Source organism: Palleronia sp. THAF1 (genome assembly GCF_009363795.1).
GTDB lineage: Bacteria > Pseudomonadota > Alphaproteobacteria > Rhodobacterales > Rhodobacteraceae > Palleronia.
The window spans coordinates 1054748-1110691 of sequence record NZ_CP045420.1; the positions used below are offsets into that span (position 1 = coordinate 1054748).

Below are 55944 nucleotides of genomic sequence, written 5' to 3' on the forward strand. Positions count from 1 at the left end.
TGGGGTCATTGCGGTGATTGTCCTGTCAGGCGGCGCGGGGGCTTGGGACGGCCGCGCTGTCGCCTTGGGACTGGGCTCCGGCGCGCTCTTCGCGGTGTCGGCGGTTTGCTACCGCGGGGCCGCCTTGTCGCTTGGCGATGCGCCGGTGTTGGCGCGGTCTATGGCGACACTGGCCGTGGCGACGACATGGCAGTCATTGATATTGGGCGCTTGGATCGCCTGGGCGGAGCCCGGCCAGTTGCGCGCGGTCGTGCAGGCTTGGCGGATCGCGGTATTGGCGGGCGTGTTTTCGATGATCGGAAGCTTGGGCTGGTTCACGGCCTTCGCTTTGCAGAACGCGGCCTACGTCAAGGCTTTGGGGCAGGTCGAGGTCGTCTTTTCGATTCTTGCGAGCACGTTGTTTCTAGGAGAGCGCATCAGTCGACGCGAGGGTGTCGGCATCGCGTTGCTAGGTGTCTCGATCGCTGCTCTTATCCTGTCGGTATAGCGTCGTCGATCACGCGCCACGCCTGATCGTTGCGGAAGAATGGCACGCGGTCGGGTGCGTCTGTGCGCGGCAGATGCGCCTCTACTTCTCCCAAAACGACGGAGGTGATGAAGGGGAGGTCCAGCGCGCGCGCTTGTGTAAGCGTGACCCATTGCAGATGGCTCAGTTCGTCACAGGCGTTGGTGAAGTCGTCGGGGTCCGTGACCAGCCGCGCTGCGTCCATGATGAAGAAGCGCGCGTCGAACCGGCGCGGGCGGCCCGGCGGCGTAACGGCACGAAACACGTAGGACAGGACGCTTGCATCGGGACGGTGGCCGGTGGCGGCAAAGCCCTTCCAGTCAGGAGGTGCGTCGGCCCAGTCGCCGGGCGTGCCCGCGATCTGGCCGGTTTCCTCCCACAACTCACGAATGGCGGCGGCGGCGAGTGCTTCGGGAGAGGCCTCCAGCGCGCGGTCCAGTCGCGTGCGGCATGGCTGGGGCAAGGGGCGGCCGAGCGGTATGTCGGCGTCCGCAATGTCCACGGCACCGCCGGGAAACACGAACTTGGATGGCATGAAGGCGGCTGTCTTGCCACGTTGGCCCATCAGCAACCGAGGGGCCGTGTCCGGGTCGCGGACCACGATGATGGTAGCGGCATCCCGAATCGGCGGGTCGTCTAGAACCCGTGCATGCGTTTCGCCCATTGGAACCCTACGATCATGCCCTTGATGCGGGGCAACAGATAAAGCGACAGGCCCACACAGGCCGTACAGAAAACCGTGGCCAACACCATTGGGTCGGGTCGGAAGGTGGTGAAGAACACGTGCATGAACGGCGCCATAAGATGACCCACGATCAGGATCGTCAGATACGCGGGACCATCATCGGCGCGCGCGGGCGACAGATCGGTGCCGCAGACGGCGCATTGCTGGCGCAGCTTGAGATATCCGCGCAGCAGCGGACCAGACCCGCAATGCGGACACTTGCGCCGGTACCCGCGCATGAGGGACTGGCCCACCGCACGATCGGAGGTCTCAATATCGTTGGTGTTGGGGCGATCGTCGAACATGCGGGGGATCCGAACAGTGATCGCCGACAGGTAGCGCGCTCCGGGACCTGTCCGCAAGGTTGCGCCTGACAGGCGCGCGGCATTGTCGCAAGAGATACACAAATCCAATGGGGGATTTGGGCGTCGCTGAATTCGAGATAGGGCATAAGTCCGACCGGGGTCGGGCCCATTTCGAGAAAATACAGTTCAGTGTGAATCTGAAAATTGCCAGATATAGAGGGCTAAACGGCCTGCACAAATATTCAATGAGCCGTTGGAAATTCCGGGTTTTGCGATTTGACCCTGTCTACCCTGCAACGCGTGCCGAAGGTCGCAGCGGGCCGGCGGCCCGCGGCGCCGGGCTTGTGGGCAGAGTGAGCGCGTCCCCTTGTGAGGCCAGTCTAGACAGGTTTCGGCCATCTCGCTTGGCGCGGTAGAGCGCGGCATCAGCCAGCGCTATGGTCGCTTTTATATCCAGTGTGTCGCCGCTGGCAACGCCGATGCTCACGGTCACGTGCTGGACCGTATCGCGAAGTTCATCCACCGCTTCACGCAGTCGTTCTGCGGCCAAAAGCGCCTCCCCCGGGGCCGCATTGGATAGGATGACAAGGAATTCCTCGCCGCCGAACCGGGCGACCAGATCGTGCTCGCGCAGATTTTCCTTCAATCGAGTGGCGACGCCTTTCAAAACCGTGTCTCCGGTGGCGTGGCCCAACCGGTCGTTGACCGATTTGAAGTGATCGACATCCACGAGAAGTACACCGTAGCTGCGATCGGCGTCGACTGCGCGCCGCGCTGTGTCCGCGAGGTATTGCAGGGCGTAACGTCGATTGAACAAACCGGTCAGATCGTCACGCGCTGCCAGACGCAGGCTTTGGTCCAACTGATGCCGAAGCGAGTCTGATTGCCGCTTTGCCATCAATTCACGGATGATCAGGGCCGCGCGTTCGCGCAGTCCCGCGTCGGTGCGCAGCAATGCGTTCGCTCCAAGATCGAGGGCAAGGGCGCCGCGCTGCAGGTCTTGACCATCGCATTCGACAATGACCGACGCGCGCCGTGTGGCAGGATGCGCCCGGAGTTCGGAAAGCAACTCAAGTGTATCCTCAAGATCACCCTCGGTCAGCAGGATAAGGTCAAATGCTGAGCCAGAAGCAGCTTCGGCAAGGATCTCGCCGGGCGTATTGGCCGTCACCGGATAGCCGATCTGGGCGGGGAGACCGCGGATCAGCCGACCGGAAGCGGCCCGATCATGTCCGACGACGACAACGCGCGGTGCAACCGCGAACTGCGTCGTATCTTCGGCAAAGCCCAGCCGCCGCGCTGTCGACACCTGGCGCGCGAGCTCTGTGCGGGTTTCGTGCCGTCTCAGGATTCCGCGCAGACTGGTCAAGAGCCAGGACCGATCGACAGGGCGCGCCATGACAGCGGTGGCCCCTGCTTCGATCCAGGCCGCCCGCGTCTCGGTTTTTTCTTCGGATGTCATAACGATGCAGGGAGGGACCGATGGATCGTCTGACTGCAATTGGCTTAGAACACCGGATGACGAAAGGTCCGGTAGCGCTGCGTCGATCAGAAGAAGGTCTGCACCATGCTCTTCCAGAGAGATCACGGCTTCCTTCGCACTGGCGACCGAAGTCACGTCGTAGCGCGCTGCCGATAAGGCCGCTTTGAACGCGATTCGGTTGTTGACCGTGTCGTCAGCGATCAGAATGCGTCGTGCCATGGGCGTGCCCGTCTGTCTTGCTAGCTTGGTTGACCTCAAGCTGACCCTAAATCATTAAGAAAAGCTTTCCAATTTCCTGAAAGGACCGGGATGAAGCAAGAAACGGCCGAAGGGGTCGCGCAGGAGGTGCTGATCTGGCTTGCGCAGGATGAGGACCTTCTTCCAGTTTTCCTTGGCGCGACAGGTGCCGATGCCTCTGATCTGAGGAACGCGGCTCAAGACTCTGTTTTTCTTGGGTCTGTTCTCGACTTTCTTCTCATGGACGATGCTTGGATCACCCGGTTTTGCACGACCTCGAACTACGCGTACGACATCCCGCAACGCGCAAGGCAGGCGCTGCCTGGTGGGGAAGAGGTGCATTGGACGTAATTCGGCACACGAAACCTTAACGTTTTGCGCCTAGGACGGTCCGCAAGGAGGCCGCCCATGACCGGAGCACTTGCGCCAGCGCTACAGACATTCGTTACCGACAGCTATGGACCTGATGTCTGGAACTCCATCCTGCACGACTCCCATGCGTCGGTCGACACTTTCGAAGTGATGCTAAGCTACGATGGGTCGGTCGCGTCCAGCGTTCTCACTGCGACCGCGAAAAAGCTGAAGCGCGCGCCGTCCGAGATTTTGGAAGACCTTGGCATCTATCTGGTCGCGCACGACAATACCAAACCCATCCGCCGACTGCTGCGCTTCGGTGGCGTGGACTTCGAAGGCTTCCTCGAGACGCTTGGCGACCTTCCGGATCGAGCGAGACTGGCATTGCCACACGTCGTTCTGCCTGCGCTTACCGTAGAGGAGGTCGCGACGGGAGAATGGATCGTTTGGTGTGACCGCAAACCAGATGGATTGGTCCACCTCATGCTGGGAGCGATCCGGGCAATGGCCGACGAATATGGCGCTTTGGTGCTGGCCAATCTGGTGGATGATCCGAGCCAAACCCGATGCCGGATCGACGTTCTTATCTCTGCGCACAGTCATTCTGAAGGACGCGCTTTCGAAATTGGACAGGGTAAGGCGGTCTGATGGACGCAATTCTGACCCGCCGTACGCTCGATGCCTTGATGCCGATGCACCTGCTGCTGAATTCGGAAGGGCGCATCGAAGGGGTTGGCCGCGCACTTCAGCGCCTTGCGCCGGATCGGAAACTGATTGGGTCGAATCTGCGCGATGTTGCCGTTCTCGACCGCCCGGCTGGCATGGCCAGCATCGCTGATCTGAACGGGCGAAGGGTTGCTTTGCATTTGCGTAATCAGGGAAAAACGTATCTGCGTGGCCATGGCGTCGCCATCGACGGCGGCCGATTGCTTCTGAACTTGGCGCTGGCCCTGGGAGAACTGCAGAAAGTCGGTGACTCGGGCCTGACGGCGATGGATTTTGCGCCGACCGACCCGACCCTGGACATGCTGTATCTGATAGAGGCCAATCACCTTGCAACCACTCAGACGCATCGGCTGATCGGCAGGCTGCAGTCGGCGAAAACGACGGCAGAAACGCAGGCGACAACCGATCCGTTGACGGGACTGGTCAACCGGCGCGGGTTCGACAGCGTCCTTACCCGTGCGATCGCAGACAAAAAGCCTTTCGCGCTTGCGCATGTGGATCTTGACCACTTCAAAGCGGTCAATGATCGCTTGGGACATCCTGCAGGTGACGCGGTTCTGGTGGCCGTCGCGCGGCGGCTGCGCGATATCGTTCGTACCTCTGACACTGTTGCGCGTGTCGGGGGGGACGAATTCACCATCATCCTGCATCGCCTGACCGACCGCGACACGCTCTCGGATATTGCCCGCCGCATCGTTGCCGAGTTGGAACAGCCAGTTGAGTTCGAAGGGAACACATGCCGCGTGTCGGCCAGCATCGGTATCGCGATTTCTCGCGGCGGCGATGTAAAGGACCCTGATACCTTGATTGCCGATGCGGACACTGCGCTTTACGCCTCGAAGGCGGGGGGGCGGGCGCGGCATACGTTCACCGCGCCACGATCAATTAGCTAGGTGACGGGTGTTTCGTGCGTCGTAATCGGGCTGAATGTCACCGGACTGGACGCATTATGGGGCGCTCCAAGGAACAGACGCGAGGCTGCGTGTTTCGGCTGCGCGCCCGTACCGATGCAGACCGGGTTGCATCAAGCGAAAGGGCCACCCGATGGAAAGGGCAGCCCCAACTATCTTCAACCGTCGATCTGCGACGCCATCAGAGCGATGGCCTGCTGGTAGACCGTGGCCGCGTTCCATTCTTGAATGACGCGGAAATTCGGCTGTCCCTGCTGATAGCCTGCTCCCGGACGCCAGCCTTTTTGACGCAGGAAGTTCGCGGTGGAGGCCATGGCATCGGTCTGGTTTGTCAGGTCAAGCCGCCCATTGCCGTCACCATCCACGCCGTAGCGCAGAACGTTGCCGGGCAGGAACTGGGTGTGGCCCCATTCGCCATGTTTGGCCCCCGTTGAATTTTCGCTCAGAATCCCGCGGTCCACCAGTTGCAGGGCAGCGATGGCGTGCGGTGTAAAGAAGGCAGAGCGTCGACAATCATACGCCAGCGTCAGGATCGACGAGACCACCCGGCTGTTGCCCATGAAACCGCCGAAGCCGGTTTCCATTCCATGGATCGCGATCAGAACGCCGGCGGGAACGCCGTAGCGGCTTTCCAAGGATTGATAAAAGCCTGCGTTGCGCGCCTTTCGGTTGCGGCCCTGGCTGACGATAGTTGGGGCTCCGCGGACCTGCAGGAAGCGGTCCAGCGAATAGCGAAAGCTCTTCTGGTTTCGGTCGGCCGCGATGGTCGAGTTCGAATAGCTGGAGTTCATCAACGCCTGAATGCCGCGCTGGCCGACGCCCGCGCGCTGCGCCTCTGCGGCGAAGGCGGGTTTCCATTGTTCATACTGCCCGCCGGAGTTCGAGCAGGGGGCGGCAAGCGCGACGGAAGCGACACTGGCGAAGCCGAGTGCAAGGGCGAGGGTAGCGAAACGGGACATAACAGACTCCTGAAAGAACGATTTCTTCGACGGTAGTGCAGTGGTGACGCTGCGCCAAGCGCTTGGATCACCTGCGTGAAGGTTATAGGGCCTCCCCATGGAAACAATCGCGATCATCGGGGCCGGGATGGCCGGTCTTACGGCGGCTCACGTTTTGGCCCGAGCGGGGCGAACCGTCACGGTCTTCGAAAAGAGCCGTGGCACGGGTGGGCGTTTGGCCACCCGGCGCGAAGATGCGGGCGCCTTTGATCATGGGGCACCTATGGCTCAGGGCGATGCCGCTTTCGATGCCGCGATGGAGAGTATCGGAGCCGAACGGTATGGCAGGGGCTGGCGCGGCAATCCGGGAATGAGCGGTCTGGTCAAACCATTGGTGGCGGGGCTTCAGATCAAGGGCGGCTGCCGGATCGAGGCGGTGTCCGGCGCGAAAGGCGATTGGCGTCTGACAGATGCCGATGGCATCCTGCATGGTCCCTATAAGGAATTGATCGTCGCTATCCCCGCGCCGCAGGCGGCGGCACTGCTGCGGGATGCAGACTTCTCGAACGTCGAGATGGCTGCACAATGGACCCTGATGGCTACTTGGCCGGGGATCGAAGTGTCAGTTCAATCAAAGCCCTTCACCGCGATCTGCCATCAGGACCGGATCACATCGAAGCCGGGCGCCCTTGTCGCCCATGCTGATCTGGATTGGAGTGCCACGCATCTGGAAGACGACCCGGAAACGGTGAAGGCCGCGTTGATTTCTGCCCTGCAAACCGCCAGCGGGGTGGCGACCCAGCCGAGCTTTGCGACAGTGCATCGCTGGCGATATGCGCGTACGGCGCGCCCGTTGGGCGCCCCGTTTCTGCGCAGTGGCAGCGGCGCTTTTCTGGGCGGCGACTGGGCGTTTGGTCCTAACGCGGGTGACGCATGGCGCAGCGGGAGTGCGATGGCACAGGCGGTATTGGCGTGACGTTTGCTCCACACGATTTGGCCGAACTGACCGGGGCGCCGTTCGACACCGTGATCGACGTGCGCGCACCGTCGGAATTCGCCGAAGACCACGTGCCGGGTGCCATCAACTTGCCGGTCCTGAGCGATGAAGAGCGCGCCCGCGTCGGCACGATCTACGTGCAGGAAAGCGCATTTCTGGCGCGCAAGATCGGCGCGGCGCTGGTAGCGCGCAATGCCGCGCAGCACATTGAGGGGCCGCTTTCGGATCACGACGGTGGATGGCAACCGCTGGTCTATTGCTGGCGCGGCGGACAGCGATCCAACTCTTTCGCGTCGATCCTGTCCCAGATCGGCTGGCGCGTGCAGGTGCTGGATGGTGGGTACCAGAGCTACCGACGGTTAGTGAAAGACAAGCTGTACGATACTCCGTTCCCGACGAATGTCGTCCTTCTGGATGGTTATACGGGCACCGCGAAGACGGCGATCCTGTGGGCCGCAGCGCGGGCGGGGGCGCAGGTCCTCGACTTGGAGGGGCTGGCGAACCACCGAGGCTCGCTGTTCGGGTCGATGGGCGATCAGCCTGCACAGAAGGGGTTCGAAAGCGCCTTGGCCGAACGGATCGGCGCGCTCGATCCCGCGCGGCCGGTGCTGGTCGAGGCCGAAAGCAGCAAGGTGGGAGAGCGCGTAGTGCCGCCCTCGCTTTGGGCTGCGATGCGCGCGGCACGACGCATCACGGTCGAGGCGGAGCCGGATGTGCGCGCAGCCTACCTGACGCGGGCTTACGCGGATATCGTGGCCGATCCGGACCGGCTCGATGCGGTCTTGGTGTCTTTGACGCGGCTGCAAGGGCATGACCGCATTCAGGCTTGGCGTGGACTTGCGCGCGAAGGTCGCGTGCAGGATCTGGCCGCCGATCTGATGCGGCAGCACTACGATCCCCGCTACGCCAAGCAACGCGACCGGGACGAGACCGGGCGGGTGGGCACCATTCGGGCAGAGCGGCTGGACGATGCAGAGATCGAAGCGCTGGGTGCGCGCGTGGCGGGGATGCTTAGCGCGCCGTGATCCGCGGCGGCCCGTCGGAAAGGTGTCCGATCACGGGATGCGTGGTTTCCGCGTCGGCGGGTAAGGCGGCGAGCAAGCCGCCTGCGGTTTGCGGGTCGAAGAGTATCTGGGCGAGCGGCGTGTCGGGAGCAGCCACGTCCGCAATTGCCGCATTTGCGTCGTGCAGGGTCGATCGGACGCCTGCGGTCAGCAGCCGTTCGGCGCCCGGAAGAAGTGGCAGCGCGTCCAGCAAGATTTCCGCGCCTACATTGGACGCAGTGCAGATGCCCATCAGATGCCCCGCAAGCCCGAATCCGGTCACATCTGTCATGGCGTGCGCGATGCGCAAGTCCCGTGCAACGTTGAATTGCGGTGTGGCCATTGAAGACAGGCAGGCGGCGACCTCTGGCCCGGTCGCTTGCAGCGCCATCTCTGCCGCTAGAACGACGCCGGTTCCAAGTGGTTTCGTCAGCACCAGTTTGTCGCCCGGTTGCGCGCCCGCGAGCGTGATCGCGCGGTCCACGAGGCCGGTGACGGTCACGCCGACCTGCAGCTCGGCCCCGGTTGCGGTGTGGCCGCCGACGATGGCGGCCCCGGCGTCTTCGGCTACGCGCGACAGTCCGGCCATGATCTCTGCCAGGGTGCGTTCTTCAAGGTCTGCTGACAGGCGTGACAGGGTCAGGGACGGAAGCATTGCCTGCGGATCGGCCCCCATTGCAAGGCAGTCGCCCAGCGCATGCAAGCCAGCAATCCGGGCCATCAGGGCAGGGTCTTTGGTGAACGCGCGCAACTGGTCGACCGTGATGATCTGACGTGTGCCGCCGATGGTCAGGATCGCGGCGTCGTCGCCCGCGCCTGTGTCGACATCGGCGCGGGTCGTCGCCGGTAAGTTGGACAAGGCGCCCTGCAACACACCGCGCCCGACCTTTGCGCCGCAGCCCCCGCAGGGGGCTTGGCCGGTGAGCGCGCCCATGCCGCGTGCGTGCTCGGTGGGGAGGGGGGGCGTCTTCATGGCAGGCAGGTCGGACAGTTTGCCCATGAACTTGCTGTCGATGCGGTCCTTCCAGCGCCATAACCACGCGCCATGAAAGGCGAACCCGGCCTTGTCGGCGACGGCGGACTTGCGGCCCGTCGAGATCAACTTGAGATAGTCTTTCTGCGGATTGTACCGGCGCATCGCTCCGCCCGAGACGGCGGCGCGCAGGTTGTCATGCAAGATCGGGGCCTGCCGCACGGCGAAGACACCCGCCTTGGGGCGGGGCGCGTGAGTCAGGTGCGCGCAGTCGCCAGCCGCGAAGATCGCCGGATCGCCGGTTTGCAACGTTGGCCCAACGTCGATGAAGCCATCGGTCAGCGGCAAGCCTGTGTGCGTCAGCCAATCGTGCGGCCGCGCGCCTGCCGCTCCGGTCACGAACCGCGCGGGGATATGGCGGCCGTCGTCCAGCGTTACACCGCTTTCACTGATGCGATCGACTTTGGCATTCTCCATCAAACTGACGCGGTTGCGCTCCAACTCTTTCAACATTCTCTCGCGAGCACGGCTCCCCAAGCCGGACAGGATGGCGCTGGAATCGATCACGGTCACGTCCGCACCGCCCATGCCATGGCTCATGGCCATCGCCAACTCACAGCCACCCACGCCGCCGCCGATGACGGCGATGCCGGCGTCGCGGTCGCCCGCTTTTTGGTAGTCAGCCCAGCTTTGCGCAAAGCGGCCAAGGGGTTTGGCGGCGGTGGCGTGTTCGGCGAAGCCCGGTATCCCCGGCATTTCGGAATGGATGCCGATGTCGATCGAGGCGGCGTCGAATTGGATCGTGCGTGGGCCGAGTATCGTGTCCTCGATATCGATGGATCGTGCGCCCCGATCCAGCGCGGTCGCGTGCCCCAGGATCAACCGCGCGCCCGCGAACCGGGCGAGGCGGACGAGGTCGATCTCCAGCGTGTCGCGGTCGTAATGACCGGCCACGAAGCCCGGCAGCATGCCGGTATAGGGCGCCGTCGGGCCCGGGTTCACGACCGTCAGTCGAGCGCCCGCCAGCGGGCTCATGCCCCAGCGGCGCAGGACGAGCGCGTGGGCGTGGCCGCCGCCGATCAGGACGATATCGCGGGTCTGGGGCAGGATGTTCATGGCGCGCGGTGTAGCGATGTGCGGATCAGGGGGCCAGCCACGTTCCCGCGAAGCCGTCATCGCGCGAGAACAGCGCGCGGCGGTGCAGGTCGCCCAGATGCAGGATGTCGGCGCTTTCCACGTGGCCGCGCAAGACGGCGAAACGTTCACGCTCGGCGGTCTCACGGTAAGCGGTCGGGTCTGCCATCGGCGTGGCGGGCGGGGGCTGGCCGCCATAGTTGGTGGCGGCGCCTTCGGACAAAGCTTGCCAGTCGTCTTCCACCGCGTCGCCGGTCAGGATCGTGACGGTGCAGCGCGCGCGGACCTGTAGGGACGATTTGCGGTCCCAGAACAGGAAGGTCGCGGCGGGGTTGGCCTGCAACTCGTCGATCTTGGCGGATGCTCGATCTGTTTGCACCGTCAGTGTGCCCGCAGAGGCGGACGCTCCGCGCAGCACCACCATCCGCGCTTGCGGTGTGCCGTCGGGCGCGACGGTCGCCAGCGGAAAGGTGTGGAAGGCGTGCTTGTTGTCCGCCGACCCGCGCCCCAGCAATTGCCACGCGTGAGCCCACAGATCGGGCAAACTCTTGTACCAGTCACTCATATCCCGTCATCTCCAGATAACCAATGCCGTCATGGCTGCCGTTCACCGTCACTGGTCCTTCCCAGTAGGGGAACAGCAGGTCCATCCAGCATTGGTCGTTGATCGCTGCAACCGTCACGTCGACGCCCTTGTCGGGCAGCCGCACGCGCCAGCGCACGGGCACATCACGATCTGCCACGCGCGCGGTCTCCAGCGGCTCGGCGCTGAACGCGCCATCGGGGTAGGGGGTCGGCGCGCCGTCGGGGGCGATCCATGTGGCAGAGGTATAGGCCGGCCCGGCGCTGTCGCGCAGGCGGAACCCCATCAGCTTGTCCGCTCCAAGGTGAAGCGAAAACCAGTCCCATCCGCTTTGCGTCTCAGCCAGCGGAGAGGACGACCACTCGCGATCCAGCCATGCGCGGCCTGTCACCTGCACATCGCCATCGGGCAGCATCAGCGTTCCGGTCACGTCATAGAAGGGTTGCGAGTAGTAGTAGCTGGCCTGGCCCTCCGCCGATTTGACCGAATAGCCGCCGTCGCCCTGCGGCACGAAGGGGCGATTGGTGGATAGTTGTAGATCGTAGGCAACCGCGTCACTCGCGGCGGTCAGGCGCACGTCAGACAGGGATGGGCCGTTCATCGACCAATCGTCGATCCAAGCGTCGAACGGGTTGGCCTCCACGCCCGCTTGGCCGATCCCACCGCGGGCGAGGCGTTCAAACGCGACGTGACTGTCGGGCGTCGTGATCGCGGCATGGCCCAGCCACGCCTGTGGAGTCGACCAGTTCGTGCCCGGCGCCAGCGACAGGGCAGAGCGGAAGAGTGTCCACTGAATGCCGTAGGGCGTGCCGTCGGGGCCGGTAAGGTTGGCGGTCACGTACCACCACTCAATCCGGTAGTCGGAGTGGGGGCCGTGGTCCTGCGGAAAGCGGAAGGTCGGGTTCGGGCGCGGCTCGGCGAAGTCGCCGCTGGAGTCGCCAAGGCCTGCGAAGCCTTGGGCTTGCGCCAGTGCGGGGGCGGCGCTCAGCAACAGGGCGCGGCGGGTGATCCTAGCGTTCATGGGCGAAGACCTTCAGCAGTTCGGCGGGCGGCGTGCGCGATAGTCGCCAAGCGGGCCACGCGGCGGCGATCAGCGCGGCGAGGAGAGATAGGCCTGCCAGGCGGAGCCAGTCGAGCGGGAAGATGTGCATGGGCAGGCGCCAGCCGAACGCTTCGACGTTCACGATCGTCAGAAGGATCCATGCCAGCAGCAGGCCAACGGGCACGGCCGCCACGAAGGTCAGCGCCGCCAATAGGGCGGCGCGCGCCAGATCGAGCCACGCCAGGCGGCGGCGCGTCAGGCCCAGCGCCCAGACCGGGGCCAGTTGCGGCAGCCGCATGGTCGCCAGCGTCAGCAGCGAGGTCAGGATTGCCAGCGCGGCGACCCCCAGCGTCAGTACGTTCAGCGCAGCGGTGACGGTGAAAGTGCGCTCGAAAATATCCAGCGACAGGCGTTTGATTGCCGTCTGATCGGTGACCTGATCGGGGGGAAGGTCGAAGCGGTCCCGCAGGTCGGCTTGCAGGGCATCCACGTTTGCCGGATCAAGGCGCAGGCCGAAGTTGGTGGCGGGCGCGTTCGGAAAAAGTTGGTCGAACAGGTCCAGACCGACCATCGCTTGCCCGCGTGGGTTTCCGTAATCGCTGTAGACGCCCGCAATGGGGCCCTGCCAATCTGCGATGGCGATGGTGTCACCGGGCCAGAGGTTTTCGCGCCGGGCAAGCTGTTCGTTAACCAGCGCGGCCTCTCCGGCGGCGATGCGCGGCCATACGGTGTCGGCCTCGTCGATCAGCGGCCAGTTCTCGGAATATGTGGGGTGGTCGGCGACGCCGAAGACCTCTGCCGACGTGCCGGCAAGCTGCGTCTCGGCGGATCGGATCGGCAGGATCGCGTCGGTGCGGGGGGCAAGGTAGGCGGTGATCTCGGCCGCCTGCGCGTCGTCGCGGGCGCTGATGTAGAGTTCCGCGGCAAGCCGCTGATCCAGCCAGCCGGTGAAGGTCAGGCGGAACGAGGACACCATGGTGCCGACGCCGATGTTGGCCGCAAGCGCCAGTAAAAGCGCGGCCAGCGCAAGGCCAAGGTTCGGCAGTTGCTGGCGCGCGTCGGCCCAGAACCACTGCGCGCGGGGTCCGCTGGCGGGGCGGGCGATCAGCGCGAGTACGCCTGACAGGACAGGCGGCAGGGCAAGCGCTGCGGCCAACAGAAGCGCGCCGAGGCACAGGAAACCGGCGATCAGGCCTCCCCCAACAAGGCCCGCGATCAAGGATACCGCCGCGCAGATCGCGGCCCCGATCAAAGGCAGACGCAAGGCCTTTTCGGGCGCGCCGCCGCCAGACATCGCCGGGGCCAGAAGAGGCTGGCGTGCAGTCTGCCATAGCGACAGTGATGCGGCGAGCGCCGTGCCCAAGACGGCGACGGCGAGCCCCGATAGCCACCAGATCGGTCTCAAGGACAGCGCGCCTTGAACTTCTGCCCCGTAAAGACCGCGCAACGTTGCGGCCACGTCGGGCAACAGGGTCGCGGCGATCAGCCAGCCAAGCGCGATGCCGATGGTTCCGGCGATCAGCGCCAGGATCAGCAGTTCGGCGGAGAGCACTCCGATCAGCGTGACGCGCGGCAAGCCGAGTGCGCGCAGGGTGCGGAAGACGCCGCGCCGTTGCGCGAAAGCAAGACCGATGGCGCCCCGCACGATGAACAGGCCGACTACGAAGGATAGCAGCCCGAATGCGGTCAGATTGAGGTGAAAGCTGTCGGTCAGCCGCCCCACGTCTCCGCTTTGCGGGGCGACGCGCCGCAGATCTGGTGCGATCTGATCCAGTGGGGGCGCGGTGCGGGATGGCGTGCCGGTGACAATCAGGCGCGTCAATTCTTCGGGGCGGTCCAGCAGCCGCTGGACGGTGCCAATATCGGCATAGGCGGTGCCGTCCGGGATGCCATCGACCCGCCGAACTGGGGGCAGGCCGTCGGGGATAGTGGTGCTGTCAGCAGCTAAGAGCAAGCCGGGCGCACCGATGAAATCAGACTGAACGTCGGCGGCACTCAGGTCGGCAGGGGCGTCACCGGGGGGCAGGGTGAAGGCGTCGATCCCGATCAGGCGCAGGCCATTGCGGGTGCCTTCGATCACCGGGCTGACGGAGTAGCCCGCGCGGCGCAGGGCGATATAGGTGGCCTGCGGGATCGCGCCGTCGGACACCAGCGTAGGCCGCGATCCGGCAGTGACCTGACCGGCGGCCTGGTCGTAGCTGGCGCGTGCCTCTGCGTTGATCGCCTGCACGCCGGACCAGAGGGCGGTGGCTGTCGCGAGACCGACCATCAGGGTCAAAAGCTGCATGGGATGGCGCCACCAGTGCGACAGCAACGCGATCAGAGTCGGGCGTAGCATCGTCACGCGATGCGACCCTCTTGAAGGTGCACGCGCCGTTCCATCCGGTCGGCCAGCGATTGCGAGTGGGTTACGCATAGCAGCGCTGCATCGGTCTCGGCCACCAGTTCAAGCAGCAGGTCGAGCACATCTCGTCCCGTCGCTTCGTCCAGATTTCCGGTCGGCTCATCCGCCAACACAAGCGCTGGGCGTGCGGCGAGGGTGCGGCCAATGGCGACGCGCTGTTGCTGCCCGCCGGACAGTTGCTCGGGGTACTTCGACAGGTGCGGCGTCAGCCCGAGGCGCTGTGACAGACGGTCGGTCCAGTCGGGATCGTGGCTGCCGGACAGCCGCGCCTGAAAGGCGATGTTGGCGGCGACGGTCAGCGATGGGATCAGGTTGAACTGCTGGAAGACGACCGACACGCGATCCCGGCGCAGGGCGGCGCGGCCCTTGTCCGACAGGGATGTGACCTCGGTTTCGCCCAGCATGATCGTGCCCGCGTCCGCCACATCCAGCCCGCCGATCAGGTGCAGAAGCGTGGATTTGCCCGACCCGCTTTCCCCCGTCAGCGCCAAGGTTCGCCCGGCTTCAAGCGACAACGACACGCCGCGCAGGATGGGCACGGGGCCGTCGGGGCCGGGGTAGGCCTTCTCGATATGGGTCACTGTCAGAAGCGGAGTGGTCATGTCGATTGATCTAGGCCTTGCCGCGCGCGTCGGTAGGGGGTGCGACGGGGTGTGCGGGTCGGACTAGGTCGTCGCAACTTCAACCCGTAAGCGCGCCGCTGTGGATCGGACCGAAGATCGGCTCCGAAACCATCAATTCGCCTTCGACTTCGGACCGAAGGGCAGGGGGATCGCCGGGATGCCGTCGTCGTGCAGCGCCTTGGCATCGGAGATTTTCGCTTGCCCCCAGATCGGTCGGTCGGCGGCGTCTCCGTCGCGGATCGCGCGGGCTTCGGCCGCGAAGCGGTCGCCGACGTAATCGGCCTCTGCCTCTATCTTGCGGCGCAGTTTCGCGATGGGATGTTCGGTGGCTTCAGCTTTGCCGGATAGGCTGGGCGCCATGGGGGCCTTCTTCACTGCAGAGGTCCCGCAATCGGGGCACGTGACCCGCCCTGCGCCATTGAGATCGCCGAAATCGGCGTCAGAGCGGAACCAACTGTCGAAGATATGCCCGTGTTTGCATTTCAGGGAAAAGCGGATCACGCCGCGCGCCCCTATTTCAGCAACTTGGGCAGGTTCGGATCACGCAGGATTTCACGCAATTCCCGATCGGACACCAATCGCGCGGCCTTCTTCAGCGTCACCCATTTGCGCGAACGCTGATCGGCCTCTGGCCAATCGTTCAGAACCTTCGTCACTTCCAGCGGGAACACGGCGACGAGAACCGGCAAGTCAGGGCCATCGTCCAGATCCTTGAGATAGGTATAGACGCCGACACAACGGGTAGAGGCGATGCCACGCAGGCCTGCTTCCTCAAAGGTTTCAATCGCCGCGGCTTCCGACGGAGTCTTGCCGTCCATGGGCCAGCCCTTGGGAATGATCCAGCGCCCTGTATCGCGGCTGGTAATCAAGCACAGTTCAATACGACCGTCCACCCGCCGCCACGGCAGCGTCGCGAATTGAGCGCGCATATCGCGTTTCCCAAGATCGGCCAAATCGACCGAGCGGCCGATTTTTTCGGACTGACTCATCAAACCTCTCACAAGCGCGTGCCGAGCACGTCTGTTATATGACTACTAAGTATATCTGCGCAGGTCTCAATATCAAGTAAAGGTTGCCCATCTGTTCCGTGGCAATATCTATACGTGATGCTGCGATCATTCACTCTGCTGTGCTTCCTGTGCGGTCCCGCTGCCGCTGACGAGCGGTTTGTCTTTGCGTCGATCGACGGTGGAGATATCGATATCGCCGCTCACGACGGGCCGGTTCTGGTGGTCAACACGGCGTCGCTTTGCGCCTTCACGCCGCAGTACGATGCGCTGCAGGACGTGCATGAAACCTTTGGCACTCAGGGGGTTATGGTCCTTGCCGTACCGTCGGATGACTTCCGGCAAGAGCTGGGCTCGGAGGATGAGGTCAAGGATTTCTGTGAGGTGCAGTTCGGCCTTACGCTGCCGATGACCGAGATCACGCACGTGCGCGGGCCTCAGGCGCATCCGTTCTATACGTGGCTGGCGCGGGAAGAAGGCTGGGCGCCGCGCTGGAACTTCAACAAGGCGCTGCTGGACGAGGGACGCGTTGTCGCAACCTTCGGGTCCAACACCCATCCGAATGGCGCGCAGATCACCCGCGCGCTGGGCGACGCCCTGAGGTGACGCCGCGATTCATCGGCTCTGAGATCTATCGCGGCTCCAGCTACGGTCCGACACATCCCCTGCGCGTACCGCGAGTGTCCACCGTAATGGATCTGGCCCGCGCCATGGGGTGGCTGACGCCCATGCACTACCTGACCTCTCCGCGCGCCAAGCCTGCCGCGCTAACAAACTGGCACACCCCCGACTACATCGCGGCGCTGCAACAGGCCGAAGCCCGGGGCACCGTGTCCGACGCCGTGCGCGCGCGGCACGATTTGGGAACGGCGTCCAACCCTGTCTATCCAGAGGTGTTTCGCCGTCCCGCCACGGCGGCGGGCGGCTCTATTCTTGCGGGGCGCCTGCTGCGCGAACCGGGTATCGTCTACAATCCCGGTGGGGGGACGCACCACGGGTTGCCGGACCGCGCCAACGGGTTTTGCTACCTGAACGACCCGGTTCTGGCGATCCTAAGCCTGCGCCACGAGGGGATCGAGCGCGTTGCCTACGTGGATATCGACGCCCACCACTGCGACGGGGTTGCGCATGCGTTCAGCGATGATCCGCGCGTGTGCCTGATCTCTACCCACGAAGACCGGCGTTGGCCTTTCACCGGCGCTATTCATGATCGGGGCGCAGGCAACGAATGGAACCTGCCGCTGCCAAAGGAAGCCAGCGATGATGACATGGATGCCGCCCTTCACCGTCTGATCCTGCCGCGGATCGCCGACCACCGCCCGCAGGCGATTGTCTTGCAATGCGGGGCGGATGCTGTGTCGGAGGACCCGCTATCGCGTCTGGCCCTGTCGAACGGCGCGCATTGGCGCGTGGTCCGCGCCTTGATGAACGCCACGGATCGCCTGCTGGTTTTAGGAGGAGGCGGATACAACCCGTGGTCGGTCGGGCGTTTGTGGACGGGGGTATGGGCAACGCTGACCGGACAGGATATCCCGGATCGGCTGTCGGTTCAGGCGCAGAAGGTGCTGCGCGAACTGGAGTTCCCCGGTCATCGTCTGGGGCGCAATCCCCCGGACCACTGGTTTACGACCCTCGCCGATGCGCCCAGGCGGTCGGGGATCAGCAAGGTCGTGGACGCCCGACTGCGCGTGCTTGAGGATCGCGCGCGCGTCTGGGTCTAGAAAAGATCGGGGAAGTTGGCCTGCATTTCGGGCGTGGCGTGCGTGTTGCCCGACGGAAAGGCCTTGGCGTCGGCGACGGCGCCAAGCGTCATGCCGGATACGGCGACTATGGCGACGGTCAGGGCGATTGCGGTTGCTGTGCGGATAGAGCGGGTCATTGTAGTCTCCTGGTGGGCGCTTTCGCCCGTTTTGTTGTCTGATGCATATACGCAGCCCGACCGCCGATAGTTTCCCGCATTTGCGCACATGACGGGTCGCGACAGCGCGCAACTCTTCACAGATGCGGGAGGTGCTGTTGCGTTTTCGATCACGGGTGTCCGGGCGAGACTGACAAGGCACTGACGCAAAATACTTATTTTGCAGCGCGAACTGATAGAGCACAATTGCGCCGATGCCTGATCCGCAGGCATGCCGTGTTTGAAACGGCAAGAAAAAAGACGAACTTGAATCGAACGCGGCTTGAGTTGATTGCCTCACACCAGAATAGCAGCGTCGTCGCGCGATTTGGGAAACGACCTCGCCGGGTTGATACCGCTTCGGGCGGGCCGCATGCTGGGGTCGGTTTTGGGAGAGAGGGGACTTGATGGACACCGGCTGGATCGCGGTTGACTGGGGGACGTCTGCGCTGCGGGTCTGGGTGATCGGTGCGGATGGGTCCGTGCTGGCGCGCCTGCGTTCGGATCGCGGCATGGCGACGCTTGCGCCCCTCGCGTTCGAAGGCGCTCTGTTGGATCTGATCGACGCGCATCTCCCCCAGGCCTGCGTCACGCCGGTGATCTGCTGCGGTATGGTCGGCGCGCGGCAGGGCTGGGTGGAGGCACCTTATATCGCGGTCCCCGCGGCCCCTCCGGTCTTCGCGCAAGCGGTGCGGCCAGACGTGCGGGATCCCCGCATGGCGGTGCATGTCCTGCCGGGGATGCGCCAGGACAAGCCCGCCGATGTGATGCGCGGGGAAGAGACGCAGATCGCCGGGTTCCTGACCGCCCACGGCGACTTCGATGGCGTGTTGTGCCTGCCGGGCACCCACGCGAAATGGGCGCGGATCAGCGCCGGAGAGGTCGTCAGCTTCCGCACCGTGATGACCGGGGAGCTCTTCGCGTTGCTGTCGGGCCAATCGGTTTTGCGGCACGGGCTGGACGGCGACGGCTGGGACGATGCGGCCTTCGCCGAAGCGGTGGACGACGCGATGACCGCGCCCGCGCAACTGACCGCGCGCCTGTTTTCATTGCGCGCCGAGGGCCTGTTGCACGGGTTGGACGCGGCGATCGCACGCGCGCGCCTGTCGGGCTGGCTGATCGGTCTGGAACTGGCCGGAACGCGGCCCTACTGGCTGGGGCAGAACGTGGCTCTGATCGGAGACGGTGCGCTGACCGACCGTTACGCGCAGGCGCTGCGGGTGGTCGGCGCGCTGCCTGCGGTGACGGACGCCACGCGGGTGACGCTCGCCGGCCTGACGGCGGCCCGGATGCAGATGAAGGGAACGACATGAGCCGCGAGATCATCGCAATCCTGCGGGGCGTTCAGCCCTCTGACGTCGTGGCGATCGGGCAGGCGCTGATCGACGCCGGGATCGACCGGATCGAGGTGCCGCTGAACTCGCCCGATCCCTTGGCCTCCATTGCCGCCTTGGCCGACGCGTTCGGTGATACGGCCCTGATCGGCGCGGGCACGGTTCTGACAGCGCAGTCGGTGGCCGATGTTCATGCGGCGGGCGGGCGGCTGATCGTGTCTCCCGACTGCAATCCTTCGGTGATCGAAGCCACGCGCGCCCATGACATGCAGTCCTTTCCGGGCGTTGCCACGCCCAGCGAGTGCTTCACCGCCCTGCGCCACGGCGCGCATGGGCTGAAGTTCTTTCCCGCCTTCCTGATCGGCCCGAAAGGCCTGTCGGCGATCCGTGCCGTCCTGCCTGAAGGCACGCGAACCTATGCCGTCGGCGGTGTCGGCCCCGACACCTTCGCCCAATGGATCGCAGCAGGCGCCACCGGCTTCGGGATCGGCACAGGCATCTACACACCCGGTCTGACCGCGGCAGAGGTGGCGGACCGCGCGCGCACGCTGGTGGAAGCGTATGATGCCGCTGTAGGTGAGCGAACGTGACCGCTTTCAAACCGTGCCCCGATATCATCCAATTGAACGGCCAGACTCCGATCGCGTCTGGCCGGGTGCGCGACGTCTGGCCGCGGCCCGGTCATGACGATGAAATCCTCAAGACGATTGTGGAGCGCAAGCGCTCGGAATACGCCGCGCGACGCGGACTGTTGGGGTGGCTTTCACAGAAGTTGCTTGGCCCGTATCGAACCTTCTGGATCGAGTACAAGGAATACGCGCGCGTCGCTCATCGTGCCATCGAGAGTGGTCGCCTGAATCCCATCGTAGAGATCGGCGGACTGGTTCAGACGGACCGAGGGCTGGCTCAAGTCTGCAAACGCGCACGTGGCGTCGATGGTGGTCCGGGACGCACACTTCGCGAGATTCTGTCTTCGGGCGACATGACGGTCGATCTGACCGAACGCCTGAGCGCTTTCGCGCAGGACATCATCGCGCTGAACGTCAATGCGCCCGATCTATCAACGGCCAATGTGATGTTCGATGCCGTAGAGGATCGTTTCGTTCTGGTGGACGGATTCGGTGACAAGACAATCGTTCCCGTTCGCCGCATCTTGCCAAATGCCAACCAGCGCAGGTTGGAACATTGGCTTTCGAGATATGCCCAGAATATTCTGCGGTGGGACAGCGCCACACAAACCTTCACGCTGAGGACGTCCCTGAAATAGCGTAACATTAACGTCGCAGCGCGATGAATCCGCAAACTTGGAATATGGAGGAAGGACCAAAAGGGGAAGGTCACTGCGCGCAAGCGCCGTTTTACGGCCTTTTACGGTGTGCTATGATCCACGACCGCACAGCCGCCACCGGAAAGGGGCTCGGAAATACGCTCCAATCGCCGCGTCTGAAAAGCGCTTGGAACTGAGCGCCAGAGCCCGGAGTCACAAGCTTTGATAGCTTCGCTTCGATCCAACCGCCCCGCTGAGTTTGAAACGTAGCGATCAAACCGCAACTACGACGACCTTTCCGATGTGGCCGTCCGTTTCCATCACCCCGTGGACCATCGCGGCTTCGTTGAAGGCAAATGTGTGGGCAAAAAGGGGGCGTCGTGCTGTCCCCGCAAAAGATGGAATTGCGCTTCACGCCGCATGATATGTTGCCGCATGCCAGGTTGGCGCCGTCTAGGTCGCCCTGAACTCCGCGCGGATCGTCTCGCTGTGGGCGTTCAGGGCCGGTGCGTGCGCGTGTCTTACCCTGCGCACGCCGTTGAACAGGGGTGCGGGGGCGGGCAGGGAGACGTTAGCGCCGCCGGGTGTTGTGACGGTGGCAGTGGTCAGATGCGGGTGAGCGATCAGAGAGTTCATGTCATTGACGCGGGCGAAAGCGATGTCGGCGGCGGAGAGCAAAGCTATGATGGCGTCGGCGTCATGGCGGGCGATGGCTGCGCCGACGGCGGTATCGACGCGCGCGCGATGTGTTACGCGGGCCGTGTTCGTGGCGGTCTCGGGGTCGTCCGCCAGATCGGGTCGGTCGAGCACCCGTTTGACCAGCACACGCCATTCCCGGTCGTTCTGAATGGACAGCAGGATTGGCTGGTCGTCCTGGGTCGTGAACACTCCGTAGGGCGAGATCGAGGGATGCGCGAGGCCCATGCGTTTCGGCGTTTGTCCTGCGGCTGCGTGCAGGTAGGGCACCGTCAGCCAGTCGGCGATCACGTCGAACATCGACACCCGGATGTCGGTGCCCGCGCCGGTGATTCCGCGCCCGATCAGCGCCTCAAGGATCGCGGCGTGCGCCGCTGCGCCCGTGGCGATATCCACGACCGAGATGCCTACACGGGCAGGCTCTGACGGGCCGCCGTTGATCGAACACAAACCGGACTCGGCCTGGATCAGCAGATCGTATGCCTTGCGTTGGGCGAAGGGGCCGCTTTCCCCGTAGCCACTGATGGAACAGGTAATCAGGCGCGGATTGCGGGCGCGCAGGTCATCGGGACCAAGACCCTTGCCGTCGAGCGTTCCGGGCTTGAGGTTCTGGACGACCACGTCGGCGCGATCTGAAATGTGCAGCAGAAGCGCGCGGTCTGCTTCCGCGTTCAGGTCGAGGCACAGCGACTCCTTACCGCGATTGAGCCACACGAAGTAGCTGGAGTCGCCCGCTGCCGCTTGGTCGTAGCCACGTGCGAAATCGCCTTCGGGGCGTTCCACCTTGATCACCCGCGCGCCCGCATCGGCCAGCCGCGCCGTGCAATAGGGCGCGGCGACGGCCTGTTCGATGGACAGGACCAGAAGGCCATAGAGCGGTCCGGTGGTCATGGCGGTTCTCCATTTGATATGTGCTGGCTAGTCTACCGGGGCTGAAAAGGCTTATCCCAGAATTGTACGTACGTCAGGGTGCAGTGCAGGACCATGCCAGCCTGATATTCCGCCTGACTGACCCGGAAGAGAGAGGCCACGTGAAGACATCCGCCCCCGACACACACGACGATCTGCGTGACGCATTGCGCGCGCTCTGCGCCGAGTTTCCGGCCGAGTACCATCGCGCCCACGGAGCAAACGAGACCTATCCCGAAGAGTTCATCGACGCGCTGACCAAGGCCGGTTGGTTAGCCGCAATGATTCCCGAAGAGTTCGGCGGATCGGGGCTGGGGCTCACCGAAGCGTCCATCGTCATGGAAGAGATCAACCGCGCGGGCGGCAACGCGGGCCACTGCCACGGCCAGATGTACAACATGGGCACGCTGCTGCGCCACGGGTCGGACGCGCAGAAGGAACGCTACCTGCCGAAGATCGCCTCGGGTGACTTGCGCCTGCAATCCATGGCGGTGACGGAACCGTCCACCGGGACCGATACGACGAAGTTGAAGACGACGGCGGTAAAGAAGGGCAACGACACATATGTCATCAACGGCCAAAAGGTCTGGATCAGTCGGGTGCAGCACTCTGACCTGATGATCCTATTGGCGCGCACGACGCCGCTCGATCAGGTCAAGCGCAAGTCAGAGGGGCTGTCGGTCTTCCTGCTGGAACTGGATCAGGTGATTGGCAAGGGGATGGAGGTCAAACCGATTGCCAACATGGTCGGCCATGAAACGAACGAACTGTTCTTCGATGATCTGGAGATCCCCGCCGACACCATGATCGGCGAAGAGGGGATGGGATTTCGCTACATCCTGGATGGGCTGAACGCCGAACGCGCGTTGATCGCCGCCGAATGTATCGGCGACGGCTACTGGTTCTGCGAAAAGGCGCGTCAGTATGCGACCGAGAGGGAAGTGTTCGGGCGGCCCATCGGCCAAAACCAGGGCATCCAGTTCCCTATCGCGCGCGCCTTCGTGAATGTAGAGGCCGCCAACCTTATGCGTTTCGAAGCCTGCCGCCGCTTCGACGCGAACGAGCCGTCGGGCGCGCAGGCCAACATGGCCAAGCTTCTGGCCGCCGACGCCAGTTGGGAGGCCGCGAACGCCTGCCTGCAAACCCACGGAGGCTACGGTTTCGCTCAGGAATACGACATCGAGCGCAAGTTTCGCGAGACGCGGCTGTATCAGGTCGCGCCGATCTCGACGAACCTGATCCTGTCCTACGTGTCCGAGCATATCCTGGATATGCCGCGCAGCTTCTGATGGCCTCTCTGGACGACATCGACCTCGATCACCTGCGTGGCTGGGTGGGGCGCGAGGAAGAGGCGAGCGATACCGTCACCGACGGCCTGATCGCCCGGTTCCGCGCAACGCTGGGCGACTGGCTGTTCGATACAGGTGCGGACGCCCCGCTGGGCCTGCATTGGTGCCTTGCGCCGTCTGCCGTGCCGTTCGATGCGCTCGGCCCCGATGGCCATGCTGCGCGCGGTGGGTTCCTGCCGCCGATCCCGTTCGAAAGCCGTATGTGGGCGGGAGGCGCCTTGGCATTCCACGCGCCCCTGCGGGCGGGCGATCGGGTGAACCGGCGGTCGCGCATCGCGTCCGTGACGGGCAAGCAGGGACGCTCTGGCCCGCTGGTCTTCGTGGCCGTGGAGCATACGATTTCGGTGGGCGACCGCACCGCGATTGCCGAACGGCAAGATCTTGTCTACCGACCTGCGCAGCCTTTGGGCGATCCGCAACCCCATACGCCGCGCACCGGCCCGCCCGGCACCTTCACCGGCGATCCGGTGACGCTGTTCCGCTACTCTGCGCTGACCTTCAACGGGCACCGTATTCACTACGACCACCCGTATGTCACGCAGACCGAAGGCTACGCCGACCTCGTTGTTCATGGCCCGCTGCAGGCGACCTTGCTGATGAACGCCATCGCCAAGCGGGCCGGAACCGGCGCGGTCGCACTGGACTATCGCGGGCTGTCACCGCTGGTGGCCGGCGTGCCCGTAGCGCTGCGAGAAGCGGAAGATCGGGTGCATCTGGAAACCGACGAGGGACGTGAGACCTTCGAGGCGCGGCCCAAGTCATTGTGATGCTATGAACGGCGACGACTGCCGCCGGTTCGACCATAAAGATTTGGTGCAGCATCGGACCCGTCGCAGGCGTCCACCGCTGATGGTGCACCCTTGTTGAGTCATTGTGATTGCATCGCATTCACAGTCGGCTTGCTCGACGATGGAAGGCCCGCCCCAGACGACGTTGCGCGATCGACCCAGAAAGTCGGCCTGGCGATCAAAATGGCCCCACGTCCATCCCGTTCAACATCAGGCCTGCACCTTGCGGCGCGCCGCGTCGCGCAGTTTGGCGATGGTCGTGCGGGTCGAGATCTGTTCGGGGTCCGTCATCAGTTCGATCAGGGCCGGAAGACCGCTGTCCCGCGCGCGGACGAAGGCATCGGCGAATTGCGCCGTTTCCGTCACGCGTTCGGCGTAGGCCCCCATGCCTTCGGCCATTTTCACGAAATCCCGGTTCTGCAAGGTGGTGCCGGAAATCCGTTCAGGGTGCTCGCGCTCTTGGTGCATGCGGATCGTGCCGTAGATCCCGTTGTTGAATACCAGCACGATGGGGCGCGCGCCGTATTGCGCGGCGGTCGCAAGCTCCATCCCGCTCATCATGAAGCCGCCGTCGCCGACAAAGGACAGGACCAACCGCTTTGGATCCGCGATGGATGCGGCGACGGCGGCGGGCACGGAATAGCCCATCGCGCCGCAGGTCGAGCCGATGATGCGGCCAGGCCGACCGTATCGCAGGAACCGTTGCGCCCAGCCTGTGTGGTTCCCCGCGTCGAGCGTGACGATCACGTCGTCGGGCAGGCTGTCGCGCAACTGCGACAGGGCCACGCCCATATCCAGCGTCCAGTCGCCACCGTTCGGGGCGTCGCTGTCGGTCAGGTAGTCGCTGTGCAGGCGGGCACACCAGTCCTTCCACGCGTCGCCCCGGCCCAGATCGATGCCATCCAACATCGCGGCGACCGATCCGGGCGCGGCGGCGATGCCAAGGTCGGGGGAGTAGACGCGCCCGATCTCGTCCGGGTCTGGGTAGATATGAACCAGACGGGTCTGCGGGTTGGGGGCGTCGATGGTGGTGTAGGTCTTGGTCGACATCTCTCCCATGCGCGCGCCGATGACGACCAGCAAATCGGCATCGCGTTGGTGAGCGTAAAGCGTCGGGGCGGTCGAGGTTCCGAAGTCGCCAGCATAGACCGGCGACAGATTATCCACGATATCCTGCCTGCGGAAAGAGGTCGTGACGGGAATACAGTTGACCTCGGCGAAGCGCGTGATCGCGGCGGCACTTGCGTCCGACCAGCCAGAGCCGCCAAGGATCAGAAGCGGGCGTTCGGCAGAGGACAGCTCGGCCTTCAGCGCATCCAATCCGTCGGTGGACAATTCGGCGCGCGTGGGAGTGTAGGGTCGTGCGTCTGCGATGGTCACCATGTCGGTCAGCATGTCTTCGGGCAGGGCGACGACAACGGGCCCGGGGCGGCCAGACGTCGCGACGCGAAAGGCGCGGGCCATGTATTCGGGAACGCGGGATGCGTCGTCGATCTGGGTGGCCCATTTGGCGATCGGGCCGAACATCGCGCGGTAGTCGACTTCTTGAAACGCCTCCCTGTCCGTCGTGCCGCGTGCGATCTGACCCACCAGAAGGATCATCGGCGTGCTGTCTTGCTGGGCGATATGCACACCGATCGCCGCATGGCACGCACCGGGACCACGTGTGACCATCGCGATGCCGGGACGCCCCGTAAGCTTGCCGTAGGTCTCGGCCATGTTGGCGGCTCCGGCCTCGTGCCGCGCGTTGATCAGGGTGAAGCGGTCCTGCACATCGTGCAGCGCGTCCAGAACCTCCAGATAGCTTTCGCCGGGCACGCAATACGCGGTGTCGGCCCCGTGGATCAGAAGCTGGTCCACAAGAACCTGCCCGCCCGAGCGCGGCTTCGGGGAAACGGTCTTCAGCATGTCGAGCTGCCTTCGTCTGTTGGGAACGGCCTGGGGTTTGTCGTGGCGCTTTCCAGTTTGGCGGGAACGCGACGCTTTTGGAATAGCAGGATCCAATCGGCAAACAGCCGCTCCGTCGTGGTCAGGCGCCGATCTGGGTAGATCGACGAAGGCGAGCCGTGTACCGGCATCACCGACAGCCAGCCGAAGAAGTAGCTCTGCAAAGCCTCCGCAAGCATGACGACGCTGATGGTCGACTGCAACGGCACTAGGTTGGTCTGCATCGCCGATCCCTGCACAGGCACTGGCCGACGCGATGTGCAACATGTTGCGGGCGCCGCTTTCCAGCGACCCAAGGATATTGTCGATGGTCTCGCGGTGCCGTGTCGTCTTGCACACTAAGGCGACCGGCACGACCGACATGAACCCGCACAGCGCCAATAGCCCATCATCGGAACGGTCACGATTACGACCAGCAATCCGCACAGGATGAACAGCATGTCATACCGTTACCTGTCCACCAGCGATCCACGGTCGTGTGGAGCACGAAGCGCGAAGGCATTTTGAACGCCGCGCGTGAAGCAGGGGTTGGGTGGGCCAACGAAGGCGACGTACAGGCAAATCGCCATCCCGATCAGGATCAGTCGTGCGATCCTTGTGATAAGTGGTATCTTCGCTTGAAGGATCGACAACTGCATCTACTGCTTTCGCGCCGGAAACCAGGCAAACAGGGCGCGCTCAAGTGGGTGTCGTAGGAGATTGCGTGGCGATCTCGTCGAAGCTCGGCGGATCCGGCGGTACTTTCGTGGCGCTGGGACACGGCGTTCGGCAAACCGTGCCGAAGGTGAGCTTGCGGCGGGGCCGACGATGCACTGGGACCAGTCGCATTGAAGCGAGGCAGGTGCCGAAACCGGCTGCCAGTGCAAAAGCCTCGGCTGATCTGACGATCACCGGAACCAATATGGCCACGACTCCGGCGACCTCCCAATGGATTTGCCGTTCTGATCACGACTAGGCGGCCAGTGCGGTATCTATCGCGCGCGTCAGTCGGTCGGCCAACATGTCGATCTCGTCGTCAGAGATGATGAACGGCGGAGCCAGAAGGATGTGGTCACCGTGGACGCCGTCGACCGTGCCCCCTGCGGGATAGCAGATCAGCCCCTCGGCCATCGCGGCTTTCTTGACCTGCGCGTGCAACTTGCGGGCTGGATCGAAGGGGGTTTTCGTCTCTCTGTCAGCGACCAGCTCGATGCCGCGGAACAGCCCGCGTCCGCGAATATCTCCGACGTGGGGGTGCTGACCCAGCCGAGCGTTCAGCGCTTCCATAAGCCGCTCACCGCGCCGGTTCACGCAAGCGACAAGGCCATCGTCCACCAAACGCTCCAACACCGCCAGACCGGCGGCGGCGGCAAGGGGGTGGCCGTGGTAGGTGTGGCCGTGCTGGAAACTGCCGGAGCCGTCGGCGATGGCACGGTGGATGCGGTCCGACAACAGCATTGCCCCGATGGGGGCGTAGCCCGCGCCAAGGCCCTTGGCGATGGTCACGATATCGGGTGCCACCCCGTCCTGCTCACAGGCGAACAACGTGCCCGTTCGGCCCATGCCGCACATCACCTCGTCCAGAATCAGAAGAACGCCGTGGCGGTCGCAAATCTGGCGGATCGCCATAAAGTAGCCAGGCAACGGGGCGAGAGCGCCCGCTGTCGCACCCACGACCGGCTCTGCCACGAAGGCCATGACAGTGTCGGGGCCAAGCTCTTGGAACTTCGTCTCCAGCTCGTCGGCCAATCGCTGCACGTAGGCAGTGTCACTGTCGTCTCCCTGTTCGCGGTAGGGATAGCAGGGCGACACGTGGTGACATTCCACCAGCAGCGGCGCGTATTTCTCGCGCCGCCACGCGTTGCCGCCAGCGGCGAGCGCCCCCAGCGTATTGCCGTGATAGCTTTGCCGACGCGCGACGATCTTTGCGCGCTGCGGTTGGCTCACTTCCAAGAAATACTGCCGCGCCAGCTTCAGCGCGGCCTCCACCGCTTCGGAGCCACCCGTCAGCGGGTAGACGCGGGTTATACCCGGTGGTGCGGTCTCGATCAGCTTGGCGGCCAGCCGTTCAGCGGCGTCGGTCGTGAAAAAGCCGGTGTGCGCGAAGGCTACCTTGTCAAGCTGCGCGTGAACGGCGGCGCGCACGTGGGCATCGGAATGGCCAAGGCAGGACACCGCTGCCCCGCCGGAGCCGTCCAGATAGCGTCGCCCGTCCGCGTCGATCAACCAGCAGCCATCGCCGGATACAGCCGTGGGCAAGCGCGACGGACCACGGCCCAAGACTGCACTGTCAGCCACGGACGATGAACACCGATTGCGGTGCGTGACGCACCACGCGCGCGGCGTTGGGGCCCAGCAGGTATTCCGACACGCCGGGCTTCGGCGCGCCCATGACGATGATGTCCGCGCTTAGATCGGCTGCGGTGCGGATGATCTCGTCATAGATGCGACCGTGCAGAACATGGGGATGCACCTCCTGCGCGTCGGGGATGTTCTTGTTCACCCACTTCGTCAGGTCTTCCCCAACCTCATGCAGCGCACGTTCGATGAAGCCTTCGTCGAAATAGCCGCCGACCATGGACATGCCAAAGTTCGGGATGACCGTAATGACGTGCAGCGTGCCGCCCTGCGCCAGTTCCAATGCGCGGGGCAGGGCGATTTCCCAGGTAGCGGGGGCAGCAAGGTCGATAGGGAAGAGGATTGTGCTCATGGTCAGAACGCCGGTTTTGTCTGGCGGCGACGTTGCAGCACGATCACAAGACCGAGCAGCAGCAATGCCGGGATGTAGAAGATCTGGGCGGGCAGGCGATTGTCGTTCGGCGCCAGCACCTGCGAGATGCGGACGGGATCGTCCGAGTAGAAGTCGAAGCTGGACAGGTCTTCCTGAATCGGGGTGCCGAACATCGGTTCTTCCAGCGCGGCTTCGGCACCTTCGGCGTTGGGCCGAAGCATCAGGCCGGTTTCATCCATCCGCGCCTGACCCTCTGCTTCCGGCACGACCAGCGACAGGGTCGTCTGCGTCATGTCGCCGGTGTTGAAGTCCGGCCCTTCGATCCGCAGGCGGATGCGCCCACCGGGATCGGCCTCTGCCAGGGTCTGCTCGAAGGCCGCCGGATCGCTTTCGATAAAGCGCGGCTGCACCTGGTTCAGCCAGAAGTTCGGCACGAAGAAGGTAAAGGCCACCAGCAGCAGCATCGCGCTTTCGTGGATGCGCGAGCGGGCAAGGAAATAGCCTTGCGTGGCGGCGGCGAAAAGCAGCATCGCGAAGGTCGCAACGATGAAAACGAAGACCGCGTGTGCCACACCAGTGGCCGTGCCGAGATCGACGCCATACAGGATCAGCGTCGGGTTGTAGATGAACAAGAAGGGCAGGGCGACGGTGCGCAGCGAGTAGAAGAAGGCGATGAAGCCCGTCTTGATCGGATCGCCCCCCGACACGGCCGCGGCGGCGAAAGAGGCCAGGCCGACAGGTGGCGTCACATCCGCCATGATGCCGAAGTAGAACACGAAAAGGTGCGCCGCGATCAGCGGCACGATCAGCCCCTCCTGCGCGCCCAGGGACACGACGACACCGGCCATCAAGGACGATACGACGATATAGTTGGCCGTTGTCGGCAGGCCCATCCCCAGTACAAGACTGAACAGACCGATCAGCACCAGCATGATGATCAGGATGCCGCCCGATAATTGCTCGACCAGTGCGGCCAATTCGGTGCCGATGGGGGTCTTGGTGACAGTCGCCACGATGATACCGGCGGCGGCGGTCGCGACACCGATGCCGATCATGTTGCGCGCGCCCGCGATCAGCCCGTCGACCAGATCGAACAGCCCGGCCTTGCCAGCCTCGGCGATGCTATCGCCCTTGCGGAACAGCGCCTTCAGGGGGCGTTGAGTGACGATGATGAACAGCATCAGGGCGGTCGCGTAGAAAGCCGACTTCGCGGGCGACTGTTGCTCGACCATCAGGAACCACACCAGCACGAGGATCGGCAGCACGTAATGCAGGCCGGTCTTCCACACGTCCGCCGTCTTGGGCAGCGTGATCTGACCGTCCTCTGTCGGCTCCAGGTTCTCCGGATCCAGATCCTTTTGGCGTGCCGCGATCGCCACCAGCCAGACATAAACGGCGGCCAGCCCGATCATGACAATGGGTCCGGTCAGGCCCGGCAGAACCGCGTTCAAGCCACCGATCAGATAGATCATCGCGATAAAGCCGAAACCAAAGACCGCGAAGCCGATGGCGAAGTTCAGGGCCATGCGCAGCAGGGACGCGCCTTCGCCAAGGGCAGGCATGTCCTTCTTCAAAGCCTCCAGGTGCACAATGTAGACCAGCGCGATGTAGGAGATCACCGCAGGCACAAAGGCGTGCTTGATGACCTGCACATAGGAAATGCCGATGAACTCGACCATCAGGAAAGCTGCGGCCCCCATCACGGGTGGCATGATCTGACCGTTGACGGACGACGCGACCTCGACCGATCCGGCCTGTTCAGAGGTGAAGCCGACGCGCTTCATCAGCGGGATCGTAAAGGTGCCGGTGGTCACTACATTGGCGATGGACGAGCCAGAGATGAGGCCGGTCATCGCCGATCCGACGACAGCGGCCTTGGCCGGTCCGCCGCGCAGGTGGCCCAGGCCAGCAAAGGCCAACTGGATGAAGTAGTTGCCCGCGCCTGCCTTGTCCAAGAGTGAGCCGAACAGCACGAACAGGAACACGAAGGCCGTCGAAACGCCCAGCGGAATGCCGAAGACGCCCGCCGTATCCAGCCACTGCGCCGTCATCAGCGAGGTGAAGGACAGGCCTTCGTGGGCGATCAGGTCGGGGATCAGCCAGCCGGTGCCGAAGTAGGCATAGGCCAGAAAAATTGCGCCGACGATTGTCAGCGCCGGACCAAGCGCGCGGCGCGACGCTTCCAGCAGCAGCACGATGCCGATGGCAGCGATGATCACCTGGTTCTGTGTCGGCAGACCAGAACGGGCGGTCTGCGCCAGCGTGTCGGCGAAGAAGAAGACGTAAAGCGCGGTTCCCGTGGCGACGATGGCCAGCGCCCAGTCCACCAAGGGAACCCTGTCGCGCGGGGAGGATTTCATCGCCGGGTAGCACAGGAACGCAAGGAACACGGCGAAGGCCAAGTGGATGGGACGCGTTTCGGACGAGTTCAGCACCGGGAAATAAGCCCCGAACCACAGCATTGGCTGCGCGATCCACAACTGGAACAGCGACCACGCAAGGGCGGTCAGGCCGATCAGCGCGGCGACCCACGGTGTCGATGGCGTCCGCGCGCCCGCGTCCGAGGACGCGACGAGGTCCTGAAGCTCCTCATCGGTGAACTCTCGGTTCTGCTTGTCCTCGGCCATCACGTCCCTCTTCCTTTGGTTCCCCGTCCGAAGAGGGGTGTCTTTGGTTAACGTTATCGGAAAAGCCTCCGATGCCCAGACTTCAAATGGAAAAGGCCGCCCGGATCTCCCAGACGGCCTGCTTTTTCATCGTTCCCGAAATACTTCGGTGAAGCAGCGTAGCTGCGGGGGCAGAGCCCCCGCACGCTTATTCGGACACTAGGCCCGCTTCTTCGTAGTAGCGCTGGGCACCGGCGTGCAGCGGTGCAGACAGGCCGTCGTTTGCCATTTGCTCGGCCTCCAGATTGGCGAAGGCGGGGTGCAGGCCCTTGAATTGGTCGAAGTTCTCGAACACCGCCTTGACGACTTCGTAGACGACATCCTCGGACACCTCGGACGAGGTCACGAGCGTCGCGCCCACGCCGAAGGTGGTGATGTCTTCGTCGTTGCCGCGGTACATGCCGCCGGGGATGGTGGCTTCGCGGTAGTAGGGGTTGTTCTCGATCAGACCGGCGCTTGCCTCGTTGTCGACGGGAACGATGACCGATTCACAGGCCGTGGTCGCTTCCTGAATGGAACCGGACGGGTGGCCCACAGAATACACCATCGCGTCGATGTTGTTGTCGCACAAGGCCTGGCTCTGCTCGGCGGCCTGCAACTCGGAGGCCAGCTGGAAGCTGTCGGTGGTCCAGCCCATCTCTTCCATCATCCGCTCCATCAGCGCGCGCTGACCAGATCCGGGGTTGCCGATGTTGACGCGCTTTCCTTCGAGATCGGCGAAAGTCTCGATGCCAGATCCGGCACGGGCGACGACGGTGAAGGGCTCTGGGTGGATCGAGAAGACGGCGCGCAGGGTCTCGTCCGCGCCCTGATCGGCGAACTGGCCTTCGCCGTTGGACGCTTGGAACTGCACGTCGGACTGGGCGACGCCGAACTCCAGCTCGCCAGAGCGGACGGCATTGACGTTGTAGACCGAACCGCCGGTGGATTCGACCGAGCAGCGGATGCCGTGGTCGGCACGGTTGCGATTCACGAGCCGACAGATCGCGCCGCCGGTGGGGTAGTAGACGCCCGTGACGCCGCCGGTGCCGATGGTGATGAAGGTCTCTTCCTGCGCCTGAGCGGGCACCGCCAAGGTGGACAGAAGCGCCGAGGCTGCGAGGAAACGAATGGTCTTGGTCATGTGAGACTCCCTTGTGCCGCCCGTGGGGCGGTCTGTTTCTATGGGAGCATGATGACGTTCGTGGCGCAAACGGCAACCCGTTGCTGCTGATGACGGATAGGCCCGCTTCACGGCACCCGGTAAATCGGCGCCGGACGTCAATAGACGAAGTATGCGTGATCGGGTGTGTTGCTGCCCGAAAGGCTCAAACGTCGTAGTACGCGCGATACCATGCCACGAACTTCGCGATGCCGTCGCGTACGTCGGTCTGAGGGCGATAGCCTGTCAACTCACGCAGCAGCGTCGCGTCGGCCCATGTAGCGGGCACGTCGCCTTTCTGCATCTCCATGTAGTTGCGCTGCGCCTTCATCCCCATGCAGTCCTCGATCGCCTCGACGAAATCCAGAAGGCGCACCGTGTCCGAGTTGCCGATATTCACCACGCGCCACGGGGCAACAGGCGACAGGCTGTCCCATTCTGGAATTTCGGCGTCGGGTTCGGGCCGCACGGGGGCGGCGTCGATCAGCAGGCGGATACCGTTCACAAGGTCTTCGACGTAGGTGAAATCCCGGTGCATGTCGCCATTGTTGTAGATGTCGATGGGGCGACCGTTCTGAATGGCGTCCACGAACTTGAACAGCGCCATATCGGGCCGTCCCCATGGCCCGTAGACGGTAAAGAAGCGGAACATCGTGGTCGGCAGGTTCCACAAGTGGGCGTAGGAATGGCCCATCGCCTCGTTCGCCTTCTTTGTGGCGGCGTAGATGGTCAGCGGCGTGTCGGCCTTATGCGTCTCGACGAAGGGCATGTCGGTGTTCGCGCCGTAGACGGAAGAGGTCGAGGCCATCAGCAGGTGATCGACCTCGTGCCGCCGCGCCGCTTCCATGACGTTGAAGGTGCCGACGACATTGGCGTCGATATAGGCGCGGGGGTTTTCAAGGCTGTAGCGCACGCCAGCTTGCGCGGCGAGGTGGACGATCACGTCGGGTTCGAAGTCGTCTGCGGTCTTCTGGAACAAGTCGTCATCTTCCAGCATACCCTCGGTGGCGCCGAAGCCCTCGGTCTGCATCAGGATCTGGTGGCGGCGCTGCTTCAGGCGCACGTCGTAGTAGTCGGTCATCCCGTCGTAGCCGTGGACGGTGAAGCCTTCGGACAGCAGCAACCGGGCAAGATGGAAGCCGATGAAACCGGCGGTTCCGGTGATCAGGACGCGTCTGGACATGGGCAGGTTCCTGTGGGCTATGGCCGTCGTTGCGTTCTCGCGCGGCGGGCGCGGTATGGGAAGACCGAATTTGGGGCAAAAGGCTTAGGTCGGGAGGACAAGGATCGCCCGAAAGTCGTTCACGTTGGTCAGGGTTGGGCCGGTGACGATCTGGCCGCCATGTGTTGCGAACCATGTGTGCGCGTCGTTTTCGGACAAGGCGCGCTCGGCGGACATCCTGTCCTTCATCGTGTCCGGGCCGGCGATTGCGCCCGCGACCTCTGCTGCGCCGTCCACGCCGTCGGTATCGCAGGCAAGGACGTAGATGCCGGGCGCGCCGTCCAGCTCCAGCATCGCGGCCAGAACGTATTCGGCGTTGGGCCCTCCGATCCCCTCGCCGCGCCTTGTCACGGTGGCCTCTCCGCCGGACAGCAGAAGAAGGGGCGCGGTGGCGTCGGCTTGCGCGGCTAGTGCCGCTTGCGCCTGCCTGCGGCCCAGATCACGGGCCTCGCCTTCCAGCGCATCGCCCAGAATCCGCACATTAACCCCCTGCGCCTGCGCAATTGCGGCGGCGGCGGCCAGTGACTGTGCGGGGGCGGCGATGACATGGTCTTCTGCGCGGGCCAGCCGGGGATCACAGGGCGCCACAACCGATGATCCGGCGCGCAGAGCAGCCATCGCGGCGTCCGGCAGGGTGATACCGCGCTTTTCGATCAGGGCCAGTGCGTTGGCGGGCGTGCTGTCTTCTCCCACGGTCGGCCCCGACGCGATCTCTGCCGGGTCGTCGCCGGGCACGTCAGAGATCATCAGCGTCACCAGCCGCGCGGGATGGCAGGCGGTGGCAAGCTGCCCGCCTTTCACGCGGCTCAGGTGTTTGCGAATGACGTTCATCTCTCCGATGGGCGCGCCCGAGGCCAGAAGAGCACGATTCACCGCGATCTTGTCGTTCAGCGTCATGCCGACAGCGGGCGCACACAATAGCGCAGAGCCGCCGCCGGAGATCAGCGCCAGCACGGTGTCGTCTGGCCCCAGCCCATCGACCAGTTGCAGCAGCCGGTGGGTCGCCTGAACGCCTGCCATATTCGGCACCGGATGCGCGGCTTCGACAATCTCTATCCCTTGGCAAGGCCGCGCATAGCCGTAGCGCGTGATGACAAGCCCATCGCAGGGGCCGAGCGTCGCCTCTACCGCTTCTGCCATCCGGGCGCTTGCCTTGCCCGCCCCGATGACGATGAGGCGTCCCTTCGGGCGTTTGGGCAGATGCGCGGCGACCACGCGCATCGGATCCGCTACGGCCACGGCGCGGTTGAACAGCGCGCTCAGGAAGCCGCCCGGATCGGTCCTGAAATCAGGCGTCATGGGATAGCCACGTGTCGTAATCGCTGACCAACAGGCGCACGGGGTCCACGTCTTCTTCGACCGTGGCGAAGCGGCCGATGGGGTCGCGGAAGATGTTGTCGGTTTCGTCGTCGTTGACGGTGCTGACCTCTCCGATCAGCACATCACCGCCGTCACCCCAGAAGGCGTGCCAGTCGCCCGGCATCAACGTCACGCTTTCGCCGGGGGCGAAGGTCAGCTTTTCACCGGCAGCGAAGGTGCGCACGATCCCATCGCACATGACTTGCCCGCCGCGATCCTCGGCGAAGTTGCCATCATCATCCGAGCCGTAGAGTTCCACCACCAGCGTTGCGCCACCACGGTTGATGATATCTTCGGCTTTTAGGGCATGCGTGTGCATGGGCGATAGCTGGTCCCGGCGCGAGATCAGCAGCTTCTCGGCGTAGCACATGCCGCGCCCCGCCCGCAGATCGGCCTGCCGCCCGTTGCGCAGGGTGAACAGCGTCAGGCCCATCGTGTCGAACGTACCTGCGCCGTAGTCGGTGATGTCCCACCCACAGCGCGAGTCGATCAGGTGTTGTGCGGTCTGAGCGCGGTTTCGGAACGCGTCGGGAGACCAGTGGGCGAAGGGCGGCAAGGCGACGCCGTGGTCGCGGATCATCGCATCGGCGGCAAGGATGATGTCGTTGATGGTAGAGCGTTTCATCGGTCAGGTCCCTGCGGCTTCGAATGCGGCCCCGGCGTGAAAGGGGGCAAAGCCATTCAGGCGCGCATGGATCAGTCAGGGTGACTTGATCGGCGGCAATCTTGGCTTCGACGGTGTAGCGCGCCACACCCGCGCCGGTCCAGTCTGACGCGCGCTGGATTAATGGGTCGTCGTCCTACAACATGATGCCGACAGTTCGCCTAGCCATCCGTTGCGTTGCGCACCCACGCCACGATATCGGCCCGCGCGGCTGGGTCCATCTGCACCGCGTTGGGCGGCGGCATGGCATGGCTGACGCCCGCCTGCAGGTAGATCGCCTTGGCATGGCGCGCGACGTCGGCAGGCGTTTCCAGATGTACGCCTTTCGGGGCCCAGCGAATGCCGTCCCAAGCCGGATCGCGCGCGTGGCACATGGAGCAGTTGCCGATCACGGCGTTCAGGGCCGCATCGAAGCCCTCTGCCTCGGCGAAGGCGGTCTCGTATGCGGTCAGTTCGGTCGCCTCCAAGGCCTCGTAGTCGCCGTCCCAGGTGGAGGCGGTAGACAGCCACGCCATCGTGATGAAAAGCACCGCCGTCACGCCCCACGTCCACAACGGCCCCTTGCCGGTGCGGTGCATGGTGTTGAAGTAGTGCCGGATCGTCACGCCGGTCAGGAACACCAGGCTGGCGATGATCCATGCGAACTGCGTTCCGAACGCCAGCGGGTAGTGGTTCGACAGCATCAAGAAGATCACCGGCAACGTCAGGTAATTGTTGTGCATCGACCGCAGCTTGGCGATCTTGCCGTACTTCGCATCCGGTGTGCGGCCCGCTTTGAGATCGGCGATCACGATGCGCTGGTTCGGCATGATGATGAAAAACACGTTGGCCGTCATGATCGTGGCGGTGAACGCGCCCAGATGCAGCAGGGCGGCGCGACCCGTGAAGACCTGGTTCAGCCCCCAGCTCATCGCCACGATGATCGCGAACAGCGCCAGCATCATCAGCGTGGGCCGCTCACCCAATGCCGATTTGCAAAGCGCGTCATAGACCACCCAGCCCACTGCGATAGAGGCTGCCGACAGCACGATCCCCTGCCACAGCGCCAGATCGGCTTTGCTTGGGTCAAGCAGGTATAGCTCTCCGCTGACCCAGTAGACGATCATCAGCAGCGTGGCGCCCGACAGCCACGTCGAATAGCTTTGCCATTTGTGCCAGGTCAGATGCTCTGGCAGGCGGTCGGGCGCCACCATGTATTTCGTCGTGTGGTAAAAGCCGCCGCCGTGGACTTCCCATTCCTCTCCTGATGCGCCCTTGGGCATGTCCGTCGCGGGCTTCAGCATCAGGTCCAGCGCGATGAAGTAAAAGGACGCGCCGATCCAGGCCATCGCGGTGATGATGTGCGTCCAGCGGACGGCGAACGCCACCCAGTCCCACATGATCGCGGCATCATACATGGCCATTCCCTCTGTTTCGCATCCCCATCTTCGGTAAAGGTGACAGCGGCCAAGCGCCAGACTGCAAGGAGCCGATGAAACCATGAACCGCTATCCCCGCGACATGACTGGATACGGGGCACATCCGCCCCACGCTGCCTGGCCCGAAGGCGCAAAGATCGCCGTGCAGATCGTGCTGAACTACGAAGAGGGCGGCGAGAACAACATCCTGCACGGCGATGCCGCGTCAGAGGCGTTCCTGTCAGAGATCACCGGCGCCTCCGCCTGGCCCGGTCAGCGGCACTGGAACATGGAAACGCTGTATGAGTACGGCAGCCGTGCCGGGTTCTGGCGTTTGCACCGAATGCTGCAGGACATGCCGATAACCGTTTACGGCGTGACCACCGCCTTGGCCCGTGCGCCCGAGCAACTGGCCGCGATGAAGCGCGCCGGATGGGAGATCGCATCCCACGGGCTGAAGTGGATCGAACACAAGGACATGTCCGAGGACGAAGAGCGCGCCCAGATCGCCGAGGCGATCCGGCTGCACACGGAAGTCGTCGGCCAGCCCGCGCGCGGCTGGTACACTGGTCGCTGTTCCATGAACACGGTGCGGCTGGCATCGGAAGAGGGCGACTTTGCCTATGTCGCCGACAGCTACGCCGACGATCTGCCCTATTGGCAACCAGTGGGCGACGGCCATCAGCTGATCGTGCCCTACACCATGGACTGCAACGACATGCGTTTCGCCATTCAGGCGGGGTTCACGTCAGGCGACCAGTTCGAAAGCTACCTGCGCGACAGCTTCGATGTGCTCTACGCCGAAGGTCAGGCGGGCGCGCCGAAGATGATGTCCATCGGATTGCATTGCCGCATCGCGGGGCGTCCGGGACGGGCGGCGGCGTTGCAGCGCGCGTTGGACTACATGCGGGGGCACGACGGCGTCTGGTTCGCGACGCGCGAGCAGATTGCGGATCACTGGGCGGCCACGCATCCCGCGCCAACGGGGCAGCGGCCATCGGACATGAGCCGCGAGACCTTCGTTGCCGAATACGGCGGCATCTTCGAGCATTCGCCATGGATCGCAGAAGGGGCCTATGATCTGGACCTTGGCCCTACCTACGACACGGCGGCGGGCGTTCACCTTGCGCTGTGCCGGGTGTTCCGCGCGGCGGATGACGACGCACGCCTTGGCGTCCTGACGGCGCACCCCGACCTTGCGGGCAAGCTGGCGGCGGCTGGTCAGCTGACCGCCGAAAGCACGTCCGAGCAGGCAGGCGCCGGGCTTGACCTGCTGACCGACGCGGAACGGGAGACCTTCCAGCGCCTGAACGCGCAATACGTCGACAAACACGGCTTTCCGTTCATCATCGCCGTGCGGGATCACGACAAGGCATCGATCATGGCCGCCTTCCATCGGCGGATCGAAAACGACCGCGCCACCGAGTTCGCGGAAGCTTGCCGTCAGGTCGAACGCATCGCCGAACTGCGGCTGGCAGAGAAGTTCGCATGAGCGAGATCATCCATACAGAGTCGCTGACGGCGGACGCCTTCGCGTCTTTCGGCGACGTGCTGGCGGCGACGGGCGCACCCGACAAGTTGATCAACGCGGGTCGTTGCGGTCGCTTCCACGACCGCGCGCAGTTGGACTTCGCAGACGGGCAGGCGGGGATCAGCATCTTCCAAAGCGAGACGGTGACGCTGCCCTACGACTGCCCGCTGATGGAACGGCATCCACTGGGCAGTCAGGCCTTTATCCCGATGTCCGCCGATCCATTCCTAGTGATCGTCGCTGCCGACCGTGACGGCACACCCGACGCGCCGCGCGCCTTCGTTACGGCGCCGGGGCAGGGGATCAATCTGCATCGGGGCGTCTGGCATGGCGTGCTGACCCCGCTGGGCGGATTGGGTCTATTCGCGGTGGTGGACCGGATCGGCGAGGGCGCAAACCTTGAGGAATATACCTTCGACACCCCGTTCAGGGTCGTGCAGGCCGACTGATCTACTCTGCGTGACCCAAGGCCGAACGCATCCACTGCCACGCACTGGTGCAGACGAACGCAATGGCAGCCACGCAAACGATGGACGGACCGGCGGGCGTGTCGAAGATGTAGGCCGAACGTAGCCCCAGAACCGCCGCCATGCCGCCGATCACTGCCGCCGCGATGGCCATTTGTTCCGGCGTGCGCGCCAGCGGTCGGGCGGCGGCGGCGGGGATAATCAGCATCGCGGCGATCAGGATGACGCCCACGACCTTGATGGCGACTGCGACCGTGATCGCCAGCGCCACGGTCAGGATCAGTTGCTCTCGCTTGGGATCGATGCCGCTGGCGTGGGCCAGCTCGTCGCTGAGCGTCGCGGTCAGAAGCGCGGACCACCGCCACGCGATCAGTCCGACGACCACAAGCGCGCCGCCCCCGATCACCGCCAGATCGACGCGCGAGACGGCAAGGATGTCGCCGAAGAGATAGGCCATCAGGTCGATGCGGACGCCTTGCAGGAACGATACCGCAACCAGTCCGAACGCCAGCGCCGAATGGGCCAGAACCCCCAGCAAGGTGTCCATGGCGTAGCCCCGCCCGCTCAGGAACGTGACCGCAAGCGCCATCGCCAATGCCACGGCGACCGCTCCCGCGAAGATCGAGATCTGAAGCGCCAGCGACAGGGCGATGCCAAGGATCGCGGCGTGGGCGGTCGCGTCGCCGAAATAGGCCATCCGCCGCCAGACCACGAAGCTGCCCAGCGGGGCAGAGGCGATCGCGACACCGATACCGGCCAGCGTTGCGCGGGTCATGAAATCGTCCAGCATCACTCTGCCGCCTCGGTCTTCGCGTGCGAATGATCGCAGTTTTCATCGTGCGCGTGGTCATGGTCGTGGCGGTACAGCGCCAAAGCGCCGCCCGTTCCGGTGCCGAACAAGGCGCGGTATTCCGGGGCCGCCGACACGATCTCTGGCGTGCCTTCGCAGCAGACGTGGCCGTTCAAGCAAATCACCCGGTCGGACGCGCTCATGACGACGTGCAGTTCGTGGCTGATCATCAGCACCGCACAGCCAGTCTCGCGCCGCACTTCCTCGATCTGAAGGTAGAAGGCAGCTGAACCGGGTTGGTCCAGCCCGCGCGTTGCCTCGTCCAGCAGCAAAATGTCGGGCTTTTCGATCAGCGCACGCGCCAGCAGGACACGTTGAAACTGCCCGCCCGACAGGCGCGACATCTGCCGACGGCTCAGGTCGGGTACACCCGCCCGCTCCAGCGCTTGCGCGCAGGCAGTGCGGTCGGGGCGTCCGGGAAGGGCGAGGAACCGCTCTACCGTTAGCGGTAAAGTGGGGTCGATGTGCAGCGTCTGCGGCACATAGCCCAAGCGTAGACCTTGCCGCCGTACAATCCTGCCACGCGTGGGCTTCATCGCGCCGATCAGCGCGCGCAGGAGCGTGGTCTTGCCCGAACCGTTCGGTCCGACGATGGTCACGATCTCACCGGGTTCGATAATGAACGACACATCGCGCAACACCGTCTTCGCGCCGTAGCCGACGCTGATATTCTCGACCGCGACAAGGCTCATGCGTTGGCCTGTTCCGCGCAAGAGGGGCAGACGCCTTCGGCTTCCAATACCGTCCGTTCGATCTGGAACCCGGTGGCCTCGGCGGCCTTGCCCAGAGCGCCGCGCCCATCGCCCGAGCGTGCTTCGGCGACCGAGTCGCACAGGCGGCAGATCATGAAGGCAGGGGCGTGGGGTGCGCCGGGGTGGGCGCAGGCGACGAATGCATTCAGGCGCTCGATCCGGTGGGCAAAACCGTTCGCGACCAGAAACTCCAACGCGCGATAGGCGACGGGCGGCTGCGATCCGAAGCCCGCATCGCGCAGGCGGTCCAACATGTCATAGGCGCCCAGCGCGCGGTGATCTTGCAGCAATATCTCCAGCGTCTTGCGACGCACGGGCGTGAACCGCAGACCCTGCGCGTCGCAATGGGCTTCCGCCGCATTGATGGCGGTAGAGATACAGCCAGCGTGGTCGTGGGTTTCGAACCCGACCGGGTCGGTCTTCGCTGGATCGCCACTTGTCATGTTATATTGTTTCCCGTAATGCGAGGAAATGTTATATAGTCACAAAGGCGCGCGAATGTCCAGCAAGCTCTACCCTATCTCGATCGCGGCGTCTCTTATGGCGGGCACGGCTTTGGCCGACGCGCCGAACGTTACCGTCGACATCGCCCCGATTCATTCGCTGGTCGCGCGCGTCATGCAAGATGTCGGTGCGCCGTCGTTGATCGTAGCGGCAGGCGCGAGCCCCCACGAGTACAACCTGCGCCCGTCCGAGGCGCGTGCGTTGCAGGATGCTGACCTCGTGTTCTGGGTCGGTCCGAACCTGACCCCATGGCTTGAAAGCGCCATCAACACGTTGGCCAGCGATGCTACGGCAACGGCGCTTCTGGGTGCGGAGGGATCGACAGAGCTTTCGTTCCGCGAAGGTGCGTCGTTCGACGCGCATGATTATGAAGATCACGAAGAACATGATGATCACGACGCGCACCAAGACCACGATGACCACGACCACGCGGGTGCTGATCCCCATGCATGGCTATCCCCCGACAACGCCGCCGTGTGGCTGAACGTGATCGCTGCAGACCTCTCCGCCGTCGATCCGGACAACGCAGATGCCTATCTTGCGAACGCGACCGCGGGGCGCGAAGAGATCGCCGCGATGGTGGCAGAGATCGACGCGACGCTCGCCCCGGTGCGAGACCGCAATTTTATCTTGTTCCACGACGCCTATCAGTATTTTGAGACCTCTTTCGACCTGGCGGCGTCGGGTGCGATCTCACTATCCGACGCCTCTGACCCCAGCCCGGCGCGCATCGCGGATGTTCAGGCGCAGATCGTCGCGCAGAATGTGGCCTGCGTATTGTCCGAGCCGCAGTTCAATCCCGGCCTTGTCCAAGCGGTCATGGACGGATCGACGGCCCGAACAGCGATCCTTGATCCGCTGGGCTCCGACCTTGAGCCGGGGCCGGGGCTGTATCCGCAGATGTTGCGCAATCTGGCGGGCACGCTGGCGGGGTGTCTGGCGGACTGACCTGGATCGCGAAGCGTCAGCTCGCCTGACTGTAGCGCCGCTCTCCCTCTGCAATCGTGCTCGACCCCGTTTCCAGCGTGTGCGCCAGCAGACGGGCGGCGCGGCGGTCCAGAAGCCGTAGCGTCGTTCCCTCGACTCGCCCTGCTTCGGGGTATTGCCTCAGGAAGGTCAGTGCAGCGGCGGCCAGTTCGGGTGGGGCGTCTGCGAAGTCCACGTCCGCGCAGCACATGAGGCGCTCGATCAGGCTGGCGAGCGTCGCGTCGGCTTGCGTCAACGCGATGCCGCGCGCCCCTGGAATCTGGTCTTCGGACACGAGGCGCTGCCATTTCTCTGTCGCGGGCGCGTTCTGAGCGTAGCCCTGCCGAAAGCGCGACACGGCAGAAGGGCCAATACCCACAAGCGTCGCCGCCGTATCGGTGGTGTAGCCTTGGAAATTTCGACGAAGCGATCCCGTTTGCGCGGCCTTGGCCATCGAATCGTCCAGCCTTGCGAAGTGGTCGATGCCGACCGGAACGTATCCGGCGTCCGTCAGCAAGGCGCGCGCCATTTCTGCCAGTTCCAGCCGTTTCGCTGGAAAGGGCAAGGCGGCCTGCGGGATCAGCTTCTGGCGTCGCGCGACCCATGGCACATGGGCGTAACCGTAAAGGGCCAGACGATCCTGTCCTATATCGACAACCTGCTGCAAGGTGCGCTTCAGTCTTGGTTCGGTCTGATGCGGCAGGCCATAAAGCAGATCGGAGTTGATGCTGCTTATGCCGCGTCCGCGCAGGGTCTGAACGGTTTGCCGTGTCTCTTCTTCGGATCGATCGCGTCCGATGGCGGTTTGCACGAGGGGATCGAAATCCTGCACGACGATAGAGGCGCGCGTCAGGCCTAAATCCACCAATGCGTCGATGCGTGCGGTGTCGCATTCGGTTAGGTCGATCTCGACCGCGACTTCGCAACCGTCGATGGTGAAATGCTCGCGGATCATGATGGCCAGACGTGCGATCCGGTCAGGGGACAGAAGCGTTGGGGTGCCGCCGCCCAGATGCAGGGCCGAGACGGTCAGATCATCGGGAAGCTGCGCCCGCGTCAGCGCGATTTCCGTTTCCAGATGGTCTAGGTAGCGATCCAGCGGCGCATCGTTGCGCGTGCCCTGTGTGCGGCAGGCGCAGAACCAGCACAGCCTGCGGCAGAAGGAGACTTGAACGTATAGCGATACGGTGTCCCCTGCAGGCACGGCGGCCAGCCACTCGGATTTCGTCGCCCACTTACTGCGTCGGTAAAGCGGTCGGTGGGCGGATAGCTGGTGTAGCGCGGCACGCGCGCGGTCAGCAGAGCGGTTCTGAGAGGGGCATGTGTCATGCGGATAGATTTCAGGGGAAACACCTACCGCGCATTGATCGAGATCATTGGGCGTGGTTCGCCAGAGTCTCTGCGATCCGTTTGCCGTTGCGGATCAGGCCCACGACCGGGGCCGAAATGCCGTGCCGCTCCAGCCGACTTCGTCCCATCGGGGACCAGCAAGACCGGCACGCGACTGTTGTAAAGCATCGCCTCCAAAACGCCTTGCATCAGGCCCGACGGTTCCGGGCCGGACGCTGCCAGCACCGCCAGATCGGCGCAGCGATTGGTTTGCGCGATCCGTCGCGCGACATCTGCGCCGTAGATCGCGCGGGCGTCCACCGACCAGCCGAACGCCTCCCCCGTCAGCTGCTGTTCGACGCGCGTCTGCACATCTTCCAACGCCTGCGCGTCATCATCATGCAGGGCCGGGGCGACGACGACCATGTCCGGCGCGACGAAGGTCGACACGCCCATGGCGGCGGCGGTCAGGCAGGTCACGTCCAGATGTGCGGACCATTACGTGGCGCAGCCTTGCCGCTGCCCACGCCAGCATCGCGCCCGGCACCGCACTCTATGCCGCGCGCAACGCGGCGGATGTGGTGCTTCTGTCGGGCGGTCTGAAGGGTGTATCCATCACTTTGCGCATGGCACGGCTGGCGACCTCCGTCTGGACGATCCGGTCCAGCCAATACGACGACCCGGCAGGCGATCAGGCGCGCGCCCTGTCGGACCAGCACGACGATCGCCCGCTGTAGGGGAATGCCCGAGCCTTACACACGGTCGCCGCATCCGTTCAGGCCTGCACAGCGTCAGTGGATGGGCCGTCCATCGTCGCATCCTTCTTCTGCTTCCGCTCGCCCAGCATCAACATCGCGGGTGTCAGGATCAGCGTCAGAAGTGTGGCGACCACAAGGCCCCCGACGATGGCGCTGGAGAGTTCGGTCCAGTATTGCGTGGATGGCGCGCCAAACACGATGTCGCGCGTGAAGAAGTTCAGGTTCGCACCGAGGACCATCGGCAGCAGGCCCAGCGCCGTTGTGATCGAGGTCAGCATCACGGGACGCAATCGCTGCGCGCCGGTCCGAAGTGCTGCCTCTCGCGGGGACATGCCGGACTTCTTCAGGTCGTTGTAGGTGTCGATCAGCACGATGTTGTTGTTCACCACGATCCCCGCCAGCGCGATTACCCCGATACCGCCCATGACCACGCCGAAGGGCCGCCCGGTGATGATCAGTCCCAGAAGGACGCCGCCGACAGAGAAGACGATGGCGCTCATCACCACGAAGGCTTGGTAGAAGTTGTTGAACTGTAGGACCAGGATCACAAGCATCAGGAAGATCGCGGCGGCGAAGGCACCGCCAAGAAAAGCCATCGTCTCTGCCTGGTCTTCTGCCTCGCCGGCGAAACTGTAGCTGACGCCATCGGGCAGGTCGGCACTGTCTAGCGCGGATTGCAGCGCGGTGACCTGATCGTTCACAAGCAGACCCGGTGCGACGTTCGCTTCTATCGAGACGACCCGTTGTTCGTCGATGCGGGTGATCGTGCCGGTGCGTTCGCTGGGGGCGAAGGTCACGAAGTTAGAGATCGGGACCAGTCCGGCGGTCGTCGGCACACGCAGGTTGTTCAGCTCTGACAGGGACCGCTCTTCTGCGGGGAACCGCACGCGGATGTCCAACTCGCCATCGGCGTCAGAGGGGCGATAGTCAGCCACGGCGATGCCCTGGGTCAGAAGCTGCACGGCTTGGCCCAGCAAACTGACGTCGGCGCCGAAGCGCGCGGCTTCCGCCCGGTCGACGAGGATCGAGACTTCGACGCCCGGAAGGGGACGAGTGTCGGTGACATCGGTAAAGCCGCCGATCCGCTCCATGATGCCCAGCACCCGTTCGACCGCTTCGGCCTGCACACCCGGATTGCGCGCCGCGATTTGCAGGTTCACCGGCTTGCCGCTTGTCGGGCCGCCGCTTTCGGTCTGCACCTGCACGTCGATCCCGGCGATGTCGGAGACGTCTTCGCGGATGTCTTCGCCGATTTGCGCCGCCGTACGTCGCGTGTCCCAGTCGATCAGCTCCAACTGCAGGGTGCCGATGGTCTCCTCGTCTCCCTGTCCCGCGCTCATGGTGGATCGGGCGTAGACTGTCGCCACTTCGTCGTAGCTCAGCAGACGGTCTTCGACCTGCCGCACCAACGCGTCGCGCTCATAGATAGAGAAGTTGTCCCGCGCTCGGACCTGCACCTGCATGAATTCGGGCTCGACCGAGGGGAAGAACGTCACGCCCTTGCCGAGTTGGCCGTAAAGCCCGAAGCCACCCAGCAGCAACGCCAGCGCCAGAAGGGCAGTGGCACCGGGCCGCAGGATCGCCCATTCCAGCACGCGAACATAGGCCCCCGTCAGTCCACCGATGTGACGTGGATCGCCGAACTCTGCTGCGTGCAGGGCGCGCTTCGCCTCTGCGGTCTGGGGCTGTCGTTTGCCGATCAGGCCACCGAGGACGGGGATGAAGATCAGCGCCATGAAGAGCGACGCGAAAAGCGTCAGGATCACGGTGATCGGCAGGAACTTCATGAATTCGCCCACCATTCCGGTCCAGAACAGTAGCGGAAAGAAGACCGAAAGGGTCGTTGCCGTGGAGGCGATGACGGGCCAGGCCATGCGCTTCGCGGCATGGGCATAAGCCTCGCGCGGGGTTGCGCCATCTTGTAGACGACGGTCGGCCAATTCGACCGTGACGATGGCCCCGTCCACCAGCATCCCGACCACAAGGATCAGTGAGAACAGAACGACGATGTTCATGGTGAAGCCCATTGCCCACAAGGCCGTGACGCCCGCAAGGAACGCTCCGGGAATGGCAAGGCCGACAAGAATCGCAGACCGGACCCCCAGCGCATAGACGATCACGATCATCACAAGGATCACGGCAGCGATGACGTTCGCCTCCAGATCTGACAGCAGGGTTTCCACCTGTTCGGACTGGTCCTGAAGATATGTGACCTCGACACTGTCGGGCCAATCGGCGCGCAACTCTTCAAGCGCGGCTTTCGCCCCGGCGACGGTGTCGATGATATTGGCGCCAGAGCGTTTCTTGACCTCCAAGGCCAAGGCGGGCTGGCCCTCGATACGGGCAAAACCGGTCGGGTCCTCGAACGTGCGCCGGATCGTTGCCACATCGCCGAAGGTGACCACGGTTGCGCCGCGCACCTTCACGGGGATGTCCATGACATCCTGCAAATCCTCGATCAGCCCCGGCACCTTCAGCACCACGCGCCCGCCGCCGGTTTCGATGGCCCCGGCGGCGATCAGGCGGTTGTTGCGCTGCAGCTGGTTGATCAGCTCGTCGAAAGACAGATTGTAAGTCTGGAAAACTGTCGGGTCGATCAGCACCTCCAAAAACTCGTCGCGCGAGCCGCCGATATCGACTTCCAGCACGCCCGGCGCGCCTTCGATGGCTTCCTGCGCATCATCGGCCAGGCTGTTCAGCGTGCGTTCGGGCACTGGGCCAGAGATGATGGCGGTGATAATCGGGAACAGCGCCGTGTTGATCTCTGTGATCGACAGGTCATAGGCGTCTTCGGGCAAGTCACCCTCAACGCGGTCTGCCGCTTCGCGCACCTTGTCGAGCGCCTCGTCGATGTCGCCGCCGGGTGTGAACTCCAACTGCACGTTGGCATAGCCTTCGCCCGCGCTTGCGGTCATCTTGTCCAACCCGGTCAGCGCCGCGAACTCTGTCTCCATCGGCTCGATCAGCAGGCGTTCGGCATCAGTAGGGCTGATACCGTCCAATCCCGTCGAGACATAGACCAGCGGCAAAGGCACCTCTGGGTTGGCTTCCTTCGGGATCGAGACGTAGGCGATGGCCCCCACGCCAAGGATCACCAGCAGAGCCATCATCACGACCCGGCTGCGCGAGAAGACTGCGTCGATGATCGTGTTCATTGGCCTGCCTCCGCCAAGACAGAGTTGTCAGCCGGAGAGGGATCGACAGTCTCGCCGGTATTCACGAAGCCTTGGCCGACGGTGATGATCTGCGCCGCGTCAGGCAGGCCAGTGACCCAGATGCCGTCGATTTCGGCGCGCACGATCTCTATCGGATTGAAGACGACGCGGTCTTCAGTGTCCACGGTCTTCACGCCCAAACGCCCCTCTGGGCTGAGCGACACGGTCGAGGGTTGCACGAAGTGTGCCTGCGCCTGACCCGTCGGGATGTTGATCTCTGCCGAGATGCCCGCCGGGATCGCGCCGTCTTCGTTGGCGACGGTGATTTCGGCCAGAAACGTGCGTGTTTCAGAGTTGGCGGAGGTGCCCACGAAACTGACGGTGCCCTGCCTTTCCTCGCCGGTGATGAAGGTGACTGTTGCGTCTTGCCCATTCTGAATGCGGTTCAAGGCCTGTTGCGGCACCTGAATGGCCACGGTCAGGGGGCGGTTGTCGACGATGCGACCGACCTCTGCGCCCGCTTGTACGAACTCACCGGGATCAAGCGTCAGCGTCTCGATGCGTCCGGCGAAGGGGGCGACGATTTCCAGCGAGTCGCGGCTGTCCTCCGCAGTGGTCAGGGCCGCCTGGGCGGCAGCAAGGGCGGCGCGGGCCTCGGCCACGCGGTCAACTGTGGCGACGCCGCGGTCCAGCAACTCGGACGCGTTGTCGAACTCGCGCTGTGCGCGGGTCCGATCCTCACGCGCGCGGGTCAGGTTGGCTTCGGCGCTGGTCGTTGACAGGCGGGCGATAACGTCACCGTCGGCGACGTCTTCACCCTTGGACACCAGCACTTCGGCCACATCACCCGAAGCCTCTGCACGGACTTGCGTGTCTCGATCCGGCTGGGCCTGCCCTTCGGCCCGGAAAAACAGCGTGACGGGTTCGACCGCCGATTCCATGACCGACACGGCAACAGGGGTGACGCGGGCATCGTCGGTCGGGGCCTGCTGCGCCTCTTCCGATGGCAGGATGTAGCCACTACCCATCCAGCCCACGATTGCGATCACCAGTGCGGAGGCAATCCACGTCGCGCGCGATGCTCCCTTGTCTGCCTTGAAGTCCAGCGTTTCCGAATTCTCAGTCATAAGGTTGTTCCTTCAGGCGGCGCTTTGCGTCCGCGTCATTCTTGGCGTTTCGGTCCGGTGTCAGACCGATCAGCATTCGGCGTTGGTCTTCTGCGCTTGACAGAATGACGCTGCCTTCTGGCAGGCCCAGCAGCCTGTCACAGATCGCACCTTCCGCCTGCATCCGGTCGTTCAGAAGGCGGGTTGCTTGATCCAGATTTCCAGTGGCCGCTTGCGTCACCGCGTCTTCCAGAACCTGCCGACGTCCAAGTAACAGGCCCACGATCACCTCTGCCGTCAGACGGGCATCGGCCACATTGAAGGACCCGTCCGCAATGCCAGCCGAAACAAGGTCTTCCAGTACCGGAACGATCGCTTCGGCTGTGGCGTCGAAGATGCGCCGATACAGGATATCGTTGCCCGGTTTCGCAAGCACGTCCGTGAAAAGGCGCATCTCGTCAAGATTGTCGGTCTTCCAGCGTACAGAGCCCGCGACGAAGGCGTTGAATTTGGCCAAGGCATTACCGGACGCTTCGCGGCGAGCGGTTTCGGAAACGCGGATCGCATGCTCGGTCGAGCGCATCACGATGCCGGTCAGCAGATCTTCCTTGGCCGTGAAGTGATGGTAGAAACCGCCTTTCGAGATTTCCGCAGCGTCCAGCACATCGGCGATGGTTACCGCCTCCCAGCCGCGCTGCGTGAACAGCGACTGTGCCGCATCCAGGATCGCCTCGCGCCGATCTTCCGGCGCCATTCGTTTCCGAACCGCCTTTGTCTCGATTTTCAACGCCATGCTGGGAACTCATTTACAGACCGTTGGTCGGTATGTAGGGGCGGGTTTAGGGATGGCAATGGTCTTTTCGTGGACGGCACGGCTTTTATGTCCGTCACTGACATCGACATGATCGCCACCGTCTTGGTATTCGCAGAGAGTGCGGCAAGGGGTATTGTCGCCCCGATTTCAGTAGAGCGAAGGCCCGCACCATGCGTTTTTCCATCATCGGCGAATGTATGGCCGAATTGGCCCCGACCGACACCACCGGAGAGTTCCGGTTGGGCTTTGCGGGCGATACGTTCAACACCGCGTGGTATCTGGCCCGCTGCACGCCCGACGCGCAGGTGTCCTACGTAACGGCAGTCGGGGACGATGCGATCTCTGGCCAGATGACGGACTTCATGCGCGACGCCGGGATCGACGTGAGCCATGTCCAGACGGCTTCAAACCGAACAATCGGCCTTTACATGATCTCGCTGAAGGATGGAGAGCGCAGCTTCGCCTACTGGCGCGGCCAATCCGCCGCGCGGACATTGGCGGACGATCCATCGGCCCTGACCCGCGCGGTGGCAGGGGCGGACATGATCTACTTCTCGGGAATTACGTTGGGCGTTTTGCCATCCGACCGCCGGGAGCCGTTGCTGAATGTTTTGCGACAGGCCCGCGCCGCGGGCAGCACCATCGCCTTCGATCCCAACCTGCGCCCGAAGCTATGGGCCTCCGACATAGAGATGACGACCGCGATCATGCAGGCCGCTACTGTTAGCGATGTTGTCCTGCCCTCGTTCGAAGACGAGTCCGACTGGTTCGACGATTCCGATCCGCAGGCGACGGCAGATCGCTACCTGGGGGCCGGGGCCAAGACGGTCATCGTGAAGAACGGCGCGGACGGTGTTCTGTACGTGGAAGGCAGCACGCGGGGCGACGTGCCGGTCGAGCCTGTGGCGCAGGTCGTCGATACCACGGCGGCGGGCGACAGCTTCAACGCTGGGGTCTTTGCTGGCATGGCGAAAGGCAAGACCATCGCCGAAGCCATTGCCGACGCCTGCACCCTGTCTCGCGCGGTGGTGCAACATCGCGGGGCGTTGGTCCTGATCGAGCCCGACAATCTATCTCAGAACGACGCCGCAAGCTGAACCGAACAACCCGCGCCACTTGGTCTAGCTATCCAACGCCGATTCCGCGAACAGCCTGTCGCGGGCTTCGGTCAGGCAGGCTCCGATCCGGGCGAAAATCTCGGACCTGGCAGAGCTTTTGCGCCACGCGATGACCACGTCGCGGGGCCGCGCACCGCGCAGGGGTGCCAGCGAAAGCCGGTGTCCGTTCACGGCCCCGGCCGCGATCGCCAGATCAGGCAAAAGCGTGATGCCCAAATCCTCTTCTACCATGGCGGCAAGCGTCGGCAGGGACGTGGCAGCGAAACTTTGATCTTCGCTCAGCAAGGCCTCGGGAAACGCGGACAGGGCGTGGCGTTGCAGGCAATGCCCGCGGTCCAGAAGCAGAAGGCGGCGGTCCTTCAGATCCTCGCCCTCGACGACGCCGGAATTGGCAAGGGGGTGATCCAGGTGCGTCGCAAGGTGATAGTTGTCCTCGAACAGGAACATCGTCTCGATTTGGGCGGGAATGGCGTGCGGCAACGCCATCAGAACCATGTCCAGACGGCCCGCAATAAGGGCGTCCAAAAGCGGATCGGTCAGTTCTTCGCGCAAGGAAATCTGCAAGCCCGGTAGCCGTTCTCGGACAAGTGGTAGGGCACGGGGCAAAACGAACGGTCCGACTGTCGGGATGACGCCCATGCGCAAAAGACTACCGCCGGTCCCGGCCTCGCACGCTGCGTGATCCTCCAGATCCGCGACGGAGGCCAGTATCTCACGCGCTCGGGCGGCCAAATCAGCGCCGACGGGTGTCATCGAAACGCTTTGGCGCGTTCGTTCGGCGACCTGAACGCCAAGTCCGTCTTCCAGCTCTTTGATCCCGGTAGAAAAGGTGGATTGCGTGACATTGCACAAGCCCGCCGCTTGGGAAAAATTGAGTACCTCGTCCAAGGCAGCGAGGAAGCGAAGCTGTCTGAATGTTGTCATCGGTTATCGATATATACGATCACGGCTCGCTGCAAAGTCAATTTCCACAGTGGACGCAAATGGTCTTAGCGTTGGTCGACACCGCCGCCATGCTATCGGGAGGATAAGACCATGGACGTGAAAACCCTTACCGATCGGATTTCGGTCGGACCGCAAATTGCTCCGAGCGACGTGGCCGACCTGAAGGCGAAGGGCTTTCGGTCCATCATCGTCAATCGCCCGGATGGAGAAAGCGCAGATCAGCCCGGCTACGCCGAGATCGAGGCCGCCGCTCGCGCTGAGGGGTTGGAGACTCGCCACATACCGATCGAGGCAGGGAAGGTCTCCGATGACGATGTGATGGCGTTCAAGACTGCGCTGCGCGAGATGCCGTCGCCGATCTACGCCCACTGCCGCAGCGGCACACGGTCTGCCACGCTGTGGGCGCTGAGCGAGGCGGGCGAGCGCCCCATGCCGGAGATCCTGGCCAAAGGGCAAGCAGCCGGTTTCGATTTGAACGGTGTGGCGCGGCGGATCGCGAACGGAGGGCGCGTGCCAACGGATCCGGGCGAGGCGAAGTATGACGTCGTCATCGTCGGCGGAGGGGCTGCGGGTATTTCGACGGCGGCCTCCTTGAAATCGCGTCGACCGAGCCTTTCCATCGCTGTGGTCGAGCCGGCAGAGGTTCACTACTACCAGCCCGGCTGGACGATGGTGGGCGCGGGTATCTTCACGGCAGACCAGACCGCCAAGACGATGGGCGCGCTGATCCCCAAGGACGTGACCTGGATCAAGGGCGCGGTGGCGGCGTTCGAGCCGGAGAACAACGCCGTCGTCTTGGAAGGCTGCCGGGTTGTGACCTACGACCGTCTTGTCGTCTGCCCCGGACTGAAGCTGGACTGGAATGCTGTCGAGGGGCTGAGCGAGACGCTCGGGCGCAACGGCGTTACGTCAAACTACCGTTACGATCTTGCGCCCTACACTTGGCAACTGGTGCAGGAGATGCGGGATGGAACGGCAGTCTTTACCCAGCCGCCCATGCCGATCAAATGCGCGGGCGCTCCGCAGAAGGCGATGTATCTGTCGGCGGATCACTGGCACCGCAAGGGGCGTCTGAAGGACATCGACATTCACTTTGCGAACGCGGGCGGCGTGCTGTTCGGGGTGAAGGAATACGTGCCCGCGCTGATGGACTACGTGCGCAAATACGATGCCTCATTGGACTTCTTCCACAATCTGATCGCCGTGGACGGCCCTGCCAAGACGGCGACCTTCAAGGTGTCGAAGGAGGGCGAAAAGGCGACCACCCGCGAGATCGCGTTCGACATGCTGCACGTGTGTCCACCGCAGACCGCTCCGGATTTCATCCGGGTCTCTGGCTTGGCCGATGCAGCGGGATGGGTGGATGTAGACCAGCACACGCTGCGGCACAAAACTTATGACAACATCTGGAGCCTTGGCGACGTGATGAACGCGCCGAACGCCAAGACGGCGGCAGCAGCCCGCAAGCAAGCACCGACTGTGGCCGAGAATATCGTGGCCGACATCAAGGGCGGATCGGCGGTCGCCGCCTACGACGGCTACGGGTCCTGCCCGCTGACCGTCGAGCGGGGCAAGATCGTGCTGGCAGAGTTCGGCTACGGCGGCACCCTGAAGCCGAGCTTTCCGAAATGGGTTCTGGACGGCTCCAAGCCCACGCGCCTCGCGTGGCTGCTCAAGGCACAGGTGCTTCCACCGATTTACTGGCAGGGCATGCTGAAAGGGCATGAATGGCTGGCCGCGCCGGGCCTTGCAACGCAGGATGCGCCGACAGAGCGGGCATGATTGCCGAATCGGCGGTTCAGCCGCCGGTTCTTTGGGGCCAACAAAAAGTACGGTAACGCCGATGCTGCGCAGATATCTTCCCATTCTGGACTGGGGCCGCCGTTACACCGGTCAGGCCTTCGGGAACGATGCGTTGGCGGCGGTCATCGTGACGATCATGCTGATCCCGCAATCGCTGGCCTACGCGCTTCTGGCCGGGTTGCCACCGCAGGCCGGGATCTACGCCTCGATCCTGCCGATCATCCTTTATGCGATCTTCGGCACCTCGCGAGCGCTGGCGGTCGGGCCGGTTGCGGTCGTGTCGCTTTTGACGGCGAGCGCTGTGGGTCAGGTGGCAGAGCAAGGGACGGCCGGGTACGCAGTTGCCGCGCTGACGTTGGCTGGGCTGTCGGGCGGCTTTCTCGTCCTTCTGGGCGTCTTCCGGCTGGGGATGCTGGCCAACTTCCTGAGCCACCCGGTCATCGCCGGGTTCATCACCGCCTCCGGCATCCTGATCGCAGCCTCGCAACTGCGCCATATCCTTGGCGTCGAGGCTGAGGGACACACCCTGATCGAGATGGTCGGATCGCTTGCCGCGAATATCGGCCAGACCAATCCTTACACGCTTGCGATCGGCATTGCGGCCACCGCCTTCCTGTTCTGGGTTCGGCGCGGCATGAAGACTGCGCTGCGGGGCAGGGGCGTTCCCGCAAGGGCCGCCGATATCGCAACGAAGGCTGGCCCTGTGTTCGCCGTCATCGCCACGACTGTCGTCGTCTGGTTGTTTTCCCTGAACGACGCAGGCGTCTCTGTTGTGGGCGATGTGCCGAAGGGGCTGCCACCGCTGACCCTGCCGGGCCTGTCGCCCGACCTGATCCGGCAGTTGTTGATCCCGGCGATCCTGATCTCGATCATCGGCTTCGTCGAGTCGATCTCTGTCGCGCAGACCCTGGCCGCGAAACGCCGCGAGCGGATCAACCCGAACCAGGAACTCATCGGTCTGGGAGCGGCCAACCTTGGCGCCGCCTTCACCGGCGGCTACCCGGTGACTGGCGGTTTCGCGCGTTCGGCGGTGAACGACGACGCGGGCGCCGAAACGCCAGCGGCGGGCGCATACACCGCTCTTGGACTGGCACTCGCCGCGGCCTTCCTGACGCCGCTGGTCTTCTATCTGCCGAAAGCCACGCTTGCCGCAACGATCATCGTGGCTGTGCTGGGTCTGGTGGACCTGTCGATACTGCGCCGCACGTGGTCCTACGCGGGGGCCGACTTCGCTGCCGTTGCGATCACGATCCTGCTGACACTGGGCGCAGGCGTCGAGATCGGCGTGGCGACCGGTGTCGTCGTGTCTTTGCTGTTGCACCTGATCAAGACGTCGAAGCCGCACGTTGCCATCGTTGGCCTCGTGCCCGGCACCCATCATTTCCGCAACATCGACCGCCACGACGTGCAAACCTGCCCGAGACTTCTGACGATCCGCATCGACGAAAGCCTGTATTTCGTGAACGCGCAGTTTCTGGAGACGTTGATCCAGGATCGTGTGGCGGACGATAGCACCCTTCGGCATGTGGTGCTGATGTGCCCGGCGGTGAACAGCATCGACTTTTCCGCGCTGGAAAGTCTGGAGGCCGTGAACAGAAGGCTGACCGATCTTGGGATCGGGTTTCACCTGTCAGAGGTCAAAGGCCCGGTCATGGACCGCCTGCAGACGACCCACTTTCTGGACGCGCTCAACGGTCGCGTTTTCCTCAGCCAATACGATGCCTGGTCCGAACTGGCCGGTGCGTCATCCAAATCCGCAATACAATGATACAAGAGGGTCCCATGGACATGTTCACAAAAACCAGCCCGTCGACCGGTCCGGGCAGTCCACGCGTCGTTGGGTTCTACGAGCCTGTGTCCGGCTCGATCCAGTATATCGCGATCTGCGAGGCCACCAAAAAGGCCGCGCTGATCGACGTCGTGCTGAACTTCAATGCGGCCGCCGCGCGAACCTCGACCGAACACGCCGATTGGGCGCTGGACTATATCGAACGCGAGGGGCTGGAGTTGGAGTGGATCCTCGACACGCATCCCCATGCCGATCACCTGATGGCATCGGCTACGCTGAAGGAAAAGACAGGCAAACAAACGGCCATCGGAGAGAAGGTGGCGGATATCGCTGTCCTGTGGCGCGATCTGTACAACATGCCGGACGGGTTCGACACGACAGCGGACTTCGACCGGCTGTTCACCGATGGCGATACGTTCCAGGTGGGTGAGTGCGCTGCGCGCGTCATGCTGTCACCGGGGCACACACTGGGGTCGATCACCTACGTCATCGGCGATGCGGTCTTTGCGCATGACACCTTCATGCAGCCCGACGCAGGCACCGCGCGGTGTGATTTTCCGGGCGGATCGGCACGGCAGTTGTACGCCTCGATGCAGGCCATTCTATCCCTGCCGGATGACTACCGGATATTCATTGGCCACGATTACGGCACAGACACCCGCGAAGAGCCCGCGTGGGAGAGCACGGTCGGTGAACAGAAGGCGTCGAACAAACACCTTGGC

General features: G+C 63.8%; 53 protein-coding genes (2 of these 53 only partly in view). 21 read left to right on the forward strand and 32 right to left on the reverse strand.

Translation table 11 applies throughout. The features are described from left to right. A protein-coding gene (locus tag FIU81_RS05300; RefSeq protein ID WP_124112448.1) for a DMT family transporter crosses the window boundary here: on the forward strand, nucleotides 1–487 show its 3' portion. The gene continues 395 nt to the left of window position 1, outside the view; the window shows 487 of its 882 coding nt (coding positions 396–882); its start codon lies beyond the left edge, outside the window; the stop codon is at nucleotides 485–487. On the opposite strand, the gene FIU81_RS05305 is transcribed toward FIU81_RS05300, so the two are convergent. The 3 genes from FIU81_RS05305 to FIU81_RS05315 all read right to left on the reverse strand — a co-directional run bounded on the left by FIU81_RS05305 (nucleotide 471) and on the right by FIU81_RS05315 (nucleotide 3236). After that, entirely contained in the window at nucleotides 471–1169 is a 699-nt protein-coding gene (locus FIU81_RS05305; RefSeq protein ID WP_124112449.1) for an NUDIX hydrolase, read from the reverse strand. The genes FIU81_RS05300 and FIU81_RS05305 overlap by 17 nt on opposite strands. Continuing rightward, nucleotides 1142–1534: a DUF983 domain-containing protein gene (locus FIU81_RS05310; protein ID WP_124112450.1), complete on the reverse strand. Its 393-nt coding sequence runs from the start codon at nucleotides 1532–1534 to the stop codon at nucleotides 1142–1144. The genes FIU81_RS05305 and FIU81_RS05310 overlap by 28 nt, the downstream gene beginning before the upstream one ends. Nucleotides 1535–1820: 286 nt before the next feature. Next, entirely contained in the window at nucleotides 1821–3236 is a 1416-nt protein-coding gene (locus tag FIU81_RS05315) for a diguanylate cyclase (RefSeq protein WP_124112451.1), read from the reverse strand. A 90-nt stretch (nucleotides 3237–3326) separates the two neighbouring features. Between FIU81_RS05315 and FIU81_RS05320 the strand changes: the two genes are divergently transcribed. Genes FIU81_RS05320 through FIU81_RS05330 form a run of 3 tightly spaced genes read left to right on the forward strand, consistent with a single transcriptional unit; the run spans nucleotide 3327 to nucleotide 5227 of the window. Continuing rightward, the gene (locus FIU81_RS05320) at nucleotides 3327–3605 is read left to right on the forward strand and encodes a DUF3572 domain-containing protein (protein WP_124112452.1); all 279 of its coding nucleotides are present in this window, start codon (nucleotides 3327–3329) and stop codon (nucleotides 3603–3605) included. A 57-nt stretch (nucleotides 3606–3662) separates the two neighbouring features. Then, nucleotides 3663–4256, forward strand: coding sequence for a heme NO-binding domain-containing protein (locus FIU81_RS05325; RefSeq protein ID WP_124112453.1), 594 nt, complete (start codon nucleotides 3663–3665; stop codon nucleotides 4254–4256). Then, complete coding sequence (locus FIU81_RS05330) at nucleotides 4256–5227, forward strand: GGDEF domain-containing protein (protein ID WP_124112454.1); 972 nt, start codon at nucleotides 4256–4258, stop codon at nucleotides 5225–5227. Before FIU81_RS05325 ends, FIU81_RS05330 begins: the two co-directional genes overlap by 1 nt. A 176-nt stretch (nucleotides 5228–5403) precedes the next feature. Here the strand turns inward: FIU81_RS05330 and FIU81_RS05335 are convergent, their stop codons facing one another. Continuing rightward, nucleotides 5404–6204, reverse strand: a complete 801-nt coding sequence (locus FIU81_RS05335; RefSeq protein ID WP_124112455.1) for a lytic transglycosylase domain-containing protein — start codon at nucleotides 6202–6204, stop codon at nucleotides 5404–5406. Between the two features lie 97 nt (nucleotides 6205–6301). Between FIU81_RS05335 and FIU81_RS05340 the strand changes: the two genes are divergently transcribed. Together FIU81_RS05340 and mnmH are read left to right on the forward strand one after the other, a co-directional pair. Beyond that, nucleotides 6302–7159, forward strand: a complete 858-nt coding sequence (locus FIU81_RS05340; RefSeq protein ID WP_124112456.1) for an NAD(P)/FAD-dependent oxidoreductase — start codon at nucleotides 6302–6304, stop codon at nucleotides 7157–7159. Beyond that, the gene (gene mnmH, locus FIU81_RS05345; RefSeq protein WP_413816223.1) at nucleotides 7156–8205 is read left to right on the forward strand and encodes a tRNA 2-selenouridine(34) synthase MnmH; all 1050 of its coding nucleotides are present in this window, start codon (nucleotides 7156–7158) and stop codon (nucleotides 8203–8205) included. Before FIU81_RS05340 ends, mnmH begins: the two co-directional genes overlap by 4 nt. Here the strand turns inward: mnmH and selD are convergent. The 7 genes from selD to FIU81_RS05380 all read right to left on the reverse strand — a co-directional run bounded on the left by selD (nucleotide 8192) and on the right by FIU81_RS05380 (nucleotide 15971). Further along, the gene (gene selD, locus FIU81_RS05350) at nucleotides 8192–10312 is read right to left on the reverse strand and encodes a selenide, water dikinase SelD (protein WP_124112458.1); all 2121 of its coding nucleotides are present in this window, start codon (nucleotides 10310–10312) and stop codon (nucleotides 8192–8194) included. The two genes, mnmH and selD, sit on opposite strands and share 14 nt — an antisense overlap. Nucleotides 10313–10337: 25 nt before the next feature. After that, a complete protein-coding gene (locus FIU81_RS05355; RefSeq protein ID WP_124112459.1) occupies nucleotides 10338–10895 on the reverse strand; it encodes a pyridoxamine 5'-phosphate oxidase family protein in 558 nt (185 codons plus the stop codon). Further along, the gene (locus FIU81_RS05360; RefSeq protein WP_124112460.1) at nucleotides 10888–11934 is read right to left on the reverse strand and encodes a lipocalin-like domain-containing protein; all 1047 of its coding nucleotides are present in this window, start codon (nucleotides 11932–11934) and stop codon (nucleotides 10888–10890) included. Before FIU81_RS05360 ends, FIU81_RS05355 begins: the two co-directional genes overlap by 8 nt. After that, a complete protein-coding gene (locus tag FIU81_RS05365) occupies nucleotides 11924–14293 on the reverse strand; it encodes an FtsX-like permease family protein (RefSeq protein WP_124112481.1) in 2370 nt (789 codons plus the stop codon). The genes FIU81_RS05360 and FIU81_RS05365 overlap by 11 nt, the downstream gene beginning before the upstream one ends. A gap of 2 nt (nucleotides 14294–14295) precedes the next feature. Continuing rightward, nucleotides 14296–14961: an ABC transporter ATP-binding protein gene (locus FIU81_RS05370; protein WP_124112461.1), complete on the reverse strand. Its 666-nt coding sequence runs from the start codon at nucleotides 14959–14961 to the stop codon at nucleotides 14296–14298. Nucleotides 14962–15093: 132 nt separating this feature from the next. Continuing rightward, a complete protein-coding gene (locus tag FIU81_RS05375; RefSeq protein WP_124112462.1) occupies nucleotides 15094–15483 on the reverse strand; it encodes a DUF1178 family protein in 390 nt (129 codons plus the stop codon). 11 nt (nucleotides 15484–15494) lie between these two features. Then, on the reverse strand, nucleotides 15495–15971 hold the full coding sequence (locus FIU81_RS05380) for an NUDIX hydrolase (protein WP_124112463.1): 477 nt from the start codon (nucleotides 15969–15971) through the stop codon (nucleotides 15495–15497). 117 nt (nucleotides 15972–16088) lie between these two features. Between FIU81_RS05380 and FIU81_RS05385 the strand changes: the two genes are divergently transcribed. Both FIU81_RS05385 and FIU81_RS05390 read left to right on the forward strand, forming a co-directional pair. After that, a complete protein-coding gene (locus FIU81_RS05385; protein WP_124112464.1) occupies nucleotides 16089–16595 on the forward strand; it encodes a glutathione peroxidase in 507 nt (168 codons plus the stop codon). After that, nucleotides 16592–17710 carry an acetoin utilization protein AcuC gene (locus tag FIU81_RS05390; RefSeq protein ID WP_124112465.1) on the forward strand — a complete coding sequence of 373 codons (1119 nt, stop codon included), beginning with the start codon at nucleotides 16592–16594 and terminating at the stop codon, nucleotides 17708–17710. The genes FIU81_RS05385 and FIU81_RS05390 overlap by 4 nt, the downstream gene beginning before the upstream one ends. Here the strand turns inward: FIU81_RS05390 and FIU81_RS16665 are convergent. After that, on the reverse strand, nucleotides 17707–17868 hold the full coding sequence (locus FIU81_RS16665; RefSeq protein WP_172971404.1) for a hypothetical protein: 162 nt from the start codon (nucleotides 17866–17868) through the stop codon (nucleotides 17707–17709). The two genes, FIU81_RS05390 and FIU81_RS16665, sit on opposite strands and share 4 nt — an antisense overlap. A 425-nt stretch (nucleotides 17869–18293) precedes the next feature. Between FIU81_RS16665 and FIU81_RS05395 the strand changes: the two genes are divergently transcribed. Genes FIU81_RS05395 through FIU81_RS05405 form a run of 3 tightly spaced genes read left to right on the forward strand, consistent with a single transcriptional unit; the run spans nucleotide 18294 to nucleotide 20487 of the window. Beyond that, nucleotides 18294–19199: a 2-dehydro-3-deoxygalactonokinase gene (locus tag FIU81_RS05395; protein WP_152460903.1), complete on the forward strand. Its 906-nt coding sequence runs from the start codon at nucleotides 18294–18296 to the stop codon at nucleotides 19197–19199. Further along, nucleotides 19196–19810, forward strand: a complete 615-nt coding sequence (locus tag FIU81_RS05400; RefSeq protein ID WP_152460904.1) for a 2-dehydro-3-deoxy-6-phosphogalactonate aldolase — start codon at nucleotides 19196–19198, stop codon at nucleotides 19808–19810. The genes FIU81_RS05395 and FIU81_RS05400 overlap by 4 nt, the downstream gene beginning before the upstream one ends. Continuing rightward, nucleotides 19807–20487, forward strand: a complete 681-nt coding sequence (locus FIU81_RS05405) for a YrbL family protein (RefSeq protein WP_124112553.1) — start codon at nucleotides 19807–19809, stop codon at nucleotides 20485–20487. The genes FIU81_RS05400 and FIU81_RS05405 overlap by 4 nt, the downstream gene beginning before the upstream one ends. A gap of 453 nt (nucleotides 20488–20940) precedes the next feature. Here FIU81_RS05405 and FIU81_RS05410 read toward each other — a convergent pair whose 3' ends face one another. Beyond that, nucleotides 20941–22074 carry a CaiB/BaiF CoA transferase family protein gene (locus FIU81_RS05410; protein ID WP_124112554.1) on the reverse strand — a complete coding sequence of 378 codons (1134 nt, stop codon included), beginning with the start codon at nucleotides 22072–22074 and terminating at the stop codon, nucleotides 20941–20943. A 140-nt stretch (nucleotides 22075–22214) separates the two neighbouring features. Here FIU81_RS05410 and FIU81_RS05415 point away from each other — a divergent pair, with 140 nt between their 5' ends. Both FIU81_RS05415 and FIU81_RS05420 read left to right on the forward strand, forming a co-directional pair. Beyond that, nucleotides 22215–23381: an acyl-CoA dehydrogenase family protein gene (locus FIU81_RS05415; RefSeq protein WP_124112555.1), complete on the forward strand. Its 1167-nt coding sequence runs from the start codon at nucleotides 22215–22217 to the stop codon at nucleotides 23379–23381. Beyond that, on the forward strand, nucleotides 23381–24208 hold the full coding sequence (locus tag FIU81_RS05420) for a MaoC family dehydratase N-terminal domain-containing protein (protein ID WP_124112556.1): 828 nt from the start codon (nucleotides 23381–23383) through the stop codon (nucleotides 24206–24208). Before FIU81_RS05415 ends, FIU81_RS05420 begins: the two co-directional genes overlap by 1 nt. A gap of 231 nt (nucleotides 24209–24439) precedes the next feature. On the opposite strand, the gene FIU81_RS05425 is transcribed toward FIU81_RS05420, so the two are convergent. The 10 genes from FIU81_RS05425 to FIU81_RS05475 form a co-directional block, all read right to left on the reverse strand. Next, nucleotides 24440–26137, reverse strand: a complete 1698-nt coding sequence (locus tag FIU81_RS05425; RefSeq protein WP_124112557.1) for a thiamine pyrophosphate-binding protein — start codon at nucleotides 26135–26137, stop codon at nucleotides 24440–24442. After that, entirely contained in the window at nucleotides 26131–26400 is a 270-nt protein-coding gene (locus tag FIU81_RS05430; protein WP_124112558.1) for a hypothetical protein, read from the reverse strand. Before FIU81_RS05430 ends, FIU81_RS05425 begins: the two co-directional genes overlap by 7 nt. Nucleotides 26401–27127: 727 nt before the next feature. Then, nucleotides 27128–28453: an aspartate aminotransferase family protein gene (locus FIU81_RS05440; protein ID WP_124112560.1), complete on the reverse strand. Its 1326-nt coding sequence runs from the start codon at nucleotides 28451–28453 to the stop codon at nucleotides 27128–27130. Then, complete coding sequence (locus tag FIU81_RS05445; protein WP_124112561.1) at nucleotides 28446–28865, reverse strand: universal stress protein; 420 nt, start codon at nucleotides 28863–28865, stop codon at nucleotides 28446–28448. Before FIU81_RS05445 ends, FIU81_RS05440 begins: the two co-directional genes overlap by 8 nt. A 2-nt stretch (nucleotides 28866–28867) precedes the next feature. Then, complete coding sequence (locus tag FIU81_RS05450) at nucleotides 28868–31513, reverse strand: TRAP transporter permease (protein ID WP_124112562.1); 2646 nt, start codon at nucleotides 31511–31513, stop codon at nucleotides 28868–28870. A gap of 187 nt (nucleotides 31514–31700) precedes the next feature. After that, nucleotides 31701–32675: a TAXI family TRAP transporter solute-binding subunit gene (locus FIU81_RS05455; protein ID WP_124112563.1), complete on the reverse strand. Its 975-nt coding sequence runs from the start codon at nucleotides 32673–32675 to the stop codon at nucleotides 31701–31703. Between the two features lie 184 nt (nucleotides 32676–32859). Next, nucleotides 32860–33876 (reverse strand): NAD-dependent epimerase/dehydratase family protein, encoded by a 1017-nt coding sequence (locus tag FIU81_RS05460; protein ID WP_124112564.1) that lies wholly within the window; start codon nucleotides 33874–33876, stop codon nucleotides 32860–32862. An 84-nt stretch (nucleotides 33877–33960) separates the two neighbouring features. Continuing rightward, nucleotides 33961–35214, reverse strand: coding sequence for a glycerate kinase (locus tag FIU81_RS05465; RefSeq protein ID WP_124112565.1), 1254 nt, complete (start codon nucleotides 35212–35214; stop codon nucleotides 33961–33963). Then, nucleotides 35204–35899, reverse strand: coding sequence for a D-lyxose/D-mannose family sugar isomerase (locus FIU81_RS05470; RefSeq protein WP_124112566.1), 696 nt, complete (start codon nucleotides 35897–35899; stop codon nucleotides 35204–35206). The genes FIU81_RS05465 and FIU81_RS05470 overlap by 11 nt, the downstream gene beginning before the upstream one ends. A 200-nt stretch (nucleotides 35900–36099) precedes the next feature. Next, a complete protein-coding gene (locus tag FIU81_RS05475) occupies nucleotides 36100–37335 on the reverse strand; it encodes a urate hydroxylase PuuD (protein ID WP_124112567.1) in 1236 nt (411 codons plus the stop codon). An 82-nt stretch (nucleotides 37336–37417) separates the two neighbouring features. Between FIU81_RS05475 and puuE the strand changes: the two genes are divergently transcribed. Further along, nucleotides 37418–38827, forward strand: a complete 1410-nt coding sequence (gene puuE / locus FIU81_RS05480) for an allantoinase PuuE (RefSeq protein WP_124112568.1) — start codon at nucleotides 37418–37420, stop codon at nucleotides 38825–38827. Then, nucleotides 38824–39315: an ureidoglycolate lyase gene (locus FIU81_RS05485; RefSeq protein WP_124112569.1), complete on the forward strand. Its 492-nt coding sequence runs from the start codon at nucleotides 38824–38826 to the stop codon at nucleotides 39313–39315. Before puuE ends, FIU81_RS05485 begins: the two co-directional genes overlap by 4 nt. Nucleotide 39316: 1 nt before the next feature. Here FIU81_RS05485 and FIU81_RS05490 read toward each other — a convergent pair whose 3' ends face one another. Genes FIU81_RS05490 through FIU81_RS05500 form a run of 3 tightly spaced genes read right to left on the reverse strand, consistent with a single transcriptional unit; the run spans nucleotide 39317 to nucleotide 41378 of the window. After that, nucleotides 39317–40123: an iron chelate uptake ABC transporter family permease subunit gene (locus FIU81_RS05490; protein ID WP_124112570.1), complete on the reverse strand. Its 807-nt coding sequence runs from the start codon at nucleotides 40121–40123 to the stop codon at nucleotides 39317–39319. Then, a complete protein-coding gene (locus tag FIU81_RS05495; protein WP_124112571.1) occupies nucleotides 40123–40875 on the reverse strand; it encodes a metal ABC transporter ATP-binding protein in 753 nt (250 codons plus the stop codon). Before FIU81_RS05495 ends, FIU81_RS05490 begins: the two co-directional genes overlap by 1 nt. After that, nucleotides 40872–41378 carry a transcriptional repressor gene (locus tag FIU81_RS05500; protein WP_124112572.1) on the reverse strand — a complete coding sequence of 169 codons (507 nt, stop codon included), beginning with the start codon at nucleotides 41376–41378 and terminating at the stop codon, nucleotides 40872–40874. The genes FIU81_RS05495 and FIU81_RS05500 overlap by 4 nt, the downstream gene beginning before the upstream one ends. Nucleotides 41379–41433: 55 nt before the next feature. Between FIU81_RS05500 and FIU81_RS05505 the strand changes: the two genes are divergently transcribed. Beyond that, entirely contained in the window at nucleotides 41434–42387 is a 954-nt protein-coding gene (locus FIU81_RS05505; protein WP_124112573.1) for a zinc ABC transporter substrate-binding protein, read from the forward strand. A 16-nt stretch (nucleotides 42388–42403) separates the two neighbouring features. On the opposite strand, the gene FIU81_RS05510 is transcribed toward FIU81_RS05505, so the two are convergent. Further along, nucleotides 42404–43609, reverse strand: coding sequence for a radical SAM protein (locus tag FIU81_RS05510; protein ID WP_172971405.1), 1206 nt, complete (start codon nucleotides 43607–43609; stop codon nucleotides 42404–42406). Between the two features lie 149 nt (nucleotides 43610–43758). After that, nucleotides 43759–44214: a hypothetical protein gene (locus tag FIU81_RS05515; protein ID WP_124112575.1), complete on the reverse strand. Its 456-nt coding sequence runs from the start codon at nucleotides 44212–44214 to the stop codon at nucleotides 43759–43761. 8 nt (nucleotides 44215–44222) lie between these two features. On the opposite strand from FIU81_RS05515, the gene ccoS reads away from it, so the two are divergent. Beyond that, nucleotides 44223–44471 carry a cbb3-type cytochrome oxidase assembly protein CcoS gene (gene ccoS, locus FIU81_RS17080; protein ID WP_320414793.1) on the forward strand — a complete coding sequence of 83 codons (249 nt, stop codon included), beginning with the start codon at nucleotides 44223–44225 and terminating at the stop codon, nucleotides 44469–44471. Nucleotides 44472–44509: 38 nt separating this feature from the next. On the opposite strand, the gene FIU81_RS05525 is transcribed toward ccoS, so the two are convergent. The 3 genes from FIU81_RS05525 to FIU81_RS05535 are packed head-to-tail and all read right to left on the reverse strand — an operon-like array spanning nucleotide 44510 to nucleotide 49546. After that, nucleotides 44510–47647: an efflux RND transporter permease subunit gene (locus FIU81_RS05525; RefSeq protein WP_124112576.1), complete on the reverse strand. Its 3138-nt coding sequence runs from the start codon at nucleotides 47645–47647 to the stop codon at nucleotides 44510–44512. Then, nucleotides 47644–48774 carry an efflux RND transporter periplasmic adaptor subunit gene (locus FIU81_RS05530; RefSeq protein WP_124112577.1) on the reverse strand — a complete coding sequence of 377 codons (1131 nt, stop codon included), beginning with the start codon at nucleotides 48772–48774 and terminating at the stop codon, nucleotides 47644–47646. The genes FIU81_RS05525 and FIU81_RS05530 overlap by 4 nt, the downstream gene beginning before the upstream one ends. Then, the gene (locus FIU81_RS05535) at nucleotides 48767–49546 is read right to left on the reverse strand and encodes a TetR/AcrR family transcriptional regulator (RefSeq protein ID WP_254696010.1); all 780 of its coding nucleotides are present in this window, start codon (nucleotides 49544–49546) and stop codon (nucleotides 48767–48769) included. The genes FIU81_RS05530 and FIU81_RS05535 overlap by 8 nt, the downstream gene beginning before the upstream one ends. 191 nt (nucleotides 49547–49737) lie before the next feature. Between FIU81_RS05535 and FIU81_RS05540 the strand changes: the two genes are divergently transcribed. Then, nucleotides 49738–50664, forward strand: coding sequence for a sugar kinase (locus FIU81_RS05540; RefSeq protein ID WP_124112578.1), 927 nt, complete (start codon nucleotides 49738–49740; stop codon nucleotides 50662–50664). Between the two features lie 24 nt (nucleotides 50665–50688). Here the strand turns inward: FIU81_RS05540 and FIU81_RS05545 are convergent, their stop codons facing one another. After that, the gene (locus FIU81_RS05545; RefSeq protein ID WP_124112579.1) at nucleotides 50689–51609 is read right to left on the reverse strand and encodes a hydrogen peroxide-inducible genes activator; all 921 of its coding nucleotides are present in this window, start codon (nucleotides 51607–51609) and stop codon (nucleotides 50689–50691) included. A 111-nt stretch (nucleotides 51610–51720) separates the two neighbouring features. Here FIU81_RS05545 and FIU81_RS05550 point away from each other — a divergent pair, with 111 nt between their 5' ends. The 3 genes from FIU81_RS05550 to FIU81_RS05560 all read left to right on the forward strand — a co-directional run. Further along, nucleotides 51721–53412: a bifunctional protein tyrosine phosphatase family protein/NAD(P)/FAD-dependent oxidoreductase gene (locus tag FIU81_RS05550; RefSeq protein WP_124112580.1), complete on the forward strand. Its 1692-nt coding sequence runs from the start codon at nucleotides 51721–51723 to the stop codon at nucleotides 53410–53412. Between the two features lie 61 nt (nucleotides 53413–53473). Further along, a complete protein-coding gene (locus FIU81_RS05555; protein WP_124112581.1) occupies nucleotides 53474–55201 on the forward strand; it encodes a SulP family inorganic anion transporter in 1728 nt (575 codons plus the stop codon). Between the two features lie 14 nt (nucleotides 55202–55215). Then, nucleotides 55216–55944: the 5' portion of an MBL fold metallo-hydrolase gene (locus FIU81_RS05560; protein ID WP_124112582.1), read on the forward strand. The gene runs 171 nt beyond the window's last position; the window shows 729 of its 900 coding nt (coding positions 1–729); the start codon lies at nucleotides 55216–55218; the stop codon falls past the right edge of the window.

Excerpts from the sequence above, each read along its gene's own strand:
- FIU81_RS05305 (WP_124112449.1), bottom strand. The coding sequence starts at position 1,169 with ATGGGCGAAACGCATGCACGGGTTCTAGACGACCCGCCGATTCGGGAT.
- FIU81_RS05310 (WP_124112450.1), bottom strand. The coding sequence starts at position 1,534 with ATGTTCGACGATCGCCCCAACACCAACGATATTGAGACCTCCGATCGT.
- FIU81_RS05315 (WP_124112451.1), bottom strand. The coding sequence starts at position 3,236 with ATGGCACGACGCATTCTGATCGCTGACGACACGGTCAACAACCGAATC.
- FIU81_RS05320 (WP_124112452.1), top strand. The coding sequence starts at position 3,327 with ATGAAGCAAGAAACGGCCGAAGGGGTCGCGCAGGAGGTGCTGATCTGG.
- FIU81_RS05325 (WP_124112453.1), top strand. The coding sequence starts at position 3,663 with ATGACCGGAGCACTTGCGCCAGCGCTACAGACATTCGTTACCGACAGC.
- FIU81_RS05330 (WP_124112454.1), top strand. The coding sequence starts at position 4,256 with ATGGACGCAATTCTGACCCGCCGTACGCTCGATGCCTTGATGCCGATG.
- FIU81_RS05335 (WP_124112455.1), bottom strand. The coding sequence starts at position 6,204 with ATGTCCCGTTTCGCTACCCTCGCCCTTGCACTCGGCTTCGCCAGTGTC.
- FIU81_RS05340 (WP_124112456.1), top strand. The coding sequence starts at position 6,302 with ATGGAAACAATCGCGATCATCGGGGCCGGGATGGCCGGTCTTACGGCG.
- selD (WP_124112458.1), bottom strand. The coding sequence starts at position 10,312 with ATGAACATCCTGCCCCAGACCCGCGATATCGTCCTGATCGGCGGCGGC.
- FIU81_RS05355 (WP_124112459.1), bottom strand. The coding sequence starts at position 10,895 with ATGAGTGACTGGTACAAGAGTTTGCCCGATCTGTGGGCTCACGCGTGG.
- FIU81_RS05360 (WP_124112460.1), bottom strand. The coding sequence starts at position 11,934 with ATGAACGCTAGGATCACCCGCCGCGCCCTGTTGCTGAGCGCCGCCCCC.
- FIU81_RS05365 (WP_124112481.1), bottom strand. The coding sequence starts at position 14,293 with ATGCTACGCCCGACTCTGATCGCGTTGCTGTCGCACTGGTGGCGCCAT.
- FIU81_RS05370 (WP_124112461.1), bottom strand. The coding sequence starts at position 14,961 with ATGACCACTCCGCTTCTGACAGTGACCCATATCGAGAAGGCCTACCCC.
- FIU81_RS05380 (WP_124112463.1), bottom strand. The coding sequence starts at position 15,971 with ATGAGTCAGTCCGAAAAAATCGGCCGCTCGGTCGATTTGGCCGATCTT.
- FIU81_RS05385 (WP_124112464.1), top strand. The coding sequence starts at position 16,089 with ATGCTGCGATCATTCACTCTGCTGTGCTTCCTGTGCGGTCCCGCTGCC.
- FIU81_RS16665 (WP_172971404.1), bottom strand. The coding sequence starts at position 17,868 with ATGACCCGCTCTATCCGCACAGCAACCGCAATCGCCCTGACCGTCGCC.
- FIU81_RS05395 (WP_152460903.1), top strand. The coding sequence starts at position 18,294 with ATGGACACCGGCTGGATCGCGGTTGACTGGGGGACGTCTGCGCTGCGG.
- FIU81_RS05400 (WP_152460904.1), top strand. The coding sequence starts at position 19,196 with ATGAGCCGCGAGATCATCGCAATCCTGCGGGGCGTTCAGCCCTCTGAC.
- FIU81_RS05410 (WP_124112554.1), bottom strand. The coding sequence starts at position 22,074 with ATGACCACCGGACCGCTCTATGGCCTTCTGGTCCTGTCCATCGAACAG.
- FIU81_RS05420 (WP_124112556.1), top strand. The coding sequence starts at position 23,381 with ATGGCCTCTCTGGACGACATCGACCTCGATCACCTGCGTGGCTGGGTG.
- FIU81_RS05425 (WP_124112557.1), bottom strand. The coding sequence starts at position 26,137 with ATGCTGAAGACCGTTTCCCCGAAGCCGCGCTCGGGCGGGCAGGTTCTT.
- FIU81_RS05430 (WP_124112558.1), bottom strand. The coding sequence starts at position 26,400 with ATGCAGACCAACCTAGTGCCGTTGCAGTCGACCATCAGCGTCGTCATG.
- FIU81_RS05445 (WP_124112561.1), bottom strand. The coding sequence starts at position 28,865 with ATGAGCACAATCCTCTTCCCTATCGACCTTGCTGCCCCCGCTACCTGG.
- FIU81_RS05450 (WP_124112562.1), bottom strand. The coding sequence starts at position 31,513 with ATGGCCGAGGACAAGCAGAACCGAGAGTTCACCGATGAGGAGCTTCAG.
- FIU81_RS05455 (WP_124112563.1), bottom strand. The coding sequence starts at position 32,675 with ATGACCAAGACCATTCGTTTCCTCGCAGCCTCGGCGCTTCTGTCCACC.
- FIU81_RS05460 (WP_124112564.1), bottom strand. The coding sequence starts at position 33,876 with ATGTCCAGACGCGTCCTGATCACCGGAACCGCCGGTTTCATCGGCTTC.
- FIU81_RS05465 (WP_124112565.1), bottom strand. The coding sequence starts at position 35,214 with ATGACGCCTGATTTCAGGACCGATCCGGGCGGCTTCCTGAGCGCGCTG.
- FIU81_RS05470 (WP_124112566.1), bottom strand. The coding sequence starts at position 35,899 with ATGAAACGCTCTACCATCAACGACATCATCCTTGCCGCCGATGCGATG.
- FIU81_RS05475 (WP_124112567.1), bottom strand. The coding sequence starts at position 37,335 with ATGTATGATGCCGCGATCATGTGGGACTGGGTGGCGTTCGCCGTCCGC.
- puuE (WP_124112568.1), top strand. The coding sequence starts at position 37,418 with ATGAACCGCTATCCCCGCGACATGACTGGATACGGGGCACATCCGCCC.
- FIU81_RS05485 (WP_124112569.1), top strand. The coding sequence starts at position 38,824 with ATGAGCGAGATCATCCATACAGAGTCGCTGACGGCGGACGCCTTCGCG.
- FIU81_RS05490 (WP_124112570.1), bottom strand. The coding sequence starts at position 40,123 with ATGCTGGACGATTTCATGACCCGCGCAACGCTGGCCGGTATCGGTGTC.
- FIU81_RS05495 (WP_124112571.1), bottom strand. The coding sequence starts at position 40,875 with ATGAGCCTTGTCGCGGTCGAGAATATCAGCGTCGGCTACGGCGCGAAG.
- FIU81_RS05500 (WP_124112572.1), bottom strand. The coding sequence starts at position 41,378 with ATGACAAGTGGCGATCCAGCGAAGACCGACCCGGTCGGGTTCGAAACC.
- FIU81_RS05505 (WP_124112573.1), top strand. The coding sequence starts at position 41,434 with ATGTCCAGCAAGCTCTACCCTATCTCGATCGCGGCGTCTCTTATGGCG.
- FIU81_RS05525 (WP_124112576.1), bottom strand. The coding sequence starts at position 47,647 with ATGAACACGATCATCGACGCAGTCTTCTCGCGCAGCCGGGTCGTGATG.
- FIU81_RS05530 (WP_124112577.1), bottom strand. The coding sequence starts at position 48,774 with ATGACTGAGAATTCGGAAACGCTGGACTTCAAGGCAGACAAGGGAGCA.
- FIU81_RS05535 (WP_254696010.1), bottom strand. The coding sequence starts at position 49,546 with ATGGCGTTGAAAATCGAGACAAAGGCGGTTCGGAAACGAATGGCGCCG.
- FIU81_RS05540 (WP_124112578.1), top strand. The coding sequence starts at position 49,738 with ATGCGTTTTTCCATCATCGGCGAATGTATGGCCGAATTGGCCCCGACC.
- FIU81_RS05545 (WP_124112579.1), bottom strand. The coding sequence starts at position 51,609 with ATGACAACATTCAGACAGCTTCGCTTCCTCGCTGCCTTGGACGAGGTA.
- FIU81_RS05550 (WP_124112580.1), top strand. The coding sequence starts at position 51,721 with ATGGACGTGAAAACCCTTACCGATCGGATTTCGGTCGGACCGCAAATT.
- FIU81_RS05555 (WP_124112581.1), top strand. The coding sequence starts at position 53,474 with ATGCTGCGCAGATATCTTCCCATTCTGGACTGGGGCCGCCGTTACACC.